The sequence below is a fragment of the Nocardioides pollutisoli genome, from assembly GCF_040045055.1.
GTDB classification, from domain to species: Bacteria; Actinomycetota; Actinomycetes; order Propionibacteriales; family Nocardioidaceae; genus Nocardioides; species Nocardioides tweenelious.
In genome coordinates, this window is sequence record NZ_JBDZDU010000001.1 from 957,892 (window position 1) to 1,013,198 (window position 55,307).

Genomic DNA, 55,307 nt, shown 5'->3' on the forward strand with positions numbered 1-55,307 from the left:
GCGCCCCGACGGTGAGCGTGTCGCTGCGCCGACCCCCGCCGCTGGACACCGCGATGCTGGTCATGACCGACGGCGACGTCACGAGCGTGTCGGTCGACGGGGAGACGGTCGCGCTGGCCGAGCCCGCGGACACCGAACCCACCGTCGTCGACCCGGTCTCGCCGGAGGACGCCGCGGCCGCCGAGGCGGCGTTCCCCGGACTGCGCTCGCACCCGTTCCCGAGCTGCTTCGTGTGCGGACCCGAGCGGGCCCCGGGCGACGGGCTGCGGATCTTCCCGGGTCCGGTCGAGGTCGACGGCGAGACCCGCTACGCCGCGACCTGGGTCCCCGACGCGTCCCTCGCCGACGAGCTGTTCCCGGCCACCTGGGCCGCGCTCGACTGCATCGGCGGCTGGGCCGGCGACCTCGCTGACCGGCCGATGGTGCTGGCCCGGATGACCGCCCGCCTCGACACGCTGCCGATCGTCGGCGAGAAGCACGTGGTGGTCGGTCTGGCCCGCAGCCAGGAGGGCCGCAAGACGTTCACGACGTCGACGCTGTACGACGCCGACGGACGTGTCGTCGGGTGCGCCGAGCACCTGTGGGTGACCATCGCCCCGGGCCAGTTCGACGCTGTCTAGGATGGAGCGCATGGTTTTGAACGATCAAAAGACCGACGTCCCGTGGTGGCGCGACGCCGTCACGTACCAGATCTACCCCCGCAGCTTCGCCGACGCGAACGGCGACGGCATCGGTGACCTGCCCGGCATCACCGCCCGGCTCCCCCACCTGCGCGACCTCGGGGTCGACGCGCTCTGGCTCTCGCCGTTCTACACGTCACCGCAGCACGACCACGGCTACGACGTCGCCGACTACTGCGACGTCGACCCGCTCTTCGGCACCCTCGCCGACGCCGACGACCTGATCGGGACCGCCCACGATCTCGGCCTCAAGGTGATCGTCGACCTGGTGCCCAACCACACCTCCAACGAGCACGTGTGGTTCCAGGCCGCCCTGGCCGCCGCCCCCGGCAGCCCCGAGCGCGAGCGCTACATGTTCCGCGACAGTCCCGCGGGCGCACCGGGCACGCCGCCGAACAACTGGCAGTCCGTCTTCGGCGGCCCGGCCTGGACCCAGGTCGAGGACGGCCAGTGGTACCTCCACCTCTTCGACTCGTCCCAGCCCGACCTCAACTGGCGCAACCCGGAGATCGGCGACATGTTCGTCGACGTGCTCCGCTTCTGGCTCGACCGCGGGGTCGACGGCTTCCGGGTCGACGTCGCCCACGGCCTCTTCAAGGAGGAGGGCCTGCGCGACGAGGTCGTCACCCCCGCGCCGGCGCCGGACTCGATGGTCCAGGTCCCGACGCTCGACCAGCCGATGTGGGACCAGCCCGAGGTGCACGACGTCTACCGGCGCTGGCACCAGGTCCTCGCGGAGTACGACGGCGACCGGATGGACGTCGCCGAGGCGTGGACCCCGACCGCGGAGTCGATGGCCCGCTACATCCGTCCCGACGAGTTCAGCCAGTCCTTCAACTTCGCCTGGCTGCTGGCCCCGTGGTCCGCGAAGGCCTTCGCCGAGGTCATCACCGGCACTCTCGACGCCGTCCGCCCGGTCGGTGCGTCGCCGACGTGGGTGCTGAGCAACCACGACGTCGAGCGCCACCCGACCCGGTACGGCGGCGGCGCGCTCGGCCTGGCCCGCGCGAAGGCCGCCACGATGACGATGCTCGCGCTCCCGGGGTCGTCGTACCTCTACCAGGGTGAGGAGCTCGGGCTGGAGCAGGTCGAGGTCGAGCCGGAGTTCCGGCAGGACCCGTCCTGGTTCCGCACCGGCGAGCCCGGTCGCGACGGCTGCCGGGTCCCGATCCCGTGGAGCGGCACCACCGCGCCGTACGGCTTCGGACCGGGGACGGGCCAGCCGTGGATCCCGCAGCCGGCCGACTGGGCCGGCGTGACGGTCGAGGCCGAGCAGGGTGACCCCGACTCGACGCTGAGCTTCTACCGGACAGCGCTGGCGGTCCGGCGTACGTTCGCGACCACCGCGGGTGCCGAGATCGAGATGCTCGACCTGGGCGCCGACGTGCTCGCGTTCAGGCGCGGCCCGGTCACCGTGGTGCTCAACTGCGGCACCGAGCCGGTGGCTCTGCCCGACGGCGAGATCCGCCTTGCGAGCGGTCCGGTCACCGACGAGCTGCCGGCCGACACCGCCGTCTGGTTGGTGTGAGCTGCCCCGGCCTGGGCTCGCGAAGGCCGGGACCCAGCAGCCAGGTCGAGTAGGCGCACGCCCGACGAAGGAGGGCGTGACCGGCGTATCGAGACCCTAGGAGTCGAGGGCCGTGTTGTAGCGGCCCAGCAGGTCGACCAGCCGGGCGAGGTCGTCGCTCGACCAGTCGCCGAGCTTCTCGTCGAGCCACCGGCGTCGGTCGCCGTGCACGTCGGCGAGACGCGCCTCGGCGACGGCACTGGCCGAGACCAGGGTGGCCCGGCCGTCCTCGGGATCGGGCGCGCGGTCGACGAGACCGAGGTCCATCAGGTGCTGGACCTGCCGGCTGATCGCACCCTTGTCGATGCCGAACGACTCAGCCATCGCCGAGGCGCGCATCGGGCCGTGCTGCTCCAGCCAGGAGAGCATGAGGTACGACGAGGACTGCAGGTCCGGGTGCACCGCCCGGGCGCGCTCCCCGATCACCCGGCGGATCCGGCGGATCATCACGCCGACCTCCTGCTCCAGTCCCTGGAGCAGGTCGGTGCGGCCCGTCGTACGCGCGGTCACCATGGCGTCAGTTCCTGACGATCGCGCTGTGCAGCTCGGCGGCGACCAGCGGGTCGGCCTCCGCGTCTGCCTCGATGTTGGAGGTGCGCAGCGGCACCTCCTTGATGAAGAGGACGCAGACCAGCGCGATGAACGCGCAGGGCGTGGTGACCAGGAAGATGTGGCCGAAGGCCTGCCCGAACGCCTGCTCGACGATGGCGAGCGCCTGGCCGGAGAGCGTCGACAGGTCGGGGACGTCGTGGCTGGAGTGGTCGACGGCACCGCCGCTCTCGGTCGCGATGTTGGCGGCCACCTGGTGGGCGAGCACCGCACCGAGGACCGAGACGCCGATCGAGCCGCCCATCGAGCGGAAGAAGGAGACGACCGAGCTGGCGGATCCCATGTCGGACATCTTGACGTTGTTCTGCACCGAGAGCACGAGGTTCTGCATGGTCGAGCCCAGGCCGATGCCGAGGATCGCCATGAAGGTGCCGATCGCGACCAGGCTGGTGGTCTCGTCGATGGTGCTGAGCAGCCCGAGGCCGACGACGACCAGGACCATGCCGCCGACCAGGAACCGCTTCCACAGGCCGGTGTTGCTGATGATCCGTCCGCTGATGACGCTCGAGAGCGAGAGGCCACCGACCATCGCGATCGACATCAGGCCGGCGTGCGTCGGGGACATGCCGCGCGCGGTCTGGAAGTACTGGCTCAGGTAGACCGTGGAGCCGAACATCGCGACACCGACCATGACCGACGCGGTGGTGGCCAGGGCGATGGTGCGGTCCTTGAAGAGACGCAGCGGGATCACCGGCTCGACCGCGACCCGGGCCTCGACGTAGATCGCCGCGGCGATCACGAGCAGGCCGGCGGCGACGAGCAGGAAGGTCGTGGCGGACAGCCAGGCGAACTGGTTGCCGGCGAGGCTGACCCACACCAGGAGGATCGACACACCGGCGACGATCAGCGTGGCGCCGAGGTAGTCGATGTGGACCTCACGCTTGATGACCGGGAGGTGCAGGGTCTTCTGGAGCAGGAAGAAGGCGACGATCGCGAACGGCAGGCCGACGAAGAAGCAGCCGCGCCAGCCGAGCGAGGAGTCGACGATGACCCCACCGATCAGCGGACCGCTGACGGTCGCGAGCGCGAACACCGCACCCGTGTAGCCGGAGTAGCGACCGCGCTCGCGCGGCGGCACCATCGTCGCGATCACGACCTGGACCAGCGCGGTCAGGCCGCCGACGCCGAGCCCCTGGACGACGCGGGCCCCGATGAGCACCCCCATCGACGGCGCGAACGCCGCGATCAGCGAGCCGATGATGTAGATGACGAGAGCCGTCTGCACCAGGAGCTTCTTGCTGAAGAGGTCCGAGAGCTTGCCCCAGATGGGGGTGGTCGCGGTCATCGCGAGCATGGTCGCGACGACGACCCAGGTGTAACCCGTCTGCGTGCCGTGCAGGTCGCTGATGATGCGAGGCAGCGCGTTGGTGACGACGGTGCTCGACAGCATCGCGACGAACATCGCCAGCAGGAGGCCGCTGAGGGCCTCCATGATCTGGCGGTGCGTCATCTCCCCGGACTCCTCGACGGAGGCCGGAGCAGAGGTGGGCACGGACGACGCCTGGGACACGGAAGCTCGATTCACGCTGGGTAAAAGGTTGTCGAGGACAACTTTATTCCCCGACGTCGACGACGGCAACCAAGGCCGGCGTGGCGTCAGTCGCGGTCGCGGCCCAGGGCCTCGGAGAGCTGGGCGACGAGATCGTCGCTCGGGGACGCGGCCTGGCGGTTGCTCTCCTCGAGCTGGGCGAGCAGCTCGGCCCGGTGGACCTTGAGCGACCGCGGCGCGTCGATGCCGATCCGGACCACGTCACCGCGCACCTCGAGCACCGTCACGGTGATGTCGTCACCGAGCACGATGCTCTCGCCTGCGCGGCGACTCAGAACCAGCATGTGCCCACCGTAGCCCGGCGGACCCGGATCAACCGAGCAGCGGGGCCGCCACCGGCAGTCCGAGCTCGTCCAGGACGACCTGGCCGGCCCGCCGGGTCGCGGGGTTGACCAGCACCGGAGCGGCGAGGTTGGCCGTCGTCTCCTCCAGCGAGGCGCCCGGGGTGAGCACGACGAGCACGAGCACGTCCGCGGCCTCACCGATGCCGAGGTCCTCGACCACGTCGTCACCGACCTCGGGGGCGTAGTCGGGGAAGAAGGCGCTCGGGGGGACGACCAGGAACCGCAGGTCGGGCTCGTCGAGCGACGTCAGGCTGCACAGGTCGCTGCTGGCGTCGAACTGCACCAGGGCGAACCGTCGGTGGTCGGGGAAGCCCGGCATCGGGCGCACCATCTCGATCACCGGGATCTCGATGGCGGGACTCTCGGTCACGACTCCTCCAGCGACTCGGGTGTCAGTCATCATCGCAGGAAGTCCAGCAGACTCGGCTGAATCACACGCGCGGTCGCACCCAGCGCCGCCTGGTAGGCCACGTTCTGGAGACCGAGATCCACGGTCGCCTTGGCGAGGTCGGTGTTCTCCACCTCGGACAGCGAGGACTTGAGCGAGAGGGCACTGTCGGTCGCCACGCTCTGAGCCCGCTCGACCCGGTTCGTGCGGGCACCGATCTCCGCCTGCACGTTGGTGACACGCGTGCCGTCGACCGCCAGCGAGTCCACGGCGCTCGTGATCCCGGCTGTGTTGCCGGACCGCAGAGAGGCGGCGAGCGCGGTCAGGTGGTCGAACACCGTGTCGTTCGGCTGGCCGAAGACATCGGGCCCCTCGACGTCGACCCGGACCTTGGCACCGTCGGCGATCGTGCGGACGACGCCGTTGGGGTCCGAGAGGCCGATGAAGTCGACCTGGGTGCTCGAGTCCCCGGGCACCTGGTAGTCGTAGGCCCGACCGCCCGCGGTCAGGCCGCCGAAGATCGGTCGGTCGAGGTAGGTCGTGTTGGCTGAGCTGACCAGACCCTGTCGGATCTGGTCGATCTCGGTGGCCAGCGCGTCCCGCGCGTCCTGGCCCATCGCACCGTCGTTGGCGCCCTGGAGTGCGATTTCGCGGGCCCGGCGGACCTGGTCGGTCACCGACGTCAGGGTGCCGTCGGCCTGGTTCAGCCAGCCGACCGCGTCGTCGCCGTTGCGCACGTACTGGTCCTGCATGGCCATGGAGGACCGGATCCTCATGGCCGTCGTGGCGCCGCTCGGATCGTCGGAGGGCCGGTTGATGATGCGCCCGGTGGTGAGCTGCTCCTGCGCCTTCGCGACGCGGCCCATGGCGGTCTGCATGCCGCCGAGCGCCTGGTGGCTCAGCATGCTCTGGGTCATCCGGATGAGGCTCATTACCTACCCACCATCCCGGTCCGGTTGATCAGGGTGTCGAGCATCTCGTCGACGGTGGTCATCACCCGCGCGGCCGCCTCGTAGGAGTGCTGGGCCATCACCATGTTGACGGTCTCCTCGTCGATGCTCACGCCGGCCAGCTGCTCGCGCGACGCGTCGATCTGGGTCGACATCGCGCGCTGGTTGTCAGAGAGCCGCTTGACCGAGGCGACGTCGCTGCCGAAGCCGTTGACGAGGCGCTGGTAGTCGTCGTCGACCGTGATCGCGTCTGCCATCTTGTCGGCGTTCGAGGAGTCACTACCGCCGACGAGGGGGTCGGCCGCGGCGACGTCCCTGAGCGTGAAACCGACCGTGACCTGGATGGTGGCCGCACTGTTCCCGGTGAAGAGCGCCTTCGCCGGCGCGTTGCCGTTGGCGTCCTGGCCGCCCATCTGGGCGGCGTTCAGGTCGGACGCGAAGCTCTGGGCGATCCCGTCGAGCTGGGCGAGGTAGTTCGGCAGGGTGACGTTGAGGAGCTCGGCGCTCGCGCCCAGGCTGCCCTCGACGCTGACCACCGTGTCGGCCGTGCCGTCGGCCGGGTGCACCGTGAAGGCGACGGGCGAGCCGTCGGCAGCGCCCGACGAGTCGATGCCTGCCGTGATCTCGAGGGACCCCGCGGTCGACCCCTTGACCAGCGAGACTCCCCCGATGGCCACGTCCATGCCGCCGTCGGACCGCTGGGTAGCGGTCGCGCCGGTAAGCTCGGCGAGCTTGAGCGCCATCTGGTCGCGCGAGTCCATCAGCGTCGACGTGTCGGTGCCGTTCGCCTTGGCCGTCGCGATGATCTTGTTGGTCGCCGCGAGCTGGGTGGCGAGGTCGTTGACCTGCTGCTGGGACTCGAGCGCGCGCGCCCGCTGGTCGCCGGCCTCGTCGGACACGTTGCGCGCCTGGATGTTGAAGGAGTCGGCGACGACGGCCGCCGAGGACACCACCTGGCTGCGTGCGGCATCGCTGCCGGGAGCGTTGACCAGGTCGTGAAGGGCCTTGCGGAAGTCGATGAGGGCCGCAGAGACACCGGAGTCACCGGGCTCGGCGATGCCGCCCTCGACGCGCGTCAGGGCGTCGGCCTTGGTGTCGAGGAAGCTCTGGCGGGCGTGCTCGCGGCGGACCCGGGTGTCGATCAGGGGGTCGACCATCCGCTCGACACCGGACGACTGGACGCCGCTGCCGACCTCGTTCGACCGCGACCACAGGGCCGGGGCCGCGGCCGCGCCGACCGTCTGACCCAGCGCGCGGCGACGTACGTAGCCATCGGTGGACGCGTTCGCGATGTTGGTGCTCGCGACGTCGAGAGCGGTCTGCTGGTAGCGCAGCGCCGAGAGCGCGGTGTTGAGGGAGGAGAAGGATCCGGACATGTCAGAGGCTCCGATCCACCATGGCGCTGCGGACGTCACCCTGGGCGACCGAGCCCGCGGCGGTGTAGGTCGCCGCACCCTGGCCGACCCCGAGGAGGGTGTCCTGGGTGGCGCGCAGACCGGCCACGATCATGGCTCGGTTGGTCTGGGCGACCCGGGCGATCTCGTCGGTGAGGGCGATGAAGCCGTCGCGGTGCTCGACGAGGATGGTGCGCCACGGCTCGTCGGCCACGGCGATCAGCTCGGCGAGGCTCGCGTTGGTCTCGAGGCCGACGGCCACGGCGGCCTCGTCGGCGGCCACGGCGCGCAGGATCTCGAACTCGCGCATCGCAGCGGCAGCGGCGTCGACGTCGCGCGCCGCGTTGGCCAGCCAGCGCGTGCGGCCGGTCGCCATCACGAGCTCCTCAAGCTCGAGCCGGTACAGCAGGGCCTCCAAGAGCTCGCGCTCTCGCCACAGAACCCAGGTCAGCTTCTCCACGACATCCCCATCATCATCCGGTTGTTCGGCGCCTCATCGCGCCGCCGTTGACCTACCAGATCGGCCCTATAGAAAGAGATATGAGTGGTTCGCCCGGACTATTGATTGTCTGTACCACCTCTTATGACATGAGTCACCGTGTCGATCAGGTAAAAGGTTCAAGGAATCTGCAAGAAAAGCGGACGGGTCAGTCTTTGAAATGCACAATGTGTGCTGTGACCCATGACAACGACGTCCCGCCGGGCTCCGAGGCGTTCATCGTGGTTCACGTGCCCCTGGTCGGACACATCGTCCGAGAGACCATGGCCAGGGTTCCAGCGCACGTGGACCGCGACGACCTCACCTCGGCCGGACTAGCCGCACTCGTCCAAGCCGCACAGGCCTACGACCCAGACCGAGGTGTGCCGTTCAACCGGTACGCCGCCACCCGCATCCGAGGCGCCATCGTCGACGAGCTGCGCAGCATCGACTGGGCATCGCGCTCGGTCCGACGCCGTGCTCGCGAGCTCGACGCCACGCGTGCTCAACTCGCGACCGTCCTCGGTCGCACCGCCTCGAACCTCGAGATCGCCCAGGCCACCGGCCTGAGCACCGACGAGATCGTCGCGAACGACGAGGACGTCACCCGGGCCCAGGTGCTCTCGCTGCACGCGTCCGAGGACGACGCGCTCGGCGAGAGCCTGGTGAGCAAGAGCCCGACGCCCGAGGCGATCCTCGAGCACCGGGAGAAGCTCACCTACCTCGCCGAGGCGATCAGCGAGCTGCCGGATCGGCTGCGCCTGGTCGTCGAGCAGTACTTCCTCGCCGAGCGGCCGATGGCTGAGATCGCCGAGGCCCTCGGCGTGACCGAGTCCCGGGTGTCGCAGCTGCGCGCCGAGGCCCTGGTTCTGCTGCGCGACGCGATGAACCACGAGCTCGAGCCGGACCTGGTCCCCGAGCACTCCCGCCCAGGAGGTGCTGCCGATCGCCGCCGTGAGGCGTACTTCGCGGCGGTCGCCGCACGGCACGCGACGGGACTCCGGCGCTTCGGCGGAGATGCTTCCGCCGTCAACGCCACAGCGTGAACTCAGCCTGATGGGATCGGCGCAGAAATTCCCCCAACTTTCTGCGCCGATCTCCTCAAGCAGGTCTGACCCTGGTCGATTGACTCGGTGTCGGAGCCCACGGACGGGCTCCCTACCGACTCGCCCTCCAGGAAGGAACCCATCATGAGTCTCCGCATCAACCAGAACATCGACGCCCTCAACTCGTACCGCAACCTGTCGGTCACCCAGGGTCAGATGAGCAAGTCCCTCGAGAAGCTGTCCAGCGGCTACCGGATCAACCGTGCCGCGGACGACGCTGCCGGTCTGGCCATCTCCGAGGGTCTGCGGTCGCAGGTCGGTGGCCTCAAGGTCGCCGTCCGCAACACGCAGGACGGTGTCTCGGTCGTGCAGACCGCTGAAGGCGCGCTCACGGAGACGCACTCCATCCTGCAGCGCATGCGCGACCTGTCCGTGCAGGCCGCCAACGACGGTGGTCTCAACGACGACGCGAAGGGCAACATCCAGTCCGAGCTCACCCAGCTCAACAGCGAGCTGGACCGCATCGCCAGCACCACCAAGTTCAACGGCACCTCGCTGCTGGACGGCTCGTTCAACAAGGCCTTCCAGGTCGGCGCCGACTCGGGCCAGACCATCAGCGTCGCCATCGGTTCCGCTGGCAAGGGCATGGACGCGGGCGGCCTCGGTGTCGCCGGTGTCGACGTCACCAAGGTGGCGGCCAACGGCTCGACCGGCGCCCGGACCACGGAGCCGGCTGACGGCACTGCGGCCGTTGTCACGGTCACCGCTGGTCCCGACGCCACGGGTGCCACTCAGGACTACAGCGCCGTCGGCGCCTCCCTGAACGGCTCGATCACCTCCGCTGGCAAGACGCTCGACCTCGGCACGCTCAAGAAGGCCGACGACACCAAGGGTTGGGACGACTCCACCAACGAGGCCGTCATCCAGTCCGCGCTCGACAACACCTTCGGCACGAACAAGATCACGGTCGACACCAGCTCGAAGGACGCGGTCTTCACCGGCTCCGTTCCGCCGAAGGCTGGCGCCGCCTCCACCCCGGAGGAGATCGCCGGGGCGAACGTGTCCTTCTCCCAGCTGTCGGGTGCTTCCGGTGCGATCGACAAGATCGACGCCGCGATCAAGACCGTTTCGACGACCCGAGCGAACCTCGGTGCTCTGCAGAACCGGTTCGAGCACACCGTCAACAACCTCAACGTCGCGGTGGAGAACCTGTCCGCGTCGGAGAGCCGCATCCGCGACACCGACATGGCTTCGGAGATGATGAACTTCACCCGTTCGCAGATCCTGTCGCAGGCCGGCACCGCGATGCTCGCCCAGGCGAACCAGGCCCCGCAGGGCGTTCTCTCGCTCCTGCGCGGCTGATCATCTCGCCGGCGGGTCGGCCTCAGGCTGACCCGCCGTCGACAACTCGTCCCCGGGAGAGTGCCCGCCGCTCTCCCGGGGACGTCTGTCACCTACATCCGACACCGACCCCCAGGAGCACACCGTGGCCAGCGCTACCAGCAGCATCAGCGGTCTCGCGAGCGGCCTGGACACGGCGTCGATCATCGACCAGCTCATGCAGCTCGAGGCCGTCCCCCAGGACCGGCTCAAGACCCAGAAGACCAGCGAGAGCGCGGTCGTCACCGCGCTGCGCGGCATCAACACCGACACCGCTCTCCTCGGCAGCAAGGCAGAGGCGCTCGCGAAGGCGTCCACCTGGCAGACCTTGAAGGGGAGCGTCATCGGGACCGGCGTCTCGGTCACCGTCGCAGCGACGGCGTCCGCGTCGTCGTTCTCCTTCACCGTCGACCGGCTCGCGGTCACCCATCAGCTCGGCTTCGCCAACGGCGCTGCCCTGAGCGACGTGGCCGCCACCGGCAGCAGCGTGAAGCTGACCTCCTCGGACGGCACCGTCCACGACATCAGCACCGGGGGCGGCACCCTCAAGGAGGTCGTCGCCGCCATCAACGGATCCTCTGCCCAGACCGGCGTGAGCGCCACGGCGGTCAAGGTCGCCGACGGCAGCTACCGCCTCCTCACCGAGTCCACCAAGACCGGAGCAGCGTCGTCCTTCACGCTGACCAACGCCGACGGCAGCGACCTGCTCGGTGGCGCCAGCGTGCGTGCCGGCGCCGACGCCCAGATCAGCATGGGTCTCGGCATCACCGCGACCTCGTCGACCAACACGTTCACCGACCTGGTCCCCGGGGTGAGCCTGACCCTCGGCCCGACCGCCACCGTCGGCTCGAGCGCGACGGTCAAGGTCGCCCAGGACTCCTCCAACATCTCCGCGTCGGTCTCCGCCCTGGTCGACCAGCTGAACTCGCTGCTGACCTCCATCGACTCCCAGACCGCCAGCAAGTCCGACACCACCGCGGCCGGCGTCCTCGTGGGCGACCCGACCGCACGCGACCTGCGCAACTCGCTGCTCAACTCGGTCTTCGGCGGCACGACCTCGATGGCGTCCCTCGGCATCCAGACCGACCGCTACGGCAAGCTCATCTTCGACGCCACCGCCTTCTCCAAGGCGTACGCCGCGGACCCCGCCGGCGTCGCCGCCAAGTTCACGAGCGGCGCCACCCCGGCCCAGGACGGCTGGGCGGCTCGGGTCGCGACGATCGCGAAGTCCGCGAGCAACTCGACCACGGGCACGATCACCACGTCGATCAACGGGCACGGCACCACGATCACCCGGCTGCAGCAGAGCATCGACGACTGGGACGACCGGTTGGAACTGCGCCGCTCGAGCCTGCAGACGCAGTACACCGCCCTCGAGACCGCACTCTCGAACCTCAACAGCCAGAGCAGCTGGCTGAGCAGCCAGATCGCCAGCCTCCCGTCGTACAACTCCTGATTTTCCGCACGGCCCCAGCAGCACTGACCAGACATCGTGACCACGGAAGGAACACCGATGACGATCCTCAACCCCCGCGACACCTACCTCGCCGCCACCGTCGACACGGCGACGCCGTCGCAGCTGCTGGTCATGCTCTACCAACGGCTGACCCTGGACCTCGAGCGCGCGGCCGACGCACTGCGCCGCGGCGAGCCCAGCCTCGCCCACGAGCCCCTGCTCCACGCCCAGGACATCGTCCTCGAGCTGAACGCGAGCCTGCGGGTCGACGCCTGGTCCGGCGCCAAGAGCCTCGCCGCTCTCTACGACTACCTGCTCAGCGAGCTGGCCAAGGCGAACACCACGAAGGACCTCCCGGTCACCGAGTTCTGCCTGCACCTCGCCTCGACCCTGCGCGACACCTGGCTCTCCGCGGCCGGCTCACTGCTGGCGGAAAGCGCGTGAACACCCCGATGGCCATCGACGAGCGGATCGCCGGAGCAGCAGGTCCCTCCCACGCCGAGCTGCGCAACAACCTGCACTGGGAGACCGCGCTCGACCGGCTCGAGCTGGACGTGATCCTCGCCGAGCGGATGCTCGACGACCCGACCCGGCCGGCCCCCGAGCCCTGGGACGAGACCCAGCTCGAAGGGCCGATCCCGTCGCACCTTCGCCAGCGTGCACTGGACATCCGGGCACGTCAGCGCCAGGCCCAGCAGGCGCTCCAGGTGATGCTCGGGACCATCGCGCGGCACCACGACTTCGCCCGTCGGGTGGATCGCGCGACCGGTCGACCCGACCACGCGGTCTACCTCGACCTCCAGGCCTGAGAAATCCCAACCAGTCCGGACATTTCCGGACCGAAAACCTCAGCCTGACGCGTACGGGGCCGATCCACCTACCGAGCAAGGATCGCTCAACCACGCCGATGGAACGGCACGTCCCCCTCGTCTAGCTCGGAGGCCTGACGCGTGTCGTTCCATTTGTCCGATCCTGTCGGAGCAGTCCTCGGCTCAGCTCTCGACGGCATCGCGCTGCGTCAGCGTGTCATCGCTGACAACATCGCCAACGTCGACACCCCCGGCTACCGCGCCTCGAGCGTCGACTTCGAGTCGAGCCTGCGCGGCGCCATCAGCTCCGGTGACCCGGGCGCGGAGATCTCCCCCGTGGTCACGGCGACGGACACCCCCGTCGGCGCCAACGACAACAACGTCGATCTCCGCAAGGAGACGCTGGCCGCGGTGCAGTCGCAGTTCCAGTACCAGATGCTCACCCGCGCGACGAGCGACCGCTTCGACCTGCTGAAGGCAGTGGGTCAGTGATGGGCGCCTTCGACACGTTGAACATCGCCAGCTCCTCGCTCGGTGTCCACCAGACCTGGCTGGACACGCTCGCCAACAACATCGCGAACGTCAACACGGTCACGAGCACGTCGCAGAACGCCTTCCAGGCGCAGATGCTCATCGTGCGGTCCGCCCCCGGTGGCGGCGTCGAGGTCGCGGGCATGGCTCTCAGCGACCCCGCTGGCCGCGTCACCTCGGACCCCGAGAACGCCCTGGCCGACGCGGACGGCAACGTCCGCCTCCCCGAGCTGGACCTGTCCAGCCAGATGACCCAGCTGATCATGGCCCAGCGTGGCTTCCAGGCGTCGGTCCAGGTGACCAAGGACGCCCAGGACACCTACAACGCAGCCCTCGCGATCGGACGCAGCTGATGAGCGTCTCGGGTATCGAGGCAGTCGGCTTCACGCCGTACGTCCCTCCGCAGCTGCCGTCGACCGACGCCACCCATGGCGTCTCTGGGGCCGGCTCGTCGTTCAGCGACATGGTGCTCAACGGCATCGACCACCTCGAGTCGGTCCAGGACAAGTCGGACAAGCTCGCGGTCCAGGCCGCGACCGGTGACCTCGACAACATCCACGACTACACGATCGCCGCCACCGAGGCGTCGGTCACCGCCCAGCTGACCGTCGCCGTGCGCAACCGTGCGCTCGAGGCGTTCAACGAGATCATGCGGATGCCGATCGGATGAAGCAGAACGTCACCCAGACGCTGGTGCGTCTGCGGACCACCTTCCTGTCGTTCACCCTCGGTCAGCGCCTTGTCGCTGTCGTCGGCACGGCCGCCCTGCTGCTGGCCGCGTTCATGGTCTTCCGCTGGGTGTCGACGCCGAACTACGCGCCGCTCTACAGCAACCTCGCCTCCGAGGACGCCTCGTCGATCATCGACGAGCTCAACGCCGAGGGCGTGCCCTACGAGCTGGCCGACGGCGGCAACACCGTGATGGTGCCCCGCGACGCGGTCTACTCGACCCGGATCACCTTGTCCGGCAAGGGTCTGCCGGCCAACAGCAGCACCGATGGCTACGGCCTCCTCGACGGACAGAGCATCTCGACGTCCGACTTCCAGGAGCAGACCGACTTCAAGCGGGCGATGGAGGGCGAGCTCGCCAAGACCATCGAGGCGGTCGACGGCGTCAACACTGCGGTCGTCCACCTGGCCATCCCGGAGAAGCAGGTCTTCTCCGACTCGCAGGAGCCGACCACCGCGTCGGTGCTCATCGACACCTCGGCCGGCACGACGTTCGACGCCGAGAAGGTCCAGGCGATCGTCAACCTGGTCGCGTCCAGCATCGACGGCCTCGACCCGAGCAACGTCAGCATCACCGACTCGAGCGGCAAGGTCCTGTCCACCGAGGGCGTCAACGGCAGCTCCGGCACCCAGAGCCAGGCGATCGCCGACTTCCAGGCCCACAAGACCCAGCAGATCCAGAGCATGCTCGACCGCGTCGTCGGTCCCGGCAACTCGACGGTCCAGGTCTCGGCCGACCTCGACTTCGACAAGTCGATCCAGGACTCGACGACCTACAACACCAAGAAGAAGGCTCCTGCCCTCTCCGAGTCGTGGAGCAAGGAGACCTACAAGGGCGCGGGTGGTCCCAGCGGCACCACCGGCGTGGTCGGTCCCGACGGACAGATGGACAGCACCGGCACCACCGGTGGCACCGGCAGGAACGACTACGCGAAGAAGTCGGAGACCCGGGACAACGCTGTGGAGACGGTGCGCGAGCACCGCGAGGCGGCACCGGGCAGCATCCGCTCGCTCCACGTCGGGGTCGTGCTCGACCCGTCCGCCGCCCCGAACATCGACCCGGTCGCGGTCAAGCAGCTCATCGCCGCCACCGTGGGCATCGACCCGAAGCGCGGCGACACCGTCGACGTCACCCAGATGGCCTTCGACCGCACCGCGGACAACGCCGCGGCGGCCGAGATCGCCGCCGCCAACGCGGCGAAGAAGAAGGCTCAGCAGTGGACGATGATCCGCAACGGCGGCATCGCCGCCGCGATCCTCGCGATGGTGCTCCTGGCCTGGCTGCGAGCCCGCCGAGGTCGCAAGACCCGCGACGACCGTACGGCGTACCTCGTCGAGCAGCTCCGCAACGACGCCGCAGAGCGCGCCGCTGCGGCGGGCGCACTCGAGCCGAGCCCCGCACTCACGGCGCTCGAGGCCTCGGAGAACGCCGCGAACGAGGAGATCCGTCGCGAGCTGGCCATGCTCGCCGACCGCGAGCCCGATGACATCGCCACGCTGCTCCGCGGCTGGCTCGTGGAAGGCCGCTGATGTCCGTCAACCTCGCATCCCTGGGTGTCCGCAAGGCCGCCATCATCCTGATCCAGCTCGGCCGGGAGAAGGCCGGTGAGGTGCTCGAGCACCTGTCGGAGGCAGAGGTCGAGGCGATCTCGGCCGAGATCGCCCAGCTCGACGTCGTCGACGCCTCGGAGAGCACCGCGGTGCTCTCCGAGTTCACCGCGATGGCGACCGCCCAGGCGAACATCGCCCACGGTGGCCTGGCGTTCGCCCGCACCATGCTCGAGGCGTCGCTCGGCGCGGACCGCGCCAACGAGATCATGGAGCGGCTGCAGGCCGCGGCGGTGAAGATGCCGTTCCAGTTCCTGCACCGTGCGGACCCGAGCCAGGTCCGCACCTTCATCGCCGACGAGCACCCGCAGGTCATCGCCCTGGTGCTCGCCCACATGACGCCGGACAAGGCGTCGATGGTCCTCGCGGGGCTGCCTGCCACTGCCCAGGCCGAGATCGCGCACCGGATCGCGGTCATGGACCGCACCTCGCCCGACATCGTCCGCGCCGTCGAGGCAAGCCTGGAACGCAAGCTGTCCTCGGTGCTCCAGCCGTCCGAGATGTCCCGGGTCGGTGGCGTGGACCCGCTGGTCAACATCATCAACCGGTCCGACCGCGTCACCGAGCGGCAGATCGTGGAAGGCCTGGAGGAGCTCGACGCCGAGCTCGCCGACGAGGTCCGCAGCCGGATGTTCATGTTCGAGGACATCGTGACGCTCGATGACAAGTCGGTGCAGCTGGTGCTGCGCCAGGTCAACGAGGCCGAGCTCGCCCTCGCCCTCAAGGGCGTCAGCGAGAGCGTCCGCAACAAGATCACCTCCAACCTCTCCAGCCGTGCCGCGGAGACCCTCATCGAAGAGGTCGACCTGCTCGGCGCCGTGCGTCTCACGCAGGTCGAGGAAGCGCAGCAGTCGGTGATCCGCAAGATCCGCCAGCTCGAGGAACAGGGCCAGATCATGGTCCACCGAGGGAGTGAAGATGAGCTCGTTGTCTGACACCGAAACCAGGTGGCACACCGCCGACCGCCCCGACCTCCGCACCGGTGTGTGGACCCGCCTCGGCGACCACCGGGTGCTCGGCGACCAGGCCACCGAGGCCGTGCTCGGGACCCTCGCCGAGCGCACCCGGAGCGCCGCCCAGGCGCAGGGTTACTCGGTCGGCTGGTCCGAGGGACACCAGGCCGGTCTGCGTCGGGCGGCGGCCGAGGCCTCCGTCGTCGCCGAGGCCACCGCGCTGCGCGAGGAGGCTCGCGCCGCCGAGCACGACGCGGCGGTCGCTGCCCTGACCGCCGCGGCAGCAGCGCTGAGCGACACCATCGCCGAGGTGGCCGCCCACGTGGGCGACCAGGCGACCGACCTGGCCTTCGAGCTGACCCGGGTCCTGGTGGGCCAGGAGCTCGCGATCTCGGAGGATCCCGGCGCGGGAGTCGTCGCCCGGGTGCTCGCCGTCCTGCCCCAGGGGCCGGTGAGCACGGTGCGCCTGCACCCGACCGCGGCTGCGTCCACGGCCGTCGCCCGGCTCGCGGAGTATGGCGTCGACGTCGTCGCCGACGCCGGGCTCGACCACCACGACGCCGTCATCGAGACCGCGACGACCGCCATCGACCTCCGGATCTCCGAAGCCCTCGACCGGCTCCGCGAGGTGCTCCGATGAGCGCCCTGACCGTCGAGCGGGCGAGCCTCGCCCGCGAGGCCGTCGCGCCCACCCACCTCGGTCGAGTCTCCGGCCTGCTCGGCCTCCGCGTCACCGTGGCCGGCGTCCCGGCCGCCCTCGGTGACCTGCTCGAGGTCCGCGGCAGCGCCGGCGCCGTCCCGGTCGAGGTCGTCGCCAGCGAGGGCGGCATGCTGACCTGCCTCCCCCTCGGTGCGACCACCGGCCTGCGCGTCGGCGACCACGTCGAGGGCAGCGGGCTCGGCCTGCGGATCGCCGTCGGCGACGAGCTCCGCGGTCGCGTCCTCGACGGCCTCGGCCACCCGATCGACGGCGGCCCCTCGCTCCACCACCTCGAGCAGGTCGTCGTCGACAACGAACCGCCGGCGGCCCTCGAGCGGCCCCGGATCGACCAGCAGCTCGGGACCGGCGTACGGGCCCTCGATGCACTGACCACGCTCGGCCGCGGCCAGCGCCTCGGCATCATGGCGGGGTCCGGCGTCGGCAAGTCGAGCCTCCTGTCGATGATCGCCCGTGGCACCGATGCCGAGATCTCCGTCATCGCGCTGATCGGTGAGCGCGGCCGCGAGGTCCGCGAGTTCATCGAGAACGACCTCGGCCCCGAGGGCCTGAAGCGCTCGATCGTCGTCGTCGCGACGTCCGACGAGCCGCCGGTCGTCCGGATGCGCGCCGCCTTCGTCGCCACCCGGATCGCCGAGTGGTTCCGCGACAGCGGGCGTCACGTCGTCCTGCTGATGGACAGCCTGACCCGGGTCGCCCTCGCGCAGCGCGAGATCGGCCTGTCCGCGGGCGAGCCCCCGGCCACCCGTGGCTTCCCGCCGAGCGTCTTCGCGATGATGCCGCGCCTCCTCGAGCGCGCCGGCACCTCCCCCGACGGCAGCATCACCGGCCTCTACACCGTGCTCGTCGAGGGCGACGACATGCAGGACCCGATCGGCGACTCCGCGCGGTCGATCCTCGACGGTCACCTCGTCCTCACCCGACAGCTCGCCACCGCGGGGCACTTCCCCAGCATCGACGTGCTCGAGTCGATCTCCCGGGTCGCCACCGCGGTGATCGGTCCGGACGCCCGCGAGGACGCCAAGAGGCTGCGCCGCCTGCTGGCCGCACACCGCTCGGTGCGCGAGCTGGTCGAGATCGGCGCCTACGTGCAGGGCACCGACGCGGACGCCGACGACGCCCTCGTGCTCATGTCGGCGATCGAGTTCTTCCTGCGCCAGGACATGGATGACAGCACCGCGCCCGCCGACACGTGGAACGCCCTGCACGAGCTGGTGAACGCATGAGCGACCACCACGGCCTCTCCGGGGTCGTCCGGGTGCGCAGCGTGCGCGAGCGCGACAGCCGGACCGGCCTCGCCGCGGCCCTGGCCGAGGAACGGGCGGCAGCCGCCGAGGTCGCCGACCTCCAGCAGATGCTCATCTCGCTGCCGGCCCCGCGGGTCTCGGACCTGGCGTCGTTCCAGGGTCACCAGCACACGATCGAGCTGATCCGCACCGCCCTCGGCGCCGCCCACCAGGACCTCGAGGTCGCCCGGCAGCTCACCGTCGCCGCTCGGGACCGGTGGGTCGCCGACAAGAGCCGGCTCGCTGCCGTCGAGTCGCTCGTCGAGCGCCGCGCCGCCGCGGCCCGCCTCGAGCGCCGCCGCCGTGAGGACCGCGAGCTCGACGAGATCGCCGGCGAGCTGTGGCGTCGCAACAACTCCGCACAGGTGGCGAGATGAGCGTCGCGGAGGTCACCAGCCGGATCAGTGAGATCCAGGCCCAGCTGAACCTGCTGACGCCGACGCAGGGCGCGACGGCCAGCACCGCCGCCGCCTTCTCGGACGAGCTCGACGGCGCGACCGCGACCACCGGTGACCTCGCCGCGATCGCGGCGAGCCAGAGCAGTGGGACCAAGAGCGGCGATGCCGTGGTCGCCGACGCCCGCCGCTACCTCGGCGTCCCCTACGTCTGGGGCGGCACCGACCCTGACAAGGGCCTGGACTGCTCGGGGCTCGTGCAGCGCGTCTACTCCGACCTCGGCTACACCCTCCCCCGCGTCTCCTACGAGCAGGCCAAGGCAGGTCGCGCGGTCGACGGGCTCGCGAACGCGCAACCGGGCGACATCCTGGCCTTCGGTTCCCCCGTGCACCACGTCGCGATCTACGTCGGCCCGAACCAGATGATCGAGGCCCCGCGCCCCGGCCTGGACGTCCGGGTGGGTCCCATCTGGGAGACCCCGACCGCGATCCGCCGGATCCTCCCGGACAGCTCCGTCAGCTCGGTGAGCCCGACCTCCTCCGGCCGGGTGGCCGCCGGCACGCCGTACGCCTCGCTGTTCGCCTCGGCGTCGGCCGAGTACGGCGTCCCGGCCAACCTGCTCTCGGCCGTCGCGAAGCAGGAGTCGGGCTACGACCCGCGGGTCACCAGCCCCGCCGGAGCCCAGGGCCTGATGCAGCTGATGCCCGCCACCGCCGACGGCCTCGGCGTGACCAACCCGTTCGATCCCGCCCAGTCGGTCGACGGCGCAGCGAAGCTGCTGCGCACCCTGCTCGACCGGTTCGGCAGCACCCCGTTGGCACTGGCCGCCTACAACGCCGGTCCCGGCGCGGTGCTCAAGTACGGCGGCATCCCGCCGTACCCGGAGACGACGAACTACGTCCGCTCCGTCATGTCGATGGTGGAGGCAGCATGAACCCGACATCGCTCCTGACCGGCCTCGGCGCCGCGATCACGGCCGACCCCGCCCTCGGCGGCGCGAGCAGTGGGCCGCGGGGTGGCACCCCTGGCGCCGCGGACCTGTTCCTGTCCCTGGTCGCCGGACTCCTGGACCCCACGGCGGAGGCAGCCACGCCCCTCGCTGGCACCGCTGGCACCGCTGAAGGAAAGCCCACCGATCCGTCGATCGGTGGCGACGACGCGACCGCGCCGGAGGTGGATGGGGAAGCCGACCCGGACGGCATGGTCGACCCCACGACAGTCGTCGCCCCGCTCCCCGTCATCGTGCCACCGGCAGTCCAGGCGATGGTGGTCGCGGCCGCTCTCCCGGCACCGGTGGCGCCGGTGGTCACCGATGCTGCGCCGCCGGAGACCGCCGACGCGGCCCCGGCCGCGCAGGCCGTCACCACCCCCGAGCCCTCGGTCCTGCCGGCCACGGCGGCACCGGCCGCCGAGCCCAAGGCGGGTCCCGACACCGACCCCGCACCGACGACGCTTGCGAGCTTCACCCCCGTGACGGCCACGGCGCCGGCAGCAGGCTCCGGCCTGGCCGCCCCGGTCACCACCGGCAGCTCCGCGGGTCACCACCAGGTGACCGGTCAGGTGTTCCCGGAGGTGGTGCGGGTGGCGCAGAGCCCGGAGGGGACCAACCGCGTCACGGTGAAGCTGAACCCGGAGTCGCTCGGCGAGGTCCGGGTCATGCTGACCAGCCGCCGTGGCGCCCTCGAGATCAGCCTGGCCGGCGGCGAGGCCGCCCGCCGCGCGCTGACCGAAGGGGCTCCCGAGCTGCGTCGCCTGCTCGAGTCGGTCGGTCGCACCGAGTCGCGGATCGTGATCCGCGACCTGCCGACCGTGATCGCACCGACCCCCGTCGTACGCACCGACGTCTCGACGGACCTCTCGAGCGGGCTCGCCGGAGGCCAGCTCGGTGGCCAGTACGGCGGACCTGCCGGCGGCCCGGGCGGCGACCGCCCCGCCGACCGGGAAGCACCCCGGCAGCAGACCCCCGGAAGCACCAACGCCACGGACGGCACCCCCAGCGTGACGAACCCGTCGCGCCCCACCGACTCCGTCACGCGAGACCACCCCGGCCTCGACGTGACCATGTGAGGAGACCCCCGTGTCCGTACCGGCAACCGAGGCCGTCACGTCGTCCGGCATGTACCAGTCGACGACCGCCGCCGGCAGCACGTCCGACAAGGACATGTTCCTGAACCTGATGGTCGCCCAGCTGCGCTACCAGGACCCGATGAACCCGACCGACTCCGGCCAGTTCCTCTCGCAGAACGCCCAGTTCACCGCGCTCGAGAAGATGCAGGACGTCGCCGACCAGACCGCCGCCCTCCTCAACGCCCAGATCGCCTTCGGCGCCAGCGGCATGGTCGGCAAGAACGTCACCTACCTCGACGCGGACGGCGCCACGCAGTCCGGCGTCGTCAGCTCGGTGAAGTACGACGCCTCCGGTCCGATGCTCGTCGTCGGCGACACCGACGTGACCCTCGGTCAGATCAGCTCCGTGAGCGCCACCCCGGCGACCACGACCACCACGACCACCCCGACCACGACCACGCCGGCCACCCCGTCGGACGACTGACCCACCCCAAGGAGACACACCATGCTTCGCTCGCTCTTCGCCGGCATCAGCGGCCTGCGCGTCAACCAGACCATGCTCGACGTGACCGGCAACAACATCGCCAACGCCAACACGATCGGCTTCAAGTCCAGCTCGACGGTCTTCCAGGACACGCTGTCCCAGATGCTCACCGCCGGCACCGGCGCGGGCGCGGGCCGCGGTGGCACCAACCCGATCCAGGTCGGCCTCGGCGTCCAGGTCGCCGCGACCAACACGAACTTCAACCAGGGCGCCAACCAGGCCACGGGCCGTCCGACCGACCTGATGATCCAGGGCGACGGCATGTTCGTCGTGCAGGCGGGCAACGAGCAGACCTACACCCGGGCCGGCGCCTTCAACTTCGACGAGACCAACACCCTGGTCACGCCGAAGGGCGGCCGCGTGCAGGGCTACCTGCTCGACGCGACCGGCGCGCCCACCGGCGGCCTGGTCGACGTCACTCTCGACACCAGCGCCCTGGGCCTGCCCGCCGGTCCGCCGGCGGTCGAGCTCACGTCGTACTCCATCGGCCAGGACGGCAAGCTGACCGGCACGTTCTCCGACGGTGTCCAGCGCGAGATGGCGCAGATCGCGATCGCGGACTTCGCGAACCCGATGGGCCTCGAGAAGGTCGGCGAGACCAGCTTCCGCGCCTCCGCCAACTCCGGCGCTCCCGACCTCGGTGTCGCCGGCCAGGGACGCCGCGGCTCGCTCGTCGCGGGCTCGGTCGAGATGTCGAACGTCGACCTCGCTGCCGAGTTCACCAACCTGATCCTGGCCCAGCGCGGCTTCCAGGCCAGCTCGCGCGTGATCACCACGTCCGACCAGGTCCTCGAGGACCTCGTCAACATCAAGCGCTGACCCGCCCGGCGACACGGGGCCGGGAACCTGAGGGCGCACCCCTCAGGTTCCCGCCGGTGTCGCCGATCTGACACTGCGAGCCGCCACGGATGGCAGCTCGGTGAGGCCAAGGACGGTGCACACATGATCACGCTTTCGCGACTCTCGGGAACGGTGTTCGCGCTCAACTCAGATCTGATCGAGCGCGTCGACGCCACTCCCGACACCGTCATCACGCTCGTCGACGGCAAGAAGTACGTCGTCCGCGACAGTCTCGACGAGATCATCGTCGCCATCCGTCGTCACCGCGGCGAGGTGCTCGCCATGAGCACGGCCGTCGACCTCGGCCTCTGGGCCCGCGACGACCACCCACCACGCCTGGGCGTCGTCGCCGAGCACCCGACCGCCCGCCTGGGGCGGGTCACCGAGCGCACCGAGTCGGAGTCCTGATGGATCCGGCAACCCTGATCGGGGTGCTCGTCGCGTTCCTCGTCGTCATCGTCGCGAACGTGATGGAGGGCGGCAACCCGATGAGCCTCCTCCTCCTGCCACCCCTCCTGCTGGTCTTCGGCGCGACCCTCATGGTGTCGCTCGCCGGCGGCACCATGGGAGACGCCAAGCTCGCCATGAAGGGCGTCGTCCGGGCGTTCACGGGCAAGGCCCCCAAGGCCAGCCTCCTGGTCCCCGAGCTGGTGTCGCTGGCCGACAAGGCCCGCCGGGAGGGCCTGCTGGCCCTCGAGGACGCGCTCACCGAGATCGACGACCCCTTCCTGACGCGCGCCCTCACGCTCGCGATCGACGGCACCGATCCGGAGGAGCTCCGCGAGATCCTCGAGGGCGAGGTCCAGGCCACGCGCTCCGAGGCGAAGCAGGCGGCGAAGTTCTTCAACGCAGCCGGAGGCTACGCGCCCACGATCGGCATCATCGGCACCGTCATGGGTCTCGTGCACGTGCTCGAGAACCTGGCCGAGCCCGAGAAGCTCGGCCACCTGATCGCCGGTGCATTCGTCGCGACGCTGTGGGGCGTCATGTCCGCCAACGTGCTCTTCCTCCCGCTCGGCGCCCGCCTCACCCGGCTCGGTGAGCTCGAGGTGGCGCGGATGGAGCTGATCATCGAGGGCGTCTCCGCGCTCCAGGCCGGCTCCAACCCGCGCGTCCTCGCCCAACGCCTCCGGTCCCTCCTGCCCGCTGACCAGCGCGAGGAGGAGGCCGCCTGATGAGCAGCGGACGCCGACGCAAGAAGCACGAGGAGCACGAGGAGCCCGAGAACCACGAGCGCTGGCTCGTCACGTACGCCGACATGCTCACCTTGCTGATGGTGCTCTTCATCGTCATGTTCGCGATGAGCCAGGTCGACCAGAAGAAGTACAACGCGCTCAAGACCGGTCTCGCCGAGGGGTTCGGCGCGGAGAGCTCCTTCACCAAGGGCACCGACTCGATCCTCGACGGCGAGGACATCGACGCCGGACCCAACCTGATCGAGAGCCAGGTCTTCGAGAGCCTCCCGGCCGAGCAGCAGCAGCTGGTCAAGGACGCGGTCAACGCCGCCGAGCAGCAACGCCAGCAGCGTGCGGCCGCCGACGCGGAGGCCGAGGCAAACAAGCTGAAGGCGATCCAGGCGCGGATCGAGAGGGCCATGGCCCGCAAGGGGTACGCCGACGACATCCAGACCACGATCGACGCCCGCGGCCTCGTGGTCAGCCTGGTCTCGCGGCATGTGGTGTTCCGGCCGGACCTGGCGTCCTTGAGTCCCCGCGGGCAGGCCGTGGTCGACGTACTGACCCCGGTGCTGCGGGGCCTCTCGAACGCCTTGCGCATCGACGGCCACACCAACCAGGAGCCCGTCCACCCGCGCTACTACGCGACGGACTGGGACCTCTCGGCCGCGCGTGCGGTGACCGTGCTGCGGCGGCTCAACGAGGTGGGTGACATCCCGGCAGGCCGGCTGTCGCTCTCCGCGTTCGGCCACGAGGCGCCGCTGGTCGACCCGAGCAAGCCGGGGTCGCAGCGCGTGAACAAGCGGGTGGACATCGTGGTCCTCCCGAGCACCACCAACGAGTCCGACCAGGTGGTCCAGCAGGTGCAGGACGTCAGAACGAGCCGACAGGGGGTCGACGGATGAGCGTGACAGCCATGAAGAGCAAGGACGGCACCGCGGAGGACGAGGCCTCCGAGGAGAAGAAGGGTGGCAAGAAGAAGCTGATCCTGATCGCCGTGGTGCTGCTGCTGGTCGGCGGCGCGGCGTACTGGTTCGTCCTGAAGCCGAAGGGTGGCGACGCCGCCCCGGTCGCGGGCGAGATCCTCCCGCTCGACTCGACCCAGATCAACCTGGCCGGCGGCCACTACCTGAAGATCGGGATCGCGCTCCAGCTCACCAAGGGCGCCACCGAGGTCGACGGCAGCAAGGCGATGGACGCCACGATCGAGCTCTTCAGCGGGCGGCCGATCGCGGAGATGTCGAACGTGAAGACGCGCAAGCACCTCAAGGAGGAGCTGAGCAAGGAGCTCGACGAGACCTACGAGGGCCAGGTCATGGACGTCTACTTCACGGAGTTCGTCACGCAGTGAGCTGAGCGACTCCGAAGTCGCACCACCAGAAAGCCTCAGGTCGTCGACGGGGGCGCCGATCCGCATATCGTGCCGCCCTCCGACGCCCCTGTGACATACCCCGACGCCATCACGGCGGATCGGGGTGGTCGGCGTGCCCACGCTGAGCCCGTGCCCTACGACTTCCGTCGTCCGATCCAGCTCTCGCGCGAGCACTCGCGGATGCTGCAGGTCGCCCTCGACGGCTTCTGCCGCCAGGTGACGACGGTCTTCACGTCGTCGCTGCGCACCGTCTGCGTGGTGAGCCTGACCTCGATCGAGCAGAGCACCTACGCGGAGTACGTCGACTCGCTGCCGCCCTCGACGTACCTCACGATCTTCTCGGCGGAGCCCCTGGCCGGCAAGTGCGTCCTCGAGATCCCGCTGCCCGCCGTGATGACCTCCGTCGACCACATGCTCGGCGGTCCCGGCCGCAGCGAGCAGCCCGAGCGACCGCTCACCGAGATCGAGTCCGGCGTCGCCCGCGGGCTGGTCGAGCGGCTCCTCCACGAGCTGCGCTACTCCCTGCACGCCGTCGTCGCCGTCGAGCCCGAGGTGACCGGTGTCGAGTACAGCCCCCAGTTCGCCCAGGTCGCCGGCGCCTCCGACGTGATGGTCGCGATGCGGCTCGAGCTCAAGCTCAACGAGCGCACGTTCGCGGTGAGCATGTGCATGCCGTTCTCGGGACTGCTCCCCCACCTGCTCCGCGCCGCCGCGCCGGCTCCGGTGTCGGAGCGCGAGCGGGCCCAGCGGGCCCGGGCCGCGACCGAGCTCAAGGACCAGTTCCAGCGCGTGCCGGTCGACGTCGCCGTACGGCTGCGTCCCACCACCCTCGGCCCGGCCGACCTGTCCGCCCTCAAGCCGGGTGACGCGATCCGCCTCAACCACCCCGCGGCGGCTCCCCTCGAGGTGGTCGTCGACGGCATCAACTTCGCCCACGCAACCGCCGGGACCAGCGGGTTCCGCCTCGCCGCACTCATCGTCGGCACCCCCAAGGAGAACGCATGACCACGATCAGCCCCGCCGCCACCGAGCTCGCGCGCGCCGCAGCCGCAGCCGGCGCCGCCGTGCTGCCGGCCGCCGAGCCGCTCACCGTCGGCACCGCCGCGCCGGGTGACGCCCAGGTCACCGGTCCCTTCGCGGGCGCGGTCGTGGCCGACCTCGAGGCGCCGGTGCCGGGTCAGGTCGCCGTCCTCGTCGGTCAGGAGCTGGTGGACGCTCTCGCCAGCAGCCCCCTCGGCGGGCTCGACCTCGCTGCTGCCCTGCAGCCCACCCTGGACGCTGTCGCCGCATCCCTGGGCGGCCGCGCCGCCGCCGCACGCCAGGTCGACGTCGACCTGGTCGTCCGCGAGGTGGCCTCGCCGTTCACGGTCGTCCTCCTGCACGCCACGTCCAGCGCTGCCGCGATCCTGGTGCCCGACCTCGTGCTGAGTGCCGCCCAGGACTCCGGGCTCTCCGCCACCGAGCCGGCCCTCGAGCCGCTGGCCGCGCCGCCGACCGCCGCCGCCATCACCGGCACCGTGCTCAACGGGCTCTCCGCCTCGAACGTCGAGCAGCTCGACCACCACCGGCACGGCATCGAGCTGCTGCACGGCGTCGACATGGAGGTCACCGTCGAGATCGGCCGCACGCGGATGACGGTGCGCGACCTCCTCGAGCTGACCCCGGGCGCCGTCCTCGAGCTCGACCGCGCAGCCGGCAGCCCCGCCGACCTGCTCGTCAACGGCCGGCTGATCGCTCGCGGCGAGGTCGTCGTGATCGACGAGGACTTCGGGCTGCGGATCACCGAGATCGCCATCGACGCGGCAGCGGGCTGACGACTCATGCTCGAGCTCGTTCTCCGGCTGGTCTTCTCCCTGGCCGCCGTTCTCGGACTCCTCGCGCTGCTGGCCCGCTTCGGCGCGCGCCGTTTCCGCGGCGGCCGCGACTCGATGATCAAGGTGCTGCACCGCCAGCACATCTCCCGTGGCACCGCCGTCTCCGTCGTCGCGGTCGGCTCCCGCGTCCTGGTGCTCGGCACGACCGAGCACCAGGTCCGGGTGCTGGCAGAGCTCGACCCCGATGAGATCGCCGACCCAGCCGACCTGCTCGTGCTCCCGCCCGTCGCCGAGGGTGACCCGGAGCCCGAGGTCCAGCCCGCGCCCGTCGTACCGGCCGCGCCCACCGGTCAGCTCGCCGGGTCCGTCCTCAGCATCGACACCTGGCGCCAGGCCCTCGCCGCCGCGACCCGGAAGGCGTCGTGAGCACGCGGTTGCGCCGAGCCCTGACGCTGATCGGCTTCACCCTCGTCACGGTGGTCGCTGCTCCGCTCGCGGCGTACGCCGACCCCGCGAACCCGTCCGGTCCGCACGGCCCGAGCGGCCCGAAGGGTGGCAACACCGACGTCACCATCGGGCTCGACGGCCTGACCGACAGTCCGAGCACCTCGGTGACGGTGCTGATCGGCCTCACGCTGATCTCGCTGCTGCCCGCGATCCTGCTCAGCTGCACGGCCTTCACGAAGATCTTCGTGGTGCTCGGACTGACCCGCAACGCCCTCGGTCTCCAGCAGACCCCGCCCAACCAGGTGCTCGCCGGGCTCGCGCTCTTCCTCAGCCTCTTCGTGATGGCTCCGGTGCTCTCCACGATCAACGACGTCGCGCTGCAGCCCTACATGGACGGCGACCTCACCGCGTCGCAGGCGATGCACCTGGGCATGGAGCCGCTGCGCGGCTTCATGCTCGACAACACCGACGACGACGAGCTGACGCTGCTGACCAACGTCGCCGACCGGGAGATGCCCGACAACCCGGACGACGTCTCGACCGCGACCCTGATCCCGGCCTTCGTGCTCACCGAGCTCAAGCAGGCCTTCATCATCGGCTTCATCATCTTCATCCCCTTCCTGGTCATCGACCTGGTCGTGAGCGGGGCGCTGATGGCGCTCGGCATGATGATGATGCCGCCGGTCATGGTCTCGCTGCCCTTCAAGCTGCTGCTCTTCGTCCTCGTCGACGGCTGGGCGCTGGTCATCAAGTCGCTCGTCGCGAGCTACGGAACCTAGGGACACCCATGTCCGACACCGCCGTCATCGACATCGCCCTGCACACGATGCTCGTCGCCCTCAAGCTCTCTGCTCCGATCCTGCTCACCTCACTGGTGATCGGCTTCGCGGTCTCGCTCTTCCAGTCGCTGACCCAGATCCAGGAGGTCACGCTCGCGTTCGTGCCCAAGCTGGTCGGTGTCGGCGTCGCGCTCCTCTTCTGCGGCAACTGGATGATGCACACCCTGGTCGCCTTCACCAACGACCTCTTCGACAGCATCCCGACCCTGCTCGGCTGAGGGCGTTCACCGGCCATGACCCTCTCCGTCTCGGGCGAACCTCTCGTCGCCTACCTGCTCGCCTCCGTGCGGATCCTCGCGTGGTTGTCGGTCGTGCCGCCGTTCTCCGGCAAGACGGTGCCGCCCATGGCCAAGATGGTCCTCGGTCTCGGGCTGGCGTTCGCGGCGATCCCGGACGGCGCCTCGATCCCGCTCGACTCGGTCGGCCTGCTGCTCAACGTCGTGACCCAGGTGCTCATCGGCGTCTCGATGGGGTTCGTCACCCAGCTGCTCTTCAGCGCGGTGGCCGCCGCCGGCAGCCTGATCGACGTCTTCGGCGGCTTCTCGCTCGCCCAGGGCTTCGACCCGCTCGCCATGAACTCGACCACGATCTTCGGCAAGTTCCACCAGATGCTGGCGACCGTCCTGCTGTTCGTCAGCGGCGGCCACCTGCTGGTCATCGGCGGGCTGCTGAAGACCTTCGAGTTCGTGCCGCTCGGCACCAGCCCCGACTGGGGCAGCTTCCCGGAGATCATGATGACGGCGTTCGGACTGTTCTTCACGACCGCGGTCCAGATCGCGCTCCCGATGATCGCGGTGCTCTTCATCTCCGACCTGGGCCTCGCCCTGATGACCAAGGTCGCTCCGCAGCTCAACGCGATCAACGTGATGTTCCCGGTGAAGATCGGGCTCACGCTGCTGCTCGTCGGGCTCTCGTTCCCCGTGCTCCCTCACGCGGTCAACCGGATGGTGGACCTCAGCACGCAGGCGATGTCGACGATGTCGGGTGCCGGATGAGCGGGGAGAAGACCGAGAAGGCCACACCCAAGAAGAAGAAGCAGGACCGCAAGGAGGGCAAGGTCCCGCGCACCCAGGAGCTCGGCGCCTGGTCGGCGCTCGCACTCTTCGCGATGGTGCTGCCCAAGCTCCTCGCCCACGAGCTCGCCGAGCTGCGGATGCTGATGGCCACGACGCTCAGCACCGCCGGTCAGGCGAACGTCGACCAGGCGCTGGCCCTGCTCGGGCACGGCCTCTGGCACGTGCTGCTGACGCTCGTCGTGCTCGGGTCCGGCGTGATGCTGGTCGGCGTCGCGGGCGCGCTCGCCCAGGGCGGCTTCTACATCGCGTCGTCCTCGATCAAGCCGAAGCTCTCCAAGCTCAGCCCGCTCGCCGGCTTCAAGCGCATGTTCGGCATCAAGATCCTCTGGGAGGGCGCGAAGATGCTCCTCCGGTGCGCGGTCGTCGCCCTGCTCGTGTGGTCGTCGGTCAAGGCGATGATGCCGATCCTCGGTGGCCTGGTCCCCATGGACATGGTGGTGAGCGCCGCCGCCGACAACGCCCTCGGCCTGCTCCGCAACGTCGCCTTCGCCGGCGTCGTCCTCGCCGCGGCCGACTACCTGGTCACGCGGCAGCGGGTCGGCAAGCAGACCCGGATGTCGAAGGAGGACGTCAAGCAGGAGCACAAGCAGTCCGAGGGCGACCCGATGCTCAAGGGCGCCATCCGCTCGCGCCAGCTCGCCGCAGCACGCAACCGGATGATGGCCGACATCCTCACCGCGGACGTCGTCCTGGTGAACCCGACCCACGTCGCGGTCGCACTGCGCTACGACCCGGAGAAGGGCGCGCCCCGCGTCGTCGCCCGGGGCGCCGGCGTCATCGCGACCGCGATCCGGGAGCGGGCCGGCGAGCACGAGGTGCCGCTGGTCCGGGACATCCCGTTGGCCCGGGCGCTCTACACCTCGACCACGGTCGGACAGGAGATCCCCGCCGAGCTGTTCGCGGCGGTCGCCCAGGTCCTCGCGTTCGTGATCAGCCGCCGGACCCGCGGCCAGCGCGGCGGCGAGCACGGCACCCCCCGGATGGCCGGCGACCTTCCCGAGGTCACGAAGAACCACGGACGACGTCGCCCGCAACCCTCAGGTGGCGCTCCGGCGAGCCGATAGAACTCCCGGACCCCAGGACGGAGTCGGACACCGGTGCCACGGACGGCGCCCGACCCAACGACCCTTGACCGACCTGGAGAACCCCCTGTGGACCTGAAGCGCATCAGCCAGCTCGGCGTGCCGGTCGGCATCGTGATGATCGTCGTGATGCTGGTCGTGCCGCTGCCGGCGATCCTGCTCGACCTCCTGATCGCGCTCAACATCACCGCGGCCCTACTCGTGCTGATGGTCGCGATGTTCGTCCACCGGCCGTTGGACTTCGCGGTGTTCCCCGCCGTCATCCTGGTGATGACCCTGTTCCGACTCACCCTCAACGTCAGCGCCACCCGGCTCGTGCTCCTCGACGGGTACGCCGGGAAGGTGATCGACACGTTCGGCCACTTCGTGGTCGGCGGCTCGCTCATCGTCGGCCTGATCGTCTTCGCGATCCTGCTCGTCATCCAGTTCGTCGTCATCACCAACGGCGCCGGCCGGGTCGCGGAGGTCGGCGCCCGGTTCACGCTCGACGCGATGCCGGGCAAGCAGATGGCGATCGACGCCGACCTCAACTCCGGCCTCATCGACGAGGAGCAGGCGCGGCAGCGTCGCGCCGAGGTGCACGCCGAGGCCGACTTCTACGGCGCGATGGACGGTGCGTCCAAGTTCGTCAAGGGCGACGCGATCGCGGCGATCATCATCACGCTGGTCAACCTGATCGGCGGCTTCGCGGTCGGCGTCATCCAGAACGGCATGCCGTTCAGCGAGGCGATCCAGACCTACAGCCTGCTCTCCATCGGTGACGGCCTGGTCTCCCAGATCCCGGCGCTCCTCCTCTCCGTGTCCACCGGTCTCATCGTGACCCGCACCGTCGGCTCCGAGGAGATGGGCAGCGGGATCATCCGGCAGCTCACGGCCAACCCGCTCCCCCTGCGCATCGCCGGGTTCGGCGCGCTCGTCCTCTGCCTGATCCCGGGGATGCCCAAGCTCCCGTTCATGGTCGCCGGCGGCCTGATGCTGGTCGCGTCCTCGCGAGCAGGTGCTCGCCAGAAGGAGGAGGAGATCGCCGCGACCCAGGCACCGGCCACGCCGGCCCTCACCTCCGCCGACACCCCCGAGCTGCTCGCGGCCGAGATCCAGATCGACCCGCTGGGCCTCGAGCTCTCCGCCGACCTGATCGACCTGGTCGACGCCAGCAGCGGCGGCGACCTGCTCGAGCGGGTGAAGTCGCTGCGTCGCAAGATCGCCATCGACCTCGGGATCGTCGCACCGCCGGTGCGGACCCGTGACAACCTCCAGCTGCCCAGCCAGACCTACGCGATCATGCTCTTCGGCATCGAGGTCGCCCGCGGCGAGGCGCCTCCAGGCACCGTGCTCGCGATCGGCGACTACCTCGGCTCGCTGCCCGGCCAGGCCACCCTGGAGCCGGTCTTCGGCCTCGAGGCGAAGTGGATCCCCGCGGAGCTGCGCAGCCAGGCCGAGCTCAGCGGTGCCACCGTGGTGGACCGGGCCTCGGTCATCACGACCCACCTCGCCGAGGTCATCACCGCCCACGCCGGCCGCCTGCTCGGCCGCGAGGACGTGCGGATGCTCACCGACGTCGTCAAGCGCAGCCACCCGGTCGTGGTCGAGGAGCTCACCCCCGCGCAGCTCAGCCTCGGTGAGATCCAGCGCGTGCTGCAGTGCCTGCTCGACGAAGGTGTCTCCATCCGCGACCTGGTCCGGATCTACGAGGCCCTCTCGCTGCGGGCGACCCGCACCAAGGAGCTCGACCCGCTCGTCGAGGCAGCCCGGATGGCGCTCGGACCGGCCATCGCCGCGCCGTACCTCGTCGACAAGACGTTGCACGTGCTCACCCTCGACCCGCAGCTCGAGCAGCGGATCCTCGAGTCGTTGCGGCCCAGCGAGCACGGCCAGACCGCCGCGCTCGACCCCGAGACCAGCCAGGCGCTGATGACCGAGCTGATCCAGCTCGCCCAGGAGATCGAGAACCGCAACGTACGCCCGGTCCTCGTCTGCGCGCCACAGCTGCGATCCGCCCTTCACCGGATGGTGAACCCGCTCGTACCGCGTCTTGCGGTGCTGTCCTACACCGAGCTGACCGGTGCCGACCAGATTCGTTCGGAAGGTGTCGTCGGCGCTGACCAGAGATTGGCTGTGAACGCATGAGTCCCTTGTCGTGGCCCGTCATCATCGGCACCGTGTTGGTCGGATCCCCGGCCCTCTATGCCGCCCAGGTGACCGGCACCCTCTCCCCCGACGTCGCCATGGTCCGCCTGATGGTGTGCCTGGTCGGCGTCTGGGCTGCCTGCTCGCTGGTCGTGAGCATCGCCCAGAACACGGTCGCCGCCAACGAGCGCGCCACCGAGGAGCCCGAGGTCGACCTCGACCTCTCGCCGATCCCGATGCAGTCCGAGGACGCCGAGGCTGCCTGACCTGTCCCGGAAATGCAGCGACCCGCAGGCGCTGGTCCTCCGGGGAGGACCGCTCCGGCGGATGTGAAGACCGGATCGCCTGCGGGTCGGGTGACTGCGATGGATTCACCAGCAGCCTTCACGGGCACTTCGTCCCGCGATGTTGCTGGGGCTGCTAGCGGGCAGCCACCTCACGCATCCAAGAATCAATCATTCTTCGGACCACCTCCTTTCCCGTGTACGACGAGCGTAGGTCGGTCCGGCCCGATGCTCAACGGCTTTATCTGCGGGCTTGCTTCGGCGAAGGTTGCGGATGACGAGAAGCGTGGTCGCCGTCCGCTGTGGTTGCGGTGCTTGGTCGCGGCCGCTGGCCGGCTTGCGGTCGCCTCGGGTCGACCGTCGTGGTCACCGCTGAGAGCGGTTGAGCACGTCCGGGCATGGTGATGGCCCCGCCGGCGGCGGGGTGTGGGGCGTCAGGTTCTTCGGTAGGTGATGCCGAGGGGGCTGAGCCAGTCGAACGATCTGTGTCCGGTGCGTTGGTAGGTCCAGCCGCCGTGGGTCTTGAGGCGGTGGTGGCTCCGGCACAGCGGGGCCAGGTTGACGCTGTCCGTCGGACCTTCGGGCCATTCGGTGATGTGGTCGAGGTCGCAGCGTCGTGATGATCGTTCGCAGCGGGGAAAGACGCAGGTGGGGTGCGTCTGGATCACCTGCTCGCGCAGCCTGTCGGTGGGTTCGTACCTGTCGGTGTGCAGGTGCTCGTTCAGATCCAACACCGGGCGGATCGTGACGCGGGTGTGCTCCTGCTGGCACCACTCGCCGAGCTGCTCGACGGTGATCCACGACTTGGTGTTGTCGACCCGCACCAGGCCGTCGGTGCTCGAGGTGTCGTGGTGGGCGTGGATCACCAGCTCGCGCCCAACGCTGTCGCCGAGGTGTCCCAACGCCATGGACCGACGTACGTCCAGGGACAGGTGCGGGAACGTCTCAAGCAGGTCGTGGGCCTTCGCAGACAGCTGGGCTTCGAACGCCAACGCGTCAGCGAGGTCGGTGGTGGCTTCGATGTAGACGAGCCCGTCGGTGGTGACGTCACCCAACCGCACGGTGACGTTCCGGTGCTCGGTCTGCTCGGCGCGCCTCGCCTCTGCTTCGTCGGGGTCGAACATGTCCCGGGCGTGGTCCACGGCCCGGTCGATCGCGGCGTAGGAGCACCGATGCGCCACGGGTGCCACGTGTCGGTCCACAAACGCAGCACCGTCCACGGGCAACCCGATCGTGCGGGTGGCGACCTGGCGGGCCTTCCAGACCGGTACCTCACCGCGCATCACTCGCGACCACAGGCGCGGGAGTCGGTAGCGGGTCTCGACGGCATCGCCGAGGTAGCGCTTCCCGGCGTCGGTGGACATGCCGAGGGCGAGGGCTAGCTCGGCGACGCAGAACTCCGCGACCAACGGTGCGCCGGGACCGGCGATCGCGAGCTCGTCCTCGGTCCCGTCGACCATCGCGGCCTTCCACACCGACTCGGCGGGGTGCATCACCGCCCACTCGACAGCGAGGCGGAACTTCTCGATGGTCGCGGTGGACTCGCTCTGGTGTTGCTCGCGGACAGCGTCGAGCACCCCGGCCGGGGAGTCGATGTCTGCTGTCGTGGTCATGGTTCAACCCAAGCACTGACCACCGACAGTCAGGTGCCCAGAACCCAGTGTTTGACCGGGATGCGGACACTTTCCAGAAGTTCTTTTGGGTCGTCGTCACCTGTTGGCTGCGGGGGTTTCGAGACAGGCGCAGAGCGCCTTCCTCAACCAACGGTGCGCCGGGAAGCAACCGCAACAAGAGCGCGCCGGACCCCGTAAATGCCCTATCGGTCTGTAACCACAGGCGGCCCGCAGGCTGCGGGGGTTTCGAGACGGTCGCTGCGCGACCTCCTCAACCACCGGGAAGCAACCTCAGCCCGAAGCCGCCGCACCCCTAAAGGCCATGTCGGTCTGCAACCACAGGCTGCGGGGGTTTCGACACGGCGCTAGCGCGCCTCCTCAACCACCGCGGTCCTACGCCACCGCCGCCGTGAACTGCGCGTTGTAGAGCCGGGCGTAGGCGCCGTCAGCCGCGAGCAGTGCCTCGTGGTTGCCCTGCTCGACGATGGCGCCGTCCTCCATGACCAGGATCAGGTCGGCGTCGCGGATCGTGGAGAGCCGGTGGGCGATCACGAACGACGTGCGGTCAGTGCGCAGCGCGGCCATGGCGTGCTGGAGGAGCAGCTCGGTGCGGGTGTCGACCGAGCTGGTGGCCTCGTCGAGGATCAGCAGCGCCGGATCGGTGAGGAACGCCCGGGCGATGGTGACCAGCTGGCGCTCACCGGCGGAGAGGTTGGAGCCCTCCTCGTCGATGACGGTGTCGTAGCCGTCGGGCAGCGAGTGCACGAAGCGGTCCACGAACGTCGCCCGCGCGGCCTCGAGGATCTCGGCCTCGGTCGCGTCCGGTCGGCCGTAGGCGATGTTGTCGCGGATGGTGCCCTCGAAGAGCCAGGTGTCCTGCAGCACCATGCCGATCTGGCTGCGCAGCGCGGAGCGAGGCATCGCGGCGATGTCGTGGCCGTCGAGCGTGATCCGGCCGGCGTCGAGCTCGTAGAACCGCATCACCAGGTTGACCAGCGTGGTCTTGCCGGCGCCGGTGGGGCCGACGATCGCGACGGTCTCCCCCGGCCGCGCCACGAGGGACAGGTCCGTGATGAGCGGCCGGTCCTCGTCGTAGCGGAAGGACACGTGCTCGAAGGCGACCTCGCCTCGTCGGCTCGCGACGGCCTCGTAGCCCACCGGCTCGACCGACTCCTCGTCGGCGTCGAGCAGCTCGAAGACCCGCTCGGCCGACGCGACGCCCGACTGCAGCAGGTTGGTCATCGACGCGACGGTCGTCAGCGGCTGGGTGAACTGCCGGGAGTACTGGATGAACGCCTGTACGTCGCCCAGCGACAACGATCCGCTCGCGACCCGGAGACCGCCGATCACGGCGACCAGCACGTAGTTGAGGTTCCCGATGAACATGATCGACGGCATGATCAGCCCGCTGATGAACTGAGCCCGGAAGCTGACCTCGAAGAGCTCGTCGTTGTCCTCGGCGAAGGCCCGCTCGACCTCGTCCTGACGGCCGAACACCTTGACCAGCGCGTGGCCGGAGTAGGCCTCCTCGACCTGCGCGTTGAGCTTGCCCGTACGCCGCCACTGCGACACGAACTGTCCCTGCGAGCGCTTCATGATCTGCGCGGTCACGAGGATCGACAGCGGCACGGTGACCAGCGCGACCAGCGCGAGCAACGGCGAGATCCAGACCATCATCACGAGCACGGCGAGCACGGTCATCACCGAGGTGAGCAGCTGGCTCATCGTCTGCTGGAGCGTCTGGCTGACGTTGTCGATGTCATTGGTGACGCGCGAGAGCAGCTCGCCGCGCGGCGACCGGTCGAAGTAGTTCAGGGGCAGCCGGTTGATCTTCTCCTCGACCTCCTCGCGCATCCGGCGCACGGTGTTCTGCACGACGGTGTTGAGGATGTAGCCCTGCAGCCACGCGAGGAGCGACGCCCCGACATAGATCGCCAGGACGATCAGCAGCACGTGGGCGACGGCGTCGAAGTCGACGCCCTGGCCGGGTACGACGTCCATGCTCTGCACGGCGTCGGGCAGCTCGGACTCCGGGGTGCCCACCGGGATCCTCTTGCCGATGAACCCGTTGAAGATGAGGTCGGTGGCGTGGCCGAGGATCCGCGGCCCGATCGACATCAGGATCACGCTCGAGACACCGAGCACGACCACGGCGATCGCCGCGGTCCGGTCCGGCCGCATCCGGGCGATCATCCGTCGGATCGAGGGCCCGAAGTCCATCGCCTTCTGGCCGACCATGCCGCCCATCATCGGACCGCGACCAGGCCCGCCCTGGGGAGCCTCGATCCGCTCGGTGGCCCGGAACTCCTGCTTCTTCGAGTCGCTCATCAGGCTGCCTCCTCCGCGGTGAGCTGGGACGTGACGATCTCCTGGTAGGTCTCACAGTCCTGGAGGAGCTCGTGGTGGGTGCCGCGGCCGACGACGCGGCCGTCCTCGAGCACGACGATCAGGTCGGCGTCGCGGATGGTCGACACCCGCTGGGCGACGATCAGCACCGTGGCGTCCCGGGTCTCGGGCCTGAGCGCGGCCCGCAGACGGGCGTCGGTGGCCAGGTCGAGCGCCGAGAACGAGTCGTCGAAGAGGTAGATCCCGGGCCGGCGGATCAGCGCCCGCGCGATCGCGAGCCGCTGCCGCTGACCACCGGAGAAGTTCGTGCCGCCCTGGACGACGGGCGAGTCGAGACCCTCGGGCAGCGCCTCCACGAAGTCGCGCCCCTGGGCCACCTCGAGCGCGTGCCACATCTCGTCCTCGGTCGCGTCCGGCTTGCCGTACTGCAGGTTGCTGCGGACGGTCCCGCTGAAGAGGTAGGCCTTCTGCGGCACGAGACCGATCTGCTCCCAGAGCAGGTCGGGATCTACACGTCGTACGTCGGTGCCGCCGACGCGCACCTCCCCGGTGGTCGCGTCGAAGAGCCGCGGGACCAGGTTGACCAGGGTCGTCTTGCCCGCACCCGTCGACCCGATCACCGCGACGGTCTGGCCGGGCCGCGCCGAGAACGACACGTCGGCGAGCACCGGGGCCTCGGCGCCCGGGTAGGCGAAGGTGACGTCCTCGAGGTCGAGGTGTCCGCGCAGCGCGGCGACCGGTGCGACCGGGTCGGCCGGGACCGGGACGGAGGTGTCGGTGTCGAGCACCTCGGTGATCCGGTCCGCGCAGACGGAGGCGCGCGGGATCATCATCAGCATGAACGTCGCCATCATCACCGACATCAGGATCTGCATCAGGTAGGACAGGAAGGCGGTCAGCGCGCCGATCTTCATCTGCCCGCTGTCGACCCGGTGCCCCCCGAACCAGATCACGGCGATGCTCGAGACGTTGACGACCAGGATCACCAGCGGGAACATCGTCGCCATCCAGCGGCCGGCTGCGACGGCGACCTCGGTGAGGTCGTCGTTCGCCTTGCCGAAGCGCTCGGTCTCGTGCGGCTCGCGGACGAAGGCCCGCACCACCCGGATGCCGGTGATCTGCTCGCGCAGGACCCGGTTGACCTCGTCGATGCGGCCCTGCATGAGGCGAAAGTTCGGCACCATCCGGCTGACCACGAAGCCCACGCAGAGGAACAGGGCCGGGACGACAACAGCGAGGATCCAGCCCAGGCCGACGTCCTCGCGCAGCGCCAGGATCACGCCGCCGACCATCATGATCGGTGCGGACACGGCGATCGTGCAGGACATCAGCACCAGCATCTGCACCTGCTGGACGTCGTTGGTGGTGCGGGTGATCAGCGACGGGGCGCCGAAGTGCTGGACCTCGCGGGTCGAGAAGGTGCCGACCCGGTGGAAGAGCCCGGCCCGCACGTCACGGCCGAAGCTGGCCGCCGTCCGCGCACCGAACCGCACCGCGGTGACCGAGCAGATGATCTGCCCGAACGAGATCAGCAGCATCAGCGCGCCGACGCGCAGGATGTAGTCGGTGTCGTTCTTCACGACGCCGTTGTCGATGATGTCGGCGTTCAGCGTCGGCAGGTAGAGCGCGGCGAGCACGCCGAGGAACTGGAAGACGACGACGACCGTCAACCACTTCTTGTACGGCGCGAGGCGCGTGCGCAGGAGTCGGAGCAGCATCAGTCAGTCCTCTGGAGTCCGTGCAGGAGGGTGTCGACGATCTCGTCGGGGGTGAGCAGACGGCCGTCGGCGATGTGGTCGTGGCTGCCCGCGAAGGTCAGCAGCCGGAAGACGTGGATGAAGTGGTCGAGAGGCACGGCGAGCTGGTCGGCGTCGTCCCCGATGACCCCGCCGAGCAGGCTCTCGAGGCGGGTGCGCCAGGCTGCGGCCGCGGCCGAGTCGTGCAGGTGGCCGGGCGGGCGGACCAGCCCCATCTTCTGCATCAGGTCGAAGGTGGCGCGGAACCGCTGCTGCATGATCGAGGCCAGCGCGACCAGGCGGTCGCGCAGCGGCAGGGACGGATCTATCTCCTCGATCCGGGCGACCAGGTCGCCGGGCTCGAAGGCTCGCGAGATCGCGGCGTCGAGCAGCTCGTCCTTGGAGCCGAAGGCCCGGAACACCGTGCCCTCGGCGATGCCCGCCGCCTCGGCGATCTGCCGCGTGGTCACGTCCCGGCCGTGCACGCGCAGCAGCCGCAGCGTGACGTCGGTGAGATCGGCGCGACGTTCGTCGGGAGACATGGGGCGGGCGCGAGGAGGCACCGGGAGAGCATAAGTGAGTGAGCACTCACTCACAAGCGGATTACGGGGCGAGCCGCTCCGTGGTCCACCCCGACGGCGTACGCCGGTAGACGAGGCGGTCGTGCAACCGCGACGTACGCCCCTGCCAGAACTCCACGACCTCCGGGCGCACGACGTAGCCGCCCCACTCGTCCGGGACCGGGACGGCGTCGGGGTAGCGCGCGTCCGCGTCGGCGTACGCCGCCTCGAGCTCAGCCCGGCCGGACACGACCTGCGACTGGTGGGAGGCCACGGCGCCGAGCTGGGAGCCGTGCGGGCGGCTGGAGAAGTAGGCCTCGACGTCGGCGCGCGGCAACGGGGTCGCGACGCCCTCGACGCGGACCTGGCGCTCGAGGAGGTGCCAGGGGAAGAGCAGCGCACAACGCGGGTTGGTCGCCAGCTCGGCGCCCTTGCGAGACCCGGTGTTCGTGAAGAAGACGAACCCGTCGTCGGAGACGCCCTTGAGCAGCACCATCCGCGAGGACGGCGCGAGGTCCGCACCGACGGTGCTGACCACCATCGCGTTGGCGTCGTGCTGGATCGCCGCGTGCGCCTCGGCCATCCAACGGTCGAACATCGCGATCGGATCGGGGAGCAGATCGGCCTCGTCGAGGCCGTCGCGCGCATAGTCCTCGCGCAGCGAGGAAAGGTCTAGGTCGGACACGCCCTCGACCCTAGTCCGGGGTGGGTGCAGAATGCCGGGGCGGCGTTTGACAGCCGTCAACTTCGACTTGAGGAGCCCGATGACCGAGGTACACCACGGACTGGAGGGCGTCGTCGCCTTCGAGACGGAGATCGCCGAGCCGGACAAGGAGGGTTCCGCGCTGCGCTACCGCGGCGTGGACATCGAGGAGATCGTCGGCCGGGTCCCGTTCGAGAATGTCTGGGGTCTCCTGATCGACGGCAGCTACACCCCCGGGCTCGCGCCCGCGGAGCCGTACAACCTCCCGGTGCACACGGGCGACGTCCGCGTCGACGTGCAGGCCGCGGTCGCGATGCTCGCGCCCGCCTTCGGCTTCGGGCAGACCTACGACATCAGCGACGAGCAGGCCCGCGAGGACATCGGCCGGCTGGCCGTCATGGTCCTGTCGTACGCCGCCCAGTCGGCGCGCGGCCTCAACCAGCCCGTCGTGCCCCAGAAGGCCGTCGACCAGGGCGCGACGCTGGCCGAGAAGTTCCTGATCCGCTGGAAGGGCGAGGCCGACCCCAAGCACGCCCACGCGATCGACGCCTACTGGTCGAGCGCCGCCGAGCACGGCATGAACGCCTCCACGTTCACCGCCCGCGTGATCACCTCGACCGGCGCCGACGTCGCCGCCGCGTTCTCCGGCGCGATCGGCGCGATGAGCGGCCCGCTGCACGGCGGCGCCCCGGCGCGCGTGCTCACGATGATCGAGGACGTCGAGAAGTCGGGCGACGCGACCGCGTACGTCAAGGGCCTCCTCGACTCCGGCGAGCGGCTGATGGGCTTCGGCCACCGCGTCTACCGCGCCGAGGACCCGCGCGCCCGCGTGCTGCGGCGTACGGCGAAGGAGCTCAACGCGCCGCGCTACGCCGTGGCGGAGGCGCTCGAGCAGGCCGCGCTCAAGGAGCTCCGCGAGCGCCGGCCGGACCGCGTCCTGGAGACCAACGTGGAGTTCTGGGCGGCGATCGTCCTCGACTTCGCGGAGGTGCCGGCCAACATGTTCACGTCGATGTTCACCTGTGCGCGCACCGGTGGCTGGTCGGCGCACATCCTCGAGCAGAAGCGCACCGGGCGCCTGATCCGCCCGTCGGCCATCTACACCGGGCCGTCGTCGCGCCCGGCGTCCGAGGTCGACGGCTGGCAGGACGGCTGGGGAGCGTGAACACCCCGTACGACGGCCACTTCGCCGCCCGCTCAGCGATCGTCACCGGGGCGGGCTCGGGGATCGGCCGGTGCCTCGCGCACGCCCTGACGGCGGCCGGCGCGGACGTCGTCTGCGCCGACCTGGACCTCGCGGCGGCCCAGCAGACGGTGCTCGCCGCGTCGGGTCCGGGCACCGCCCGTGCCGTCGCTCTCGACGTGACCGACGCGGAGGCCGTGCAGGAGCTGGTCGACTCGGTGGGCCACCTGGACTTCATGTTCAACAACGCCGGAATCACGTTCGGGGGCGAGACCGAGGACCTCACCCTCGCCCAGTGGAACGCGATCATCGACGTCAACATCCGCGGCGTCGTGCACGGCGTGGCGGCGGCGTACCCCCTGATGGTGCGCCAGAAGTCCGGCCAGATCGTCAACACCGCCTCGATGGGCGGGCTGATGGCGGCCGGGCTGATCACGTCCTACGTCATGACCAAGCACGCCGTGGTCGGGCTCTCGCTCGCGCTGCGGTCCGAGGCACAGGCGAAGGGCGTCGGCGTCACCGTCGTCTGCCCGTCGGCGGTCGACACCCCGATCCTGGACAAGGGCTACATCGGCAAGTTCCACGGCCGCGACTACTACCTCAAGGGGCAGGGCGTCCGGCACCCGCTGGCGCCGGAGGTGTTCGCCGACGAGGTCCTCACCGCGGTCGCCGAGGACCGCGCGATGCTCGTGACGCCGCGGACCGCGCGGATCGCGTGGCGGCTCGGCCGGTTCTTCCCGGGCTTCGTGCAGCGGTCGTCGATCAAGTTCGTCGCCAAGCAGCGCAAGCTGCAGGACAAGCGCGTGAAGAAGGCGCTGAAGAGCGCGGCCTAGAGCCGGTCCTCGAACCAGCTGGTCCTCCCCTTGGCGCCGTCCATGTCCAGCGAGACGTGCACGTGGTTGCGGTGGCGCAGCGTCTTCGAGCACTTCTTCTTCGACGTGCAGCCGGACGAGAGGTAGGGCTCGGGCCGGAACTCGTTCCACGCGGGATACATCTCGTCGTCCCAGATTAGGTACATGATCCCCATCCGGCGCGCCCACGCGTCGGTGTTGCCACGGGCGTCCTTCTCGAAGATCCGGTGGAGGAAGTCCTTGGCCGTACGCCGGTCGCGCTTCTTGCTCGCGTCCAGCGACCAGTCGAAGGCCTGGCCGGTCTGGTGCTCGGACGTCGGCCCGTCCTTCTTGTCGCACGGCCGGCCGTAGCCGACGTACCCGCCACCGAAGTGCCTCGCCACCCAGTGGCCGAGGTAGTCGGTGCCGGCACGCGGCTTGGCGTGGCACTTCTTCGGTGCGTCGTACGACGCGTAGTCCTCGATCTGCGCGTGGGCGACCGAGGGCACGGCCACGACGACGAGGGAGAGCAGAGCAGCGAACCCGAGGCGCATGGTCGACGACCCTACGTCCGTCGGGTGCGCTCCAGGTAGGCCAGCCCGCGGGGCGACACCTCGTAGCCGACCTCGAAGCTGCGGGTCAGGCCGAGGTTCTTCAGCTTGCGGACGTCGATCTTGAAGGGGTCGCGCTCGCGACCCATCTCGGCGGCGAGGTCGGGCGCACGGGTGTGCGGACGGCGGCGGATCACGTCGAGCGTCGCCATCGTCCAGGCGCCGTGGCTGCTGGCCCGGTCGAGCCGCTCGAGCTTGGCGTCGATCGCGGCGACGTCCGCGTCGGTGAGGTCGGCGCTCTCGCGCAGGGCGACCCGTGGGTCGGGTCCGGCCCAGGTCAGCTCGACGCGGTAGGTGTCACCCTGCTCGACCTTGTCGAGCTGCTTGCGGAGCCGGGCGGCGTCCGGCCAGCCTGCGGCGACCGCCTCCTCGTCCGTGAAGCCGTCGACGATCGCGACCGCGACCACGCGCACGACCCCGGCGACCGTGCGGAACTCGGACCCGGGTTGGACGTCCTGCTTGCGCCAGCGCCGGAACGCGAGCGTCACCGAGCCGTCGGCGACGCCGTGGGCGACCTGGGGTGGGAGCAGCACGGCGTCAGCCTAGAGTCGGGGAGTGACCTCTCGGGAGCAGGAGCTGTGGGACGCCCAGGCGTCGACCTTCGACAACGAGCCGGACCACGGCCTGCACGACCCCGTCGTACGAGATGCGTGGCGGAGCCTGCTGGCCTCGGTGGTGCCGGCCGTCCCCTGCCGGGTCGCCGACCTCGGCTGCGGCACCGGCACGTTGTCGCTGCTGCTCGCCGAGGAAGGGCACGCGGTCGACGGCGTCGACGTGTCGCCGGAGATGCTGCGCCGGGCCACCGCCAAGGTCGGCTCCTACCCCGGCACCAGCTTCGTGGTCGGCGACGCGGCCGACCCGCCGCTCCCGACAGCGACGTACGACGTCGTGCTCTGCCGTCATGTCCTGTGGGCGTTGCCGTCGCCGGCGGACGCGCTCCGCCGGTGGGTCGACCTGCTCGTCCCCGACGGGCGGCTGGTCCTGGTCGAGGGCAGCTGGTCGACGGGCGCCGGCCTCACCGCCGCCGAGACGTCTGCGCTGGTCACCCAGGTGGGCCTGGAGCCGAAGGTCGAGGTCCTCGCCGACCCGGCCTACTGGGGTGGTCCGATCACCGACGAGCGCTACGTCGTGACCGCCAGACGCTTGGCGTAGCAGCGCGACAGCGGGGCGCAGCGGTAGAAGCCGAACGGCGGGATCGGCTCGTAGCCGCTCGACTCGTAGAGCCCGATCGCCTCCGGTTGGGCAAGGCCCGTCTCGAGGACGACGACCTCGATGCCGTACGCCACTACGCCGGTCTCGAGGTGCGCCAGCATCATCCGCCCGAGCCCATGTCCGCGCACCCGCTCGGCGACGTACATGCGCTTCACCTCGGCGCACCGCGAGCTGCCCAGGGCAACGGTGTCGGAGCGTCTCCAGGCTCCGGTGAGGACCGGGTCGCCGTCGACGTACCCGACGTAGAAGCTGCCGTCCGGCGGCTCGAACATGAGCGGGTCCAGGGGCGTCTCGTCCTGGCCGCCGTAGCGGACGACGTACTCCGCCTGGACCTCGGCGATCAGCAGCGCGGCGTCCGGGTGGCCGTAGCCGACCCGTCTGATGTCGACCTCGGGCACGTGGTCAGGCTAGTGCGGCCCCGCAGGAGTCGCAGAACTTCGCGTCGGCGTCGTTGCGGACGCCGCACTTCGAGCAGAAGGGGCCGGTCTTCCCCTCGTCCTTCAGGTAGGTGAGCGAGTCCTTGACCACCGGCATCGCCTCGCCCGCGGCATAGCGGGCCTGGGCGCCGAGGAAGCCGAAGCTGAGGGCAGCGAGCCCGAAGACGACCATGAACATGCCGATGACCAGCTTGGCGAGCGCGCTGTTGCTGGGCCCGTCGAACGAGTCGCTGGTGTCGGCGACGCCCATCCCGCCGTTGATGGCGAGGACGATGCCGACCGCGAGGAGCACGAACCCGAGGACACGCAGGACGGTGCGAGTGGTGGTGCTGGGAGCAAGACCCGTGCTGGACATCGTGGACTCCTCAGGTTCGGGCGATCGGGCGGTGCGAGAATGCACCTACCCACTTCGGAAGGTTTCCATGACCGACGCGCTGCAGATTCCTCGCGACCTCCTCCCCGCCGACGGGCGCTTCGGCGCCGGACCGTCGAAGATCCAGACCTCGCACCTGGACGCCCTCGCGGCGACCGGGTCGTCGCTGATGGGGACCTCTCACCGCCAGGCGCCGGTGCGCGACCTGGTGGGCCGGGTGCGGTCGGGTCTCGCGTCGCTGTTCTCCCTCCCGGACGGCTACGAGGTCGTGCTCGGCAACGGTGGCGCGACGGCGTTCTGGGACATCGCGACCTACGGCCTGATCCAGGAGAAGAGCCAGCACCTGTCCTTCGGCGAGTTCTCGGCGAAGTTCGCCTCCGCGGCGCTCGCCGCACCGTGGCTCTCCGACCCGACGGTCATCAAGGCGGACCCGGGCTCACGGCCGGTCGCGCTCGCCGAGGACGGTGTCGACGTCTACGCCTGGGCGCAGAACGAGACGTCCACGGCCGTGATGGCTCCCGTCGTACGCCCTGACGGTGCTGCCTCCGACGCACTCGTCCTCGTCGACGCGACCTCGGGCGCTGGCGGCCTGCCGGTCGACCTGCGCGAGACCGACGTCTACTACTTCGCTCCGCAGAAGTGCTTCGCGTCCGACGGCGGCCTCTGGCTCGCGACGTTCTCGCCGGCGGCCCTGGAGCGCGCCTCGTCGATCGCGTCGTCGGGTCGTCACGTCCCGGCGTTCTTCGACCTGCCCACCGCGATCTCCAACTCCGCCCTCAACCAGACCTACAACACGCCCTCGGTCGCCACGCTCTTCCTGATGGCTGAGCAGCTGGACTGGATGAACGCCCAGGGTGGTCTCGACGCCATGGTGTCGAGGACGACGGAGTCCTCGGACATCCTCTACGGCTGGGCCGACAAGTCGCCGCACGCGTTCCCGTACGTCGCCGACCCGTCGCACCGCTCGCTCGTGATCGGGACGATCGACTTCGAGGACGGCATCGACGCCTCCGCGATCGCCGCGGCCCTGCGCGCCAACGGCGTCGTGGACACCGAGCCCTACCGCAAGCTCGGCCGCAACCAGCTCCGGATCTCGATGTACCCCGCCGTCGACCCGAGCGACATCGAGGCCCTCACCGCCTGCATCGACTGGGTCATCGACCGACTCTGACGTGTGCCGGCGGTTGAGGAGGTCGCGCAGCGACCGTCTCCCCGCCGTTGGTTGAGGAGGTCGCGCAGCGACCGTCACCCCGCCGTTGGTTGAGGAGGTCGCGCAGCGACCGTCTCGAAACCCCCGCAGCCAACGCTGGGCGATGAGCGCGGGTTGCGGGCCGCTTGTGATTGCGACCGACATGGCTTTTTACGGGTACGGCGCGCTCGGGTCGAGGTTGCCTCCCGGCTTCTCGGTGGTTGAGGAGGTCGCTCTGCGACCGTCTCGAAACCCCCGCAGCCAACGCAGGGCGATGTGCGCGGGTTGCGGACCGCAGGTGGTTGCGACCGACATGGCATTTACGGGGTACGGCGCGCTCGAGTCGAGGTTGCCTCCCGGCTTCCCGGTGGTTGAGGAGGTCGCTCTGCGACCGTCTCGAAACCCCCGCAGCCAACGCAGGGCGATGTGCGCGGGTTGCGGGCCGCTTGTGATTGCGACCGACATGGCATTTACGGGGTACGGCGCGCTCGAGTCGAGGTTGCCTCCCGGCTTCCCGGTGGTTGAGGAGGTCGCGCAGCGACCGTCTCGAACCCCCCGCAGGACTGACGTCGGCCTTCAGGCCGACGGTGGCTGCGGTCGAAGAGGGACGAGTCCGGTGGTTGAGGAGGTCGCGCAGCGACCGTCTCGAAACCCCCGCAGCCAACAGGTGACGACGAGCGCAGAAATACTTTTCAAAAGTGTCCACATCCCGGTCAAACACAGGCTTCTGAGCACCTGACTGTCGGTGGTCAGTGCTTGGGTTGAACCATGACCACGACAGCAGACCTCGACTCCCCGACTGGGGTGCTCGATGCGCTGCGCGCGGACAAGGCCGAGGCCACTGCGGCCGAGATCCGGATCTTCCGGGGTGCCGTCGAGTGGGCGGTCATGCACCCCGCCGAGTCGGTGTGGAAGGCCGCGATGGTCGACGGGACCGAGGACGAGCTCGCGATCGCCGGCACAGGTGCACCCCTGGTCGCGGAGTTCTGCGTCGCTGAGCTCGCCCTCGCGCTGGGGATGTCGACCGATGCCGGGAAGCGTTACCTCGGTGATGCCGTCGAGACCCGCTACCGACTCCCTCGCCTGTGGTCACGGGTGATGCGCGGTGAGGTTCCGGTCTGGAAAGCCCGCCAGGTCGCGACCCGCACCATCACACTCTCTGAGGACGCCGCCGGATTCGTGGACACCCACGTCGCACCCGTCGCGCACCGATGCTCCTACGCCCAGATCGACCGGGCCGTCGAGCACGCCCGCGACCTCTACGACCCCGACGAAGCCGAAGCCAGAAGAGCCGAACAGGCCGAACACAGGAACGTCACCGTGCGGTTGGGTGACGTGACCACCGACGGGCTGGTCTACATCGAAGCCACCACCGACCTCGCCGACGCATTGGCCTTCGAAGCCCGGGTTGCCGCGAAGGCCCACGACCTCCACGAGCAGTTCCCGCACCTGTCCTTGGACGTACGCCGCTCCATGGCCCTCGGACACCTCGGCGACGGGGTCAGCAGGGAACTGGTGGTCCACACCCACCACGACGTCTCTAGCACCGACGGACTGGTCCGCGTCGACAACACCAAGTCCTGGATCACCGTCGAACAGCTCGGCGAGTGGTGCCAGCAGGAGCACACCCGCGTCACGATCCGCCCGGTGTTGGATCTGAACGAACACCTGCACACCGACCGCTACGAACCCACAGACAGGCTGCGCGAGCAGGTGATCCAGACCCACCCCACCTGCGTCTTCCCCCGCTGCGAACGACCATCGAGACGCTGCGACCTCGACCACACCGTCGAATGGCCCGAAGGTCCGACGGACAGCGTCAACCTGGCCCCGCTCTGCCGGAGCCACCACCGGTTGAAGACCCACGGCGGTTGGACCTACCAACGCACCGGACACCGGACCTTCGACTGGCTCAGCCCCCACGGCATCACCTACCGAAGAACCTGACGCCCCACACCCCGCCGTCGGCACGCCGCGATGTCAGTTGGCGGCGATCAGCCCAGCAACCACGGTCAGAACGGCGACGACCATGCCGAGCAGCGCCAGGATGGTGCCGGCGCTGCCGAGGTTGCGGGCCGTGGTCTCGGTCGAGTCGAGGCCGCGCTTCGCCATGACCAGTGCAGCGATCGCGAAGACGCCCTGGGCGACGCCCGTGGCGATCACGACGTCGCCGTACGACGCCGACCCGTTGCGCTGCATGAAGGCCTGCACGGCCAGCAGCCAGGCGCCGTTCGTGATCAGGCTCAGGACCGCGAGGGTGAAGCCGGCGATCGCTGCGCCGGTCGGGGTGAGCCACTCGGGGCCGGTCTCCGAGCTTCCGTGCAGTTCAGACATGGGCACCCCTCGTGATCGACGACGACGGGTGGAGGCTACCCACGGGCGCGGACGCCCAACCGGACCTCAGCCGACCCGGACCTTGGTCCACCCGACGCACTCCCAGAAGCAGCTCCGGTTGGCCAGGTCGTCGTAGCCCGAGGGCTTGCTCACGTTGTCCATGTACAGGTGCAGCGGGCTGCCGTACTGGTCCTGCTCCGGCGATCCGGCCGTCGTGATGCCGAGGTACTTCACCCAGTCCGGGTCGCCGGGGAGGCACGAGAGAGGGAGGACGCTCGTCACGGTGTCAGCGCCGTAGTCGAAGGTGACCTCGGCCCCGCGGCACGCGGCGCGGTGGATCTTGCCTCCGGGCCGAGCGGTCTTGTCGGTGAAGAAGAGGGTCGTCGGCGCGTCACCGTCCATCCACGCGCGGAGCACCACACCACCGCCGCCGCTCAGCTTGAGCCACGAGTCCGCTCCGGGGTTCTGCGGCCCGGACTTCTTGAGCTCGGCGTAGGTCGAGGTGACCCGGATCGCGGAGCCGGTGGTGGTCACGGTCGTGCTGGTGACGTCGACGTTGGCCAGCGACCCGGCCTCGGTCAGTGCCCAGTCACCACCCTCGGCCTCCCGGTGCCAGTCCCAGACGTCGGCGGTCCCGTCGTCGATGACGACGCGCTGCGCGGACGCCGCGCCCGCCGGCACCATGAGCGCCGCACTGACGAGGACGGTGAGGACGGCGACTCTGGTTCTGGACACGGATGTTCCCCTCATCGTGCCGTCCACGACGGCGGCTCCGCTGAGGCTAGGCGGTCTCCGGACCCGGCGTGGCCGAAATGAGGTACTCCTCTCCGCCATCCCTCACACGTGCGCCCACGGCGCCGATAGAGGACCCAGAAGCGGCTCACGGACGAGCCGCCCGCCAGGCCAGGAGTTCACGGATGAACCAGCGTTCCTCGTCCCACCGGCGCGCTCTCGCGCTCGTCGCCGCCGTCGCCCTCGCGATCGGAGCGATCACGACCGCGGCCACGTCGATGGCCGACCACACCCGCGACGGCGGGTACGCCGCAGCCGCCGACCTCGGCGCCCGGTGCCAGGAGGTCATCGCCTCGACCGTGGCGGGTGTCCCGGCCTCCTGCGCCCACTCCGACAAGGCGCCTGCGGGTGTCGACGTCGACAAGCACGTCGCGACCGCGGTCCTCGAGGCGCGGACCGGCGCAGCGGCCTCGGCCGTCGACGCGGCCCAGGACGAGGGCGTCCCGGTGCCGGCGGAGCTGGCGGCGGTGACCAACCAGGTGCCGTGCGACGGCGACGGTACGTCGGGCTACCGCGTGCAGGCGATCTACGTCGTCACCGCCGACAAGCCCAACAGGTACGCCGCGGTGAGCGACCAGATCAAGCAGTGGGCGGCGGGCGTCAACACCGTGTTCAACCTGTCCGCAGCCAAGACCGGTGGAGTGCGCGACGTGCGCTTCGTGTCCGCGTCGAACGGCGACGGCACCTGCTCACCGACCGTCCTCAACGTGACCGTCCCGGCCGGGTCCTTCGCGTCGTTCGGCGCGACGATCACCGCGATGCAGAACCTCGGGTTCACCAGCGCCACCCGCAAGTACCTCATGTGGGTCGACGGCACCGGCCAGTGCGGGATCGCCCAGACCTACGTCGACAGCCGCGCGGACCAGGCCAACTACAACAACGGCATGGCGCCCCAGTTCGCGCGGATCGACACCGCCTGCTGGGGCCAGTCGCAGTCGGTCGAGGCGCACGAGCTCTCCCACACCATGGGCTCGGTGCAGAAGGACGCCCCGCACGCCACGGCGGCCGGTCACTGCTACGACGAGTCCGACCGCATGTGCTACGCGGACGGCGGCGGCAAGGCGATGCAGCAGGTCTGCGCCCCCGACCAGGAGACGCTCTTCGACTGCAACAACGACGACTACTACTCGACCTTCCCGGCCTCGGGCTCCTACCTGGCGACCCACTGGAACACCGCCAGCTCACGGTTCCTGATCGGCGGCGGTGACGGCGTCGGCGGCGGCTCGGCCGGTGTCCCGACCACGCTGGGTGGGACCGTGACCGTCAACAACCCCGTCGTACCAGGCCTCCCGACGCAGGTGCAGGCCAACCTCGAGGTCCCCTCCGGCCGTACGACGACCATCGCGTGGACGTCCACGCGCAAGGACTGTGTGTTCAGCAGCCCGACCTCGGTGCAGACCACGGTGACCTGCGACGCGAGGACGACGAGCGCCGCGGCAGCCACGGCGACGGTCGTCGACTCGACCGGGGCGAAGCTCGTGCGCACGGTGCCGCTCACCTTTTCCACCGCGGCACGGGCGGCGGCCCCGTCGACGAGCCTCGACGGCTCGACCTCCGCCTACACGGCCTGTCCCAGCGGCAAGGGGGTGCTCACGACGCGGGTCCTCGACACGACCACCCAGAAGCCGGTCCAGGGACTCGGCGTCGCGTGGTTCCGGCAGGTCGGTGCGGCCAAGGCGGTCCAGGTCGCGACGGCGACGACGGATGCCACCGGAGTCGGCGTCTCGGCGCCGGTGGCCATGACCGCCGGCACCTACTCGGCCAAGACCATCGGCACGGTCGCGTTCCCGGCGGTCGCGTCCAGCACCATCGACGTGACCGTGGCCTCGGGCACCTGCACCACGGCCCTGAGCGGCTCGGTCAGCGACGACGAGGTGCACGCCGGCGACCCGGTGACCGTGTCCGGGGAGCTCACCCGCGACACCGGCGACGGCACGGACCTCCCGGCCGCCGGCGAGAAGGTGTCGATCTACGCCCTCGCCGACGGCAAGACCACGTGGGCCCTGGCGGCCTCCGCGACGACCGCAGCGGACGGCTCGTACACCACGACCGTCAAGCCACTCGGGTCGGAGAAGCTGCAGGCCCGCTTCGCGGCCCACACCGGGTTCGCGGCGGCGAACGCGTCCGAGGAGGCCGTGACGGTCACCCCGTGGACGACCGACATCACGGTGTCCTCGGCGCCGGCCGCGGTGATGGCCGGTGACTCGGTCACGCTGACCGGCACCCTGACCCAGTCGGCCGACAGCGTCTCCGCCGTGATGCCGTCCAGCCCGGTCAAGGTCACCTACCCGATGGCGGACGGCAAGACGGCCACGGCATCGGCCACCACCAACGCCTCGGGCACCTACACCGTGGTCGCGAAGCCCACCGGCTCGGGCACGGTCACCGTCGCGTACGCCGGCAAGCCGGGCTGGGCCGCGGACACGGCGACCCGGGCGCTGACGGTCAAGGAATGGTCGACCGCGCTGACGACGACGACCTCGGCGACCGAGGTCATGGCCGGGACCCCCCTCACCCTGACGGGCTCGCTGACCCAGACCGGCGACCCCGGCCAGTCGGCGATGAAGTCGGCCGCGATCAAGGTGACCTACCCGCTGGCCGGTGGCAAGACCGCCACCGCGACGACCACCACGAACGTGTCGGGCGGCTACACGGTGACCGTCAAGCCCACCGGTTCGGGCACCGTCACGGTCACCTACGCCGGCAAGGTCGGCTGGGCTGCGGACACCGAGACCCGCACGTTGACCGTCCACGAGTGGTCGAGCCACCTGACCCTGGCATCGACGCGGAACGCCACCACCGGCTACGTCACGTCGACCGGCATCCTCACGGTCACGAACAGCTCCGGGGTCAGCACGCCGCTCGCGTCGGCCAGTGTCGTGGTGACCTACCCGACCTCGGCGACCAGGACCGCGTCGACCACCGTGCGGACCAACGCATCCGGCGTGTTCACGGCCTCGGTCAAGCAGCTCGTCAGTGGCACCGTCTCCGCGAGGTACGCAGGGCTCCCGGGCTGGGCGGCAGCCGAGGCCACCCCGGTCACCGTGACGTGGTGAGGCGGACCAGCTCGTAGGTCGGTTCGTCGAAGGCGACGATCCGGGCCTCGGCGACCGACGTCGTCGCGGCCCGGAAGACCTCGAGCGCGCACGCGATCGCGTCCTCCTTCGGCCAGCCGTAGACGCCGGCGGAGACCAACGGGAACGCGACGGTCGAGGCGCCGAGCTCGTCGGCGACCGCCAGGGCCCGCGCGTAGCAGGACAGCAGCAGCGCCCGGTCGGTCTCGCCCGCGTGCCGATTGGGACCGACCACGTGGATCACCCACCGCGCGGGCAGCAGCCCGCCGGTCGTCCAGCCTGCGTCGCCGGTCGCGAGTCCGTCGGGGAACCGCGCGATGCAGTCCTCCAGGATCGCCGGACCCCCGGCGCGGTGGATCGCCCCGTCGACGCCGCCGCCTCCGCGCATGGCGTTGTTGGCGGCGTTGACCACCGCATCGACCTGCTGCGCGGTGATGTCTCCCTGCACGACGGTGACGTCCATGTCGCCAGTCTCGCCGATCAGAGCGCGTCGAGCTTGCGCGCCAGCACGATGCGCTCGGGCTCGCTCGGGCACAGGCGTACGGCGGACTCCAGCTCGGTCCGGGCCTCCTCTGCGCGGCCGAGCCGGACCAGCAGCTCACCGCGGACGGTGGGCAGCAGGTGGGAGCCAGCTAGCGCCCCCGTGGCGACCAGCTCGTCGACGATCTCCAGCGCGGCGGCCGGCCCGTCCTCCATCGACACGGCCACGGCGTGGTTGAGGGACACGATCGGCGACGGTGCGAGCCGCGACAGCGCTTCGTACAGCACCACGATCCGGCCCCAGTCGGTCTCAGCCACCGACGGCGCGACCGCGTGGCACTCGGCGATGGCCGCCTGGACGCCGTACGCCCCGAGGCCGCGCCCGACCCGACCGGCCTGCTGGAGCGCGGCACGTCCGCGACGGATGGCGGCTCGGTCCCACCGCCTGCGGTCCTGGTCCTCGAGGAGCACCGGCACACCGTCGGCGTCCGTGCGCGCCGGGAACCTCGCGGCCGTGAGCTCGAGCAGCGCGAGCAGTCCGTGCACCTCCGGCTCGTCGGGCACCAGGTGGGACAGCATCCGCGCCTCGCGCACGGCCTCGCGCGCCAGGTCCGTGCGGATCAGCGCGCTGCCGGTGGTCGCGGACGAGCCCTCCGTGAAGATCAGGTAGACGACGCTGAGCACGGACCCCAGCCGCTCACGGCGCTCCTGGGGCGGCGGCACCTCGAACGGCACCCGGGCCGCCGCCAGCGTCTTCTTGGCCCGGGTGATCCGGGCCTGCACGGTCGCGGTCGGCACCAGGAAGCCTCGAGCGATCTCGTCACTGGTCAGGCCGCCGACCACGCGGAGCGTGAGCGCCACCTGCGACTCCCGCGACAGGGCCGGGTGGCAGGAGATGAACATCAGTGCGAGCACGTCGTCCTCGATCCGGTCCGGGTCCCAGTCCGGCTCCTCGCTCTCGTCGGCCTGGTGCGCCAGCGCGGCGTACCTCTCGTCGAGCGCCGACCGCCGCCGGAACGCGTCGATCGCGCGCCGGCGGGCGGTCGTCAGCAGCCACCCGGCAGGGTTGACGGGTACGCCGTCACGCGGCCAGGTCACCAGCGCGACGGCGAGTGCCTCCTGGGCGACGTCCTCGGCCATCGCGAAGTCACCGGTGTAGCGGGCGAGGGTCGCGACGATGTGGGCGGACTCGATCCGCCACACCGCCTCGACGGCCTCCCGGGTCGACCGGTTCACAGCTGGCCGTTGGCCTCCCGCCAGGCCCGCTCCCGCTGGACGTACGGGTTGTCCTGCGGGAACTCGTCGATGCTCGGCACCCGGCGGATCTCGGTCTTGATGCCGGGCCGCGTCATCGGGAGCCGCTTGGCCCACTCGACGGCCTCCTCCTTCGAGGCGACGTCGAGGATGTAGTAGCCGCCGAAGAGCTCCTTGGTCTCGCCGTACGGGCCGTCGGTGACGACCGGCGGCGTCGACGAGTAGTCCACGACGACGCTCTCCTCGGCCGGATCGAGCCCCTCGGCCGCGACCAGGACCCCCGCTGCGATCAGCTCGTCGTTGAACTTCCCCATGCCCTCGAGCATGTCCTCGAACGCGACGTCGGCGTAGGACGCGACGGCCTCGTCGGTGCCCCGCATGATCAGCATGTACTTCATCGTTCTGCTCCGTTTCCAGGGTCGTCCTCCGACCCTCTCACCCAGCAGACGAACGGGACCCACGTGCGATCGACACGGGTCCGAGAATTTTCTCAGCCCTCGCGGATCAGCTTCAGCGTGGCTCGCTCGAGCGCGGCCTGGCGCTCGTCGGGCGTGTCGAACGTACGCCGCGTGGTGCGCGAGATCGTCCGCCCCTGCTCGTAGGCCTCGATGACCCGCGGATCGACGTACGACGAGCGCGCGAGCGTCGGGGTGTTGCCGAGGAAGGAGGAGACCTCCTTCATCGCCCCCGCGACCGCCCGCTTGCGCGACGCCTTCGTCTCGCCGGGCTCGGGCGTCTCGGCCAGCGCGGCCGCGGCCAGCACCGTCGCGTGCCAGGTGCGGAAGTCCTTGGCTGTGGCCTCGAGCCCGGTGGACGCGCGGACGTACTCGTTGACCAGCGCCGGGAGGACCGATCGCCAGGAGCGGCCCTCCTTGTAGGACAGCAGCCGGAGGTCCTTCCCGCGTCGGCGCCGCATGATGTCGACCGCCTCGATGACGACCGCGTCGTCGATCTCGATCTCGTGCTCCACCCCGGACTTGCCGACGAACGCGAAGACCAGGCGCGCCTGGTGGCGTCGGACGTGCCGCCGTTCGAGGGTGGTCAGCCCGAAGGAGCCGTTCTCGTCGGCGTAGACGTCGTTGCCGATCCGGAAGTAGCCGAGGTCGAGCAGGCGTACGGCGACCGCGCAGGCCCGTTCGAGCGGCATCCCCTCGCGACCGAGGTCGGTGATCACCAGCTCACGCGCCTTGGTGAGCGCCTTGCCGAACTCCAGCATCCGGTCGAACTTCTCGGCGTCGCGCCGGGTCCGCCAGTCGGGGTGGTAGAGGTACTGCCGCCGGCCGGCGTCGTCGGTGCCGACCGCCTGCAGGTGCCCGTTGGCGTACGGCGTGACCCACACGTCCTTCCACGCCGGCGGGATCACCAGGTCCCGCACCCGCTGGGCGTCCTCGTCGCTCAAGCGAGCTCCGGACTCGTCGACGTAGACGAACCCTCGACCGGCCCGCCGCCGGCTCCACCCGGGCTGGTCGGGAGACGTCCTGCGCAGCCTCACCATGCCCGGGTCAGTAGCCACGTCAGCGGAGCGACAAACGTGGCCAGCAGAGATGACTGCACCACCGGCGCCCGGACGCGGCGTACGGCGGAGAACTGGCCCTCGGTGCTCACGTGCATCGACCCGTCGGGAGCGATCGCGAGGCCCTCGCCCTGGCGCTGGGCCGGCAGCGGGAACGAGTCGACCTGCTCGTGTCCGGGGAACGTGTAGACGTCCGCCTGGGTGTAGTTGCGCACCACGTAGTGGCGACCGTCGGGATAGAACGACCCGTCGGTGGCGACGGGGATCGAGTCGGCGACGGCCTTCAGAACGTTGTCGTGGTCAGCCGAGAGCGTCGTCGGGGCGGCGTAGACGGTCCCGCCGAAGATGCCCTTGCTGACGATGAGGAGCCGGCCGGTGCGCGGGTCGGCGAGCAGGGTCTCGGCGTCCTGGGGACCGTCCGGGTAGACCAGGGAGTACGCCGTCGGCGTGACGGTCCGGTCGCCACGACCGACCGGCACCCGGAACACCGAGACCGACGAGCGTGAGCCGGTGTTGTCTCCGGTGTCCC

At 70.1% G+C, this 55,307-nt stretch carries 61 protein-coding genes (2 of these 61 only partly in view); 38 read left to right on the forward strand and 23 right to left on the reverse strand.

Features of this window, described 5'->3' with window-relative positions; all coding sequences use genetic code 11:
- Together ABLE68_RS04645 and ABLE68_RS04650 are read left to right on the forward strand one after the other, a co-directional pair.
- Positions 1-620 carry the 3' portion of a hypothetical protein gene (locus ABLE68_RS04645; RefSeq protein ID WP_348870094.1) on the forward strand. 94 nt of this gene lie to the left of the window's left edge, so only the last 620 of its 714 coding nucleotides appear in the window; its start codon lies beyond the left edge, outside the window; its stop codon occupies positions 618-620.
- Between the two features lie 10 nt (positions 621-630).
- Positions 631-2,208 (forward strand): glycoside hydrolase family 13 protein, encoded by a 1,578-nt coding sequence (locus ABLE68_RS04650; RefSeq protein WP_348870095.1) that lies wholly within the window; start codon positions 631-633, stop codon positions 2,206-2,208.
- A 96-nt stretch (positions 2,209-2,304) separates the two neighbouring features.
- Here ABLE68_RS04650 and ABLE68_RS04655 read toward each other — a convergent pair whose 3' ends face one another.
- The 7 genes from ABLE68_RS04655 to flgN all read right to left on the reverse strand — a co-directional run bounded on the left by ABLE68_RS04655 (position 2,305) and on the right by flgN (position 7,941).
- Positions 2,305-2,760 carry a MarR family winged helix-turn-helix transcriptional regulator gene (locus ABLE68_RS04655; RefSeq protein WP_348870096.1) on the reverse strand — a complete coding sequence of 152 codons (456 nt, stop codon included), beginning with the start codon at positions 2,758-2,760 and terminating at the stop codon, positions 2,305-2,307.
- A 4-nt stretch (positions 2,761-2,764) separates the two neighbouring features.
- Positions 2,765-4,348 carry an MDR family MFS transporter gene (locus tag ABLE68_RS04660; RefSeq protein ID WP_348870097.1) on the reverse strand — a complete coding sequence of 528 codons (1,584 nt, stop codon included), beginning with the start codon at positions 4,346-4,348 and terminating at the stop codon, positions 2,765-2,767.
- Between the two features lie 104 nt (positions 4,349-4,452).
- Positions 4,453-4,689, reverse strand: coding sequence for a carbon storage regulator CsrA (csrA, locus tag ABLE68_RS04665; RefSeq protein WP_348870099.1), 237 nt, complete (start codon positions 4,687-4,689; stop codon positions 4,453-4,455).
- A 28-nt stretch (positions 4,690-4,717) separates the two neighbouring features.
- Positions 4,718-5,119 (reverse strand): flagellar assembly protein FliW, encoded by a 402-nt coding sequence (gene fliW / locus ABLE68_RS04670; RefSeq protein ID WP_348870101.1) that lies wholly within the window; start codon positions 5,117-5,119, stop codon positions 4,718-4,720.
- A gap of 29 nt (positions 5,120-5,148) precedes the next feature.
- The gene (locus ABLE68_RS04675) at positions 5,149-6,054 is read right to left on the reverse strand and encodes a flagellin N-terminal helical domain-containing protein (RefSeq protein ID WP_348870102.1); all 906 of its coding nucleotides are present in this window, start codon (positions 6,052-6,054) and stop codon (positions 5,149-5,151) included.
- Between the two features lie 14 nt (positions 6,055-6,068).
- On the reverse strand, positions 6,069-7,463 hold the full coding sequence (flgK, locus tag ABLE68_RS04680; protein ID WP_348870103.1) for a flagellar hook-associated protein FlgK: 1,395 nt from the start codon (positions 7,461-7,463) through the stop codon (positions 6,069-6,071).
- 1 nt (position 7,464) lies between these two features.
- The gene (flgN, locus tag ABLE68_RS04685; protein WP_348870104.1) at positions 7,465-7,941 is read right to left on the reverse strand and encodes a flagellar export chaperone FlgN; all 477 of its coding nucleotides are present in this window, start codon (positions 7,939-7,941) and stop codon (positions 7,465-7,467) included.
- Positions 7,942-8,147: 206 nt separating this feature from the next.
- Here flgN and ABLE68_RS04690 point away from each other — a divergent pair, with 206 nt between their 5' ends.
- The 30 genes from ABLE68_RS04690 to ABLE68_RS04835 all read left to right on the forward strand — a co-directional run bounded on the left by ABLE68_RS04690 (position 8,148) and on the right by ABLE68_RS04835 (position 32,520).
- Positions 8,148-9,005, forward strand: coding sequence for a sigma-70 family RNA polymerase sigma factor (locus ABLE68_RS04690; RefSeq protein ID WP_425475608.1), 858 nt, complete (start codon positions 8,148-8,150; stop codon positions 9,003-9,005).
- Positions 9,006-9,149: 144 nt separating this feature from the next.
- Positions 9,150-10,367, forward strand: a complete 1,218-nt coding sequence (locus ABLE68_RS04695) for a flagellin N-terminal helical domain-containing protein (RefSeq protein ID WP_348870107.1) — start codon at positions 9,150-9,152, stop codon at positions 10,365-10,367.
- Positions 10,368-10,491: 124 nt separating this feature from the next.
- Complete coding sequence (fliD, locus tag ABLE68_RS04700; RefSeq protein WP_348870109.1) at positions 10,492-11,841, forward strand: flagellar filament capping protein FliD; 1,350 nt, start codon at positions 10,492-10,494, stop codon at positions 11,839-11,841.
- A gap of 57 nt (positions 11,842-11,898) precedes the next feature.
- Positions 11,899-12,285, forward strand: a complete 387-nt coding sequence (locus ABLE68_RS04705) for a flagellar export chaperone FliS (protein WP_348870110.1) — start codon at positions 11,899-11,901, stop codon at positions 12,283-12,285.
- Positions 12,282-12,650: a hypothetical protein gene (locus ABLE68_RS04710; protein WP_348870111.1), complete on the forward strand. Its 369-nt coding sequence runs from the start codon at positions 12,282-12,284 to the stop codon at positions 12,648-12,650. The genes ABLE68_RS04705 and ABLE68_RS04710 overlap by 4 nt, the downstream gene beginning before the upstream one ends.
- A gap of 141 nt (positions 12,651-12,791) precedes the next feature.
- Positions 12,792-13,142, forward strand: a complete 351-nt coding sequence (flgB, locus tag ABLE68_RS04715) for a flagellar basal body rod protein FlgB (protein ID WP_348870112.1) — start codon at positions 12,792-12,794, stop codon at positions 13,140-13,142.
- Entirely contained in the window at positions 13,142-13,534 is a 393-nt protein-coding gene (locus ABLE68_RS04720; protein ID WP_348870113.1) for a flagellar basal body rod protein FlgC, read from the forward strand. Before flgB ends, ABLE68_RS04720 begins: the two co-directional genes overlap by 1 nt.
- Positions 13,534-13,851: a flagellar hook-basal body complex protein FliE gene (gene fliE / locus ABLE68_RS04725; RefSeq protein ID WP_348870114.1), complete on the forward strand. Its 318-nt coding sequence runs from the start codon at positions 13,534-13,536 to the stop codon at positions 13,849-13,851. Before ABLE68_RS04720 ends, fliE begins: the two co-directional genes overlap by 1 nt.
- A complete protein-coding gene (gene fliF, locus ABLE68_RS04730) occupies positions 13,848-15,440 on the forward strand; it encodes a flagellar basal-body MS-ring/collar protein FliF (protein ID WP_348870115.1) in 1,593 nt (530 codons plus the stop codon). The genes fliE and fliF overlap by 4 nt, the downstream gene beginning before the upstream one ends.
- The gene (gene fliG, locus ABLE68_RS04735) at positions 15,440-16,453 is read left to right on the forward strand and encodes a flagellar motor switch protein FliG (RefSeq protein WP_348870116.1); all 1,014 of its coding nucleotides are present in this window, start codon (positions 15,440-15,442) and stop codon (positions 16,451-16,453) included. Before fliF ends, fliG begins: the two co-directional genes overlap by 1 nt.
- A complete protein-coding gene (locus ABLE68_RS04740; protein ID WP_348870117.1) occupies positions 16,446-17,111 on the forward strand; it encodes a FliH/SctL family protein in 666 nt (221 codons plus the stop codon). The genes fliG and ABLE68_RS04740 overlap by 8 nt, the downstream gene beginning before the upstream one ends.
- Entirely contained in the window at positions 17,108-18,415 is a 1,308-nt protein-coding gene (locus ABLE68_RS04745) for a FliI/YscN family ATPase (protein WP_348870118.1), read from the forward strand. Before ABLE68_RS04740 ends, ABLE68_RS04745 begins: the two co-directional genes overlap by 4 nt.
- A complete protein-coding gene (locus ABLE68_RS04750) occupies positions 18,412-18,852 on the forward strand; it encodes a flagellar FliJ family protein (RefSeq protein ID WP_348870119.1) in 441 nt (146 codons plus the stop codon). Before ABLE68_RS04745 ends, ABLE68_RS04750 begins: the two co-directional genes overlap by 4 nt.
- Positions 18,849-19,805 carry a transglycosylase SLT domain-containing protein gene (locus tag ABLE68_RS04755; protein ID WP_348870120.1) on the forward strand — a complete coding sequence of 319 codons (957 nt, stop codon included), beginning with the start codon at positions 18,849-18,851 and terminating at the stop codon, positions 19,803-19,805. The genes ABLE68_RS04750 and ABLE68_RS04755 overlap by 4 nt, the downstream gene beginning before the upstream one ends.
- Positions 19,802-20,938: a flagellar hook-length control protein FliK gene (locus ABLE68_RS04760; protein WP_348870121.1), complete on the forward strand. Its 1,137-nt coding sequence runs from the start codon at positions 19,802-19,804 to the stop codon at positions 20,936-20,938. The genes ABLE68_RS04755 and ABLE68_RS04760 overlap by 4 nt, the downstream gene beginning before the upstream one ends.
- A gap of 10 nt (positions 20,939-20,948) precedes the next feature.
- On the forward strand, positions 20,949-21,422 hold the full coding sequence (locus ABLE68_RS04765; protein WP_348870122.1) for a flagellar hook assembly protein FlgD: 474 nt from the start codon (positions 20,949-20,951) through the stop codon (positions 21,420-21,422).
- A gap of 21 nt (positions 21,423-21,443) precedes the next feature.
- Positions 21,444-22,301: a flagellar hook protein FlgE gene (locus ABLE68_RS04770; protein WP_348870123.1), complete on the forward strand. Its 858-nt coding sequence runs from the start codon at positions 21,444-21,446 to the stop codon at positions 22,299-22,301.
- A 123-nt stretch (positions 22,302-22,424) separates the two neighbouring features.
- Positions 22,425-22,730 carry a flagellar FlbD family protein gene (locus tag ABLE68_RS04775; RefSeq protein WP_348870125.1) on the forward strand — a complete coding sequence of 102 codons (306 nt, stop codon included), beginning with the start codon at positions 22,425-22,427 and terminating at the stop codon, positions 22,728-22,730.
- Positions 22,730-23,497, forward strand: coding sequence for a motility protein A (locus ABLE68_RS04780; protein WP_348870126.1), 768 nt, complete (start codon positions 22,730-22,732; stop codon positions 23,495-23,497). Before ABLE68_RS04775 ends, ABLE68_RS04780 begins: the two co-directional genes overlap by 1 nt.
- Complete coding sequence (locus tag ABLE68_RS04785; RefSeq protein WP_348870127.1) at positions 23,497-24,402, forward strand: flagellar motor protein MotB; 906 nt, start codon at positions 23,497-23,499, stop codon at positions 24,400-24,402. Before ABLE68_RS04780 ends, ABLE68_RS04785 begins: the two co-directional genes overlap by 1 nt.
- The gene (locus ABLE68_RS04790; RefSeq protein WP_348870128.1) at positions 24,399-24,848 is read left to right on the forward strand and encodes a flagellar basal body-associated FliL family protein; all 450 of its coding nucleotides are present in this window, start codon (positions 24,399-24,401) and stop codon (positions 24,846-24,848) included. The genes ABLE68_RS04785 and ABLE68_RS04790 overlap by 4 nt, the downstream gene beginning before the upstream one ends.
- A 150-nt stretch (positions 24,849-24,998) precedes the next feature.
- Entirely contained in the window at positions 24,999-25,874 is an 876-nt protein-coding gene (locus ABLE68_RS04795) for a flagellar motor switch protein FliM (RefSeq protein WP_348870129.1), read from the forward strand.
- A complete protein-coding gene (fliN, locus tag ABLE68_RS04800; protein WP_348870130.1) occupies positions 25,871-26,683 on the forward strand; it encodes a flagellar motor switch protein FliN in 813 nt (270 codons plus the stop codon). The genes ABLE68_RS04795 and fliN overlap by 4 nt, the downstream gene beginning before the upstream one ends.
- Before the next feature lie 6 nt (positions 26,684-26,689).
- Positions 26,690-27,109 carry a flagellar biosynthetic protein FliO gene (locus tag ABLE68_RS04805; protein ID WP_348870132.1) on the forward strand — a complete coding sequence of 140 codons (420 nt, stop codon included), beginning with the start codon at positions 26,690-26,692 and terminating at the stop codon, positions 27,107-27,109.
- Complete coding sequence (gene fliP / locus ABLE68_RS04810) at positions 27,106-27,909, forward strand: flagellar type III secretion system pore protein FliP (RefSeq protein ID WP_348870133.1); 804 nt, start codon at positions 27,106-27,108, stop codon at positions 27,907-27,909. Before ABLE68_RS04805 ends, fliP begins: the two co-directional genes overlap by 4 nt.
- 8 nt (positions 27,910-27,917) lie before the next feature.
- Positions 27,918-28,187 (forward strand): flagellar biosynthesis protein FliQ, encoded by a 270-nt coding sequence (gene fliQ, locus ABLE68_RS04815; RefSeq protein WP_348870134.1) that lies wholly within the window; start codon positions 27,918-27,920, stop codon positions 28,185-28,187.
- Between the two features lie 15 nt (positions 28,188-28,202).
- Positions 28,203-28,964, forward strand: a complete 762-nt coding sequence (locus ABLE68_RS04820; RefSeq protein WP_348870135.1) for a flagellar biosynthetic protein FliR — start codon at positions 28,203-28,205, stop codon at positions 28,962-28,964.
- Positions 28,961-30,109, forward strand: a complete 1,149-nt coding sequence (locus ABLE68_RS04825; RefSeq protein ID WP_348870136.1) for an EscU/YscU/HrcU family type III secretion system export apparatus switch protein — start codon at positions 28,961-28,963, stop codon at positions 30,107-30,109. The genes ABLE68_RS04820 and ABLE68_RS04825 overlap by 4 nt, the downstream gene beginning before the upstream one ends.
- An 87-nt stretch (positions 30,110-30,196) precedes the next feature.
- Positions 30,197-32,254 carry a flagellar biosynthesis protein FlhA gene (gene flhA / locus ABLE68_RS04830; protein WP_348870137.1) on the forward strand — a complete coding sequence of 686 codons (2,058 nt, stop codon included), beginning with the start codon at positions 30,197-30,199 and terminating at the stop codon, positions 32,252-32,254.
- Positions 32,255-32,286: 32 nt separating this feature from the next.
- A complete protein-coding gene (locus tag ABLE68_RS04835) occupies positions 32,287-32,520 on the forward strand; it encodes a hypothetical protein (protein ID WP_348870138.1) in 234 nt (77 codons plus the stop codon).
- Positions 32,521-32,972: 452 nt separating this feature from the next.
- On the opposite strand, the gene ABLE68_RS04840 is transcribed toward ABLE68_RS04835, so the two are convergent.
- From ABLE68_RS04840 to pdxH, 5 genes are all read right to left on the reverse strand, one after another.
- Positions 32,973-34,151, reverse strand: coding sequence for an HNH endonuclease signature motif containing protein (locus ABLE68_RS04840; RefSeq protein WP_348870139.1), 1,179 nt, complete (start codon positions 34,149-34,151; stop codon positions 32,973-32,975).
- Between the two features lie 393 nt (positions 34,152-34,544).
- Complete coding sequence (locus ABLE68_RS04845) at positions 34,545-36,479, reverse strand: ABC transporter ATP-binding protein (RefSeq protein WP_348870140.1); 1,935 nt, start codon at positions 36,477-36,479, stop codon at positions 34,545-34,547.
- Positions 36,479-38,215, reverse strand: a complete 1,737-nt coding sequence (locus ABLE68_RS04850) for an ABC transporter ATP-binding protein (protein ID WP_348870142.1) — start codon at positions 38,213-38,215, stop codon at positions 36,479-36,481. The genes ABLE68_RS04845 and ABLE68_RS04850 overlap by 1 nt, the downstream gene beginning before the upstream one ends.
- Entirely contained in the window at positions 38,215-38,796 is a 582-nt protein-coding gene (locus tag ABLE68_RS04855) for a TetR/AcrR family transcriptional regulator (protein WP_348870143.1), read from the reverse strand. The genes ABLE68_RS04850 and ABLE68_RS04855 overlap by 1 nt, the downstream gene beginning before the upstream one ends.
- A gap of 40 nt (positions 38,797-38,836) precedes the next feature.
- Positions 38,837-39,478, reverse strand: coding sequence for a pyridoxamine 5'-phosphate oxidase (gene pdxH / locus ABLE68_RS04860; RefSeq protein WP_348870144.1), 642 nt, complete (start codon positions 39,476-39,478; stop codon positions 38,837-38,839).
- A 79-nt stretch (positions 39,479-39,557) separates the two neighbouring features.
- On the opposite strand from pdxH, the gene ABLE68_RS04865 reads away from it, so the two are divergent.
- Both ABLE68_RS04865 and ABLE68_RS04870 read left to right on the forward strand, forming a co-directional pair.
- Positions 39,558-40,661, forward strand: coding sequence for a citrate synthase 2 (locus ABLE68_RS04865; RefSeq protein WP_348870146.1), 1,104 nt, complete (start codon positions 39,558-39,560; stop codon positions 40,659-40,661).
- Complete coding sequence (locus tag ABLE68_RS04870) at positions 40,658-41,512, forward strand: SDR family NAD(P)-dependent oxidoreductase (RefSeq protein ID WP_348870147.1); 855 nt, start codon at positions 40,658-40,660, stop codon at positions 41,510-41,512. The genes ABLE68_RS04865 and ABLE68_RS04870 overlap by 4 nt, the downstream gene beginning before the upstream one ends.
- Here ABLE68_RS04870 and ABLE68_RS04875 read toward each other — a convergent pair.
- Together ABLE68_RS04875 and ABLE68_RS04880 are read right to left on the reverse strand one after the other, a co-directional pair.
- Positions 41,509-42,063, reverse strand: a complete 555-nt coding sequence (locus ABLE68_RS04875) for a VldE C-terminal domain-containing protein (protein WP_348870148.1) — start codon at positions 42,061-42,063, stop codon at positions 41,509-41,511. The two genes, ABLE68_RS04870 and ABLE68_RS04875, sit on opposite strands and share 4 nt — an antisense overlap.
- A gap of 11 nt (positions 42,064-42,074) precedes the next feature.
- Positions 42,075-42,653, reverse strand: coding sequence for a hypothetical protein (locus tag ABLE68_RS04880; RefSeq protein WP_348870149.1), 579 nt, complete (start codon positions 42,651-42,653; stop codon positions 42,075-42,077).
- 22 nt (positions 42,654-42,675) lie between these two features.
- Here ABLE68_RS04880 and ABLE68_RS04885 point away from each other — a divergent pair, with 22 nt between their 5' ends.
- Positions 42,676-43,272, forward strand: coding sequence for a class I SAM-dependent methyltransferase (locus ABLE68_RS04885; RefSeq protein WP_348870150.1), 597 nt, complete (start codon positions 42,676-42,678; stop codon positions 43,270-43,272).
- Here the strand turns inward: ABLE68_RS04885 and ABLE68_RS04890 are convergent.
- Complete coding sequence (locus ABLE68_RS04890; protein ID WP_348870152.1) at positions 43,242-43,730, reverse strand: GNAT family N-acetyltransferase; 489 nt, start codon at positions 43,728-43,730, stop codon at positions 43,242-43,244. The genes ABLE68_RS04885 and ABLE68_RS04890 overlap by 31 nt on opposite strands.
- A 4-nt stretch (positions 43,731-43,734) precedes the next feature.
- The gene (locus ABLE68_RS04895; protein ID WP_348870153.1) at positions 43,735-44,124 is read right to left on the reverse strand and encodes a zinc ribbon domain-containing protein; all 390 of its coding nucleotides are present in this window, start codon (positions 44,122-44,124) and stop codon (positions 43,735-43,737) included.
- A 67-nt stretch (positions 44,125-44,191) separates the two neighbouring features.
- Here ABLE68_RS04895 and serC point away from each other — a divergent pair, with 67 nt between their 5' ends.
- Together serC and ABLE68_RS04905 are read left to right on the forward strand one after the other, a co-directional pair.
- Entirely contained in the window at positions 44,192-45,313 is a 1,122-nt protein-coding gene (gene serC, locus ABLE68_RS04900) for a phosphoserine transaminase (protein ID WP_348870155.1), read from the forward strand.
- A gap of 786 nt (positions 45,314-46,099) precedes the next feature.
- On the forward strand, positions 46,100-47,278 hold the full coding sequence (locus tag ABLE68_RS04905) for an HNH endonuclease signature motif containing protein (protein ID WP_348870156.1): 1,179 nt from the start codon (positions 46,100-46,102) through the stop codon (positions 47,276-47,278).
- Positions 47,279-47,311: 33 nt separating this feature from the next.
- Here the strand turns inward: ABLE68_RS04905 and ABLE68_RS04910 are convergent, their stop codons facing one another.
- Both ABLE68_RS04910 and ABLE68_RS04915 read right to left on the reverse strand, forming a co-directional pair.
- The gene (locus ABLE68_RS04910) at positions 47,312-47,665 is read right to left on the reverse strand and encodes a hypothetical protein (protein ID WP_348870157.1); all 354 of its coding nucleotides are present in this window, start codon (positions 47,663-47,665) and stop codon (positions 47,312-47,314) included.
- 66 nt (positions 47,666-47,731) lie between these two features.
- Entirely contained in the window at positions 47,732-48,400 is a 669-nt protein-coding gene (locus ABLE68_RS04915; protein ID WP_348870159.1) for a hypothetical protein, read from the reverse strand.
- Between the two features lie 182 nt (positions 48,401-48,582).
- On the opposite strand from ABLE68_RS04915, the gene ABLE68_RS04920 reads away from it, so the two are divergent.
- The gene (locus ABLE68_RS04920) at positions 48,583-51,513 is read left to right on the forward strand and encodes a hypothetical protein (protein WP_348870160.1); all 2,931 of its coding nucleotides are present in this window, start codon (positions 48,583-48,585) and stop codon (positions 51,511-51,513) included.
- Here ABLE68_RS04920 and ABLE68_RS04925 read toward each other — a convergent pair.
- From ABLE68_RS04925 to ABLE68_RS04945, 5 genes are all read right to left on the reverse strand, one after another.
- Positions 51,497-51,994, reverse strand: coding sequence for a macro domain-containing protein (locus ABLE68_RS04925; RefSeq protein ID WP_348870161.1), 498 nt, complete (start codon positions 51,992-51,994; stop codon positions 51,497-51,499). The genes ABLE68_RS04920 and ABLE68_RS04925 overlap by 17 nt on opposite strands.
- Positions 51,995-52,011: 17 nt before the next feature.
- Positions 52,012-53,247, reverse strand: a complete 1,236-nt coding sequence (locus tag ABLE68_RS04930) for an RNA polymerase sigma factor (protein WP_348870163.1) — start codon at positions 53,245-53,247, stop codon at positions 52,012-52,014.
- Positions 53,244-53,663, reverse strand: a complete 420-nt coding sequence (locus ABLE68_RS04935) for a YciI family protein (RefSeq protein WP_348870164.1) — start codon at positions 53,661-53,663, stop codon at positions 53,244-53,246. Before ABLE68_RS04935 ends, ABLE68_RS04930 begins: the two co-directional genes overlap by 4 nt.
- A gap of 92 nt (positions 53,664-53,755) precedes the next feature.
- Positions 53,756-54,760 (reverse strand): DNA topoisomerase IB, encoded by a 1,005-nt coding sequence (locus ABLE68_RS04940; protein ID WP_348870165.1) that lies wholly within the window; start codon positions 54,758-54,760, stop codon positions 53,756-53,758.
- A protein-coding gene (locus ABLE68_RS04945; RefSeq protein ID WP_348870166.1) for a hypothetical protein crosses the window boundary here: on the reverse strand, positions 54,754-55,307 show its 3' portion. Its footprint extends 298 nt past the window's final position; only the last 554 of its 852 coding nucleotides appear in the window; the start codon falls outside the window, past its right edge — the gene reads right to left on this strand; its stop codon occupies positions 54,754-54,756. Before ABLE68_RS04945 ends, ABLE68_RS04940 begins: the two co-directional genes overlap by 7 nt.

What these genes read in the sequence shown, in the direction of transcription:
- ABLE68_RS04910 (WP_348870157.1), bottom strand. Translation starts at nt 47,665, where the DNA reads ATGTCTGAACTGCACGGAAGCTCGGAGACCGGCCCCGAGTGGCTCACC.
- ABLE68_RS04720 (WP_348870113.1), top strand. Translation starts at nt 13,142, where the DNA reads ATGGGCGCCTTCGACACGTTGAACATCGCCAGCTCCTCGCTCGGTGTC.
- flgK (WP_348870103.1), bottom strand. Translation starts at nt 7,463, where the DNA reads ATGTCCGGATCCTTCTCCTCCCTCAACACCGCGCTCTCGGCGCTGCGC.
- serC (WP_348870155.1), top strand. Translation starts at nt 44,192, where the DNA reads ATGACCGACGCGCTGCAGATTCCTCGCGACCTCCTCCCCGCCGACGGG.
- ABLE68_RS04745 (WP_348870118.1), top strand. Translation starts at nt 17,108, where the DNA reads ATGAGCGCCCTGACCGTCGAGCGGGCGAGCCTCGCCCGCGAGGCCGTC.
- ABLE68_RS04790 (WP_348870128.1), top strand. Translation starts at nt 24,399, where the DNA reads ATGAGCGTGACAGCCATGAAGAGCAAGGACGGCACCGCGGAGGACGAG.
- ABLE68_RS04675 (WP_348870102.1), bottom strand. Translation starts at nt 6,054, where the DNA reads ATGACCCAGAGCATGCTGAGCCACCAGGCGCTCGGCGGCATGCAGACC.
- ABLE68_RS04865 (WP_348870146.1), top strand. Translation starts at nt 39,558, where the DNA reads ATGACCGAGGTACACCACGGACTGGAGGGCGTCGTCGCCTTCGAGACG.
- ABLE68_RS04825 (WP_348870136.1), top strand. Translation starts at nt 28,961, where the DNA reads ATGAGCGGGGAGAAGACCGAGAAGGCCACACCCAAGAAGAAGAAGCAG.
- ABLE68_RS04850 (WP_348870142.1), bottom strand. Translation starts at nt 38,215, where the DNA reads ATGCTGCTCCGACTCCTGCGCACGCGCCTCGCGCCGTACAAGAAGTGG.
- ABLE68_RS04705 (WP_348870110.1), top strand. Translation starts at nt 11,899, where the DNA reads ATGACGATCCTCAACCCCCGCGACACCTACCTCGCCGCCACCGTCGAC.
- ABLE68_RS04805 (WP_348870132.1), top strand. Translation starts at nt 26,690, where the DNA reads ATGCTCGAGCTCGTTCTCCGGCTGGTCTTCTCCCTGGCCGCCGTTCTC.
- ABLE68_RS04750 (WP_348870119.1), top strand. Translation starts at nt 18,412, where the DNA reads ATGAGCGACCACCACGGCCTCTCCGGGGTCGTCCGGGTGCGCAGCGTG.
- ABLE68_RS04770 (WP_348870123.1), top strand. Translation starts at nt 21,444, where the DNA reads ATGCTTCGCTCGCTCTTCGCCGGCATCAGCGGCCTGCGCGTCAACCAG.
- ABLE68_RS04845 (WP_348870140.1), bottom strand. Translation starts at nt 36,479, where the DNA reads ATGAGCGACTCGAAGAAGCAGGAGTTCCGGGCCACCGAGCGGATCGAG.
- ABLE68_RS04785 (WP_348870127.1), top strand. Translation starts at nt 23,497, where the DNA reads ATGAGCAGCGGACGCCGACGCAAGAAGCACGAGGAGCACGAGGAGCCC.
- csrA (WP_348870099.1), bottom strand. Translation starts at nt 4,689, where the DNA reads ATGCTGGTTCTGAGTCGCCGCGCAGGCGAGAGCATCGTGCTCGGTGAC.
- ABLE68_RS04875 (WP_348870148.1), bottom strand. Translation starts at nt 42,063, where the DNA reads ATGCGCCTCGGGTTCGCTGCTCTGCTCTCCCTCGTCGTCGTGGCCGTG.
- ABLE68_RS04755 (WP_348870120.1), top strand. Translation starts at nt 18,849, where the DNA reads ATGAGCGTCGCGGAGGTCACCAGCCGGATCAGTGAGATCCAGGCCCAG.
- fliE (WP_348870114.1), top strand. Translation starts at nt 13,534, where the DNA reads ATGAGCGTCTCGGGTATCGAGGCAGTCGGCTTCACGCCGTACGTCCCT.
- ABLE68_RS04760 (WP_348870121.1), top strand. Translation starts at nt 19,802, where the DNA reads ATGAACCCGACATCGCTCCTGACCGGCCTCGGCGCCGCGATCACGGCC.
- ABLE68_RS04775 (WP_348870125.1), top strand. Translation starts at nt 22,425, where the DNA reads ATGATCACGCTTTCGCGACTCTCGGGAACGGTGTTCGCGCTCAACTCA.
- ABLE68_RS04820 (WP_348870135.1), top strand. Translation starts at nt 28,203, where the DNA reads ATGACCCTCTCCGTCTCGGGCGAACCTCTCGTCGCCTACCTGCTCGCC.
- ABLE68_RS04695 (WP_348870107.1), top strand. Translation starts at nt 9,150, where the DNA reads ATGAGTCTCCGCATCAACCAGAACATCGACGCCCTCAACTCGTACCGC.
- fliQ (WP_348870134.1), top strand. Translation starts at nt 27,918, where the DNA reads ATGTCCGACACCGCCGTCATCGACATCGCCCTGCACACGATGCTCGTC.
- ABLE68_RS04655 (WP_348870096.1), bottom strand. Translation starts at nt 2,760, where the DNA reads ATGGTGACCGCGCGTACGACGGGCCGCACCGACCTGCTCCAGGGACTG.
- fliF (WP_348870115.1), top strand. Translation starts at nt 13,848, where the DNA reads ATGAAGCAGAACGTCACCCAGACGCTGGTGCGTCTGCGGACCACCTTC.
- ABLE68_RS04935 (WP_348870164.1), bottom strand. Translation starts at nt 53,663, where the DNA reads ATGAAGTACATGCTGATCATGCGGGGCACCGACGAGGCCGTCGCGTCC.
- ABLE68_RS04895 (WP_348870153.1), bottom strand. Translation starts at nt 44,124, where the DNA reads ATGTCCAGCACGGGTCTTGCTCCCAGCACCACCACTCGCACCGTCCTG.
- ABLE68_RS04905 (WP_348870156.1), top strand. Translation starts at nt 46,100, where the DNA reads ATGACCACGACAGCAGACCTCGACTCCCCGACTGGGGTGCTCGATGCG.
- ABLE68_RS04920 (WP_348870160.1), top strand. Translation starts at nt 48,583, where the DNA reads ATGAACCAGCGTTCCTCGTCCCACCGGCGCGCTCTCGCGCTCGTCGCC.
- ABLE68_RS04780 (WP_348870126.1), top strand. Translation starts at nt 22,730, where the DNA reads ATGGATCCGGCAACCCTGATCGGGGTGCTCGTCGCGTTCCTCGTCGTC.
- fliN (WP_348870130.1), top strand. Translation starts at nt 25,871, where the DNA reads ATGACCACGATCAGCCCCGCCGCCACCGAGCTCGCGCGCGCCGCAGCC.
- ABLE68_RS04650 (WP_348870095.1), top strand. Translation starts at nt 631, where the DNA reads ATGGTTTTGAACGATCAAAAGACCGACGTCCCGTGGTGGCGCGACGCC.
- ABLE68_RS04690 (WP_425475608.1), top strand. Translation starts at nt 8,148, where the DNA reads ATGTGTGCTGTGACCCATGACAACGACGTCCCGCCGGGCTCCGAGGCG.
- ABLE68_RS04840 (WP_348870139.1), bottom strand. Translation starts at nt 34,151, where the DNA reads ATGACCACGACAGCAGACATCGACTCCCCGGCCGGGGTGCTCGACGCT.
- fliG (WP_348870116.1), top strand. Translation starts at nt 15,440, where the DNA reads ATGTCCGTCAACCTCGCATCCCTGGGTGTCCGCAAGGCCGCCATCATC.
- ABLE68_RS04925 (WP_348870161.1), bottom strand. Translation starts at nt 51,994, where the DNA reads ATGGACGTCACCGTCGTGCAGGGAGACATCACCGCGCAGCAGGTCGAT.
- ABLE68_RS04940 (WP_348870165.1), bottom strand. Translation starts at nt 54,760, where the DNA reads ATGGTGAGGCTGCGCAGGACGTCTCCCGACCAGCCCGGGTGGAGCCGG.